Raw genomic sequence first — 54,231 nt, 5'->3', positions numbered from 1 at the left:
CCCTGTGTCGGCCACACCGGGGCTATCATGCCGCAACGCGCGAAGACGGCTGATGTTCTCCATGACCTGCGGAACCATCGCTGTCGCCTGAGCCACTGTTTGCTGGAACTCGTGCGCCTTGATTTGGAAACGGCCACCGAAATAGAAGGCGACGATCGTGCCTGCGAGCCACCAGAGTGGTTCCGGCACCAGTGCCAACCCCTGCATCCGCTCCGCAAACCAGATCGGATCGAACATCGCTGATGCGAACAGCGCGAATGTCGCCACGACCATCAGCGGGCGCGGCAATCGGTTGAGACCATCTATGAAGCGGTCAAAGCACCCCTTGCGCTCAATCTGAAACTCCGTGCCGAATTGCGCCAGCGCGGCCTGAGCATAATCCGATTGCCGCTGTGCGCTGGCCTCCGCGTTCACGCGGAACACCTCGGCCGTCTCGGCCACCACATTCCGACCGCCGCCGAAAAGCCCTGTCAAAATCCGTCCGATCATGCCCATGCCGAAACCCTCCGCTGAAACTCTGAATCGCTCATGTGAAATTGCGCGCTGATGAACTCTTCGGCGCGTCGAATCCAGCCGCCTTTACCGCCAGCGCGGGTACGGGCGTATTTGCGCGAAGCTGCGCGGTGGTCAGCGATCCGGAAATAGTAGTTGCGCCGGGCGATGCCATAAGCGTCGACCAAATGGACACCGGCTTTGGCAAATGCCCGTCTCGCGGCGGCTGCAGTCTGAGGTCCGAGCGCGCCATCGACGGTGACCGGCTCCTGGAATTCACTCAGTAGCCGTTGCAGGATTTTCACCGCATTGCTGCCTGCGTTCACATACATGTCGAAAACCGATGCTTGCAGCGGCTCGGGCAACAGGTTGATGCGCGGTTTCTCAAAATAATGGCGGATGAAAATATCAACGGCTTGGTCGCGTTTCAGCGCCCGCACATCACGTGCATCGACATCTCCATCGCGGTCCAGGTCCAAGCCCAATCGTCGCATGGTGTGAATGGTGACGCCGAAGTTTGTGGCTCCACCCGGATCATCAGGGTCATTCACATAGCCACCTTCGCGCGCAACAATCTCTTCCGCGATTTGTCTGACAGACTTCATCTCGTTTGCTCCGTTTGCTTGAGGAGGAACCTAAGCAATCGGGCGTTCGAGACGCGCCCCGACAGTTGTCGGGATCACTCGTCTTTGGCGCTAAAAGGGGAGTTTGGGTTCACTGTCGTCGCGCAGTGACGCGACAACACGTTCCACAGTTCTCGTGTGCACGTCAACCTCGGCAGCAATCTGGGCATGGCTGAGACCTTGATGCCATAGCGTCTCGATCCGTGCGCGCCGTCCACCAGCACCGCCGATATTGCCACAAGGTACCTTGAGCGTTCCATGCCCGAGCAGCTTGGAGAGTTGCTTGGCAGCCTCGAGGCCTACGATCTGCGACAGTTCAGAACCAGGCTTGGGTGTCTTGGGCACATATACGGCCCGTCCGCCTCTCGCCTCTGCCAAGCGCACAGCAACCTGCTCGCTGATCTCCTCTGCGATCATGGCCAGCACACCCGGCAGATATGGCTTGAAGCTCTTGTTCATTTGCGCCGCCGTTGCCCTCGACGGGTGCGTTTCTTGACGGGTACGCAGGTCGTGACGGCTTTGCCCCGAAGCTTGTAAGTGACGCCATTCACAGTAACGCCGCTCGGATCGGGCAGTTCTTCGATCAACAGCGCGTCAATCTTGCGGCCGATCCGGCGGCGCAGGCGTTCGACATCAACCAGTAGAACGCGCTCGAGATACCGCACCAGGGCGTGATCCGTGATATGCACGACGGGTTTCTTCACCGCTTCAGCTCTACACCTTCACGGGCGCACCAGTCCTTCAGCGCATTGATGATCTGGCTGATTTGGCGATGGTCGCGCAGGGTGTCCACGTCGATCGGTACCGACTTCCATGTCCCCTCAAAGCGCGAGCGGATGAATTTGTTGAGGCCAGCGCGACCGGGTTCGTGCAGGGCACCTGCCTCGCCGAGCTTGCGCCAGAGTACATGCACGAGGCGCAAATCGCCACGGGGCGCGGCCTTGTAATCGCGCCGTTTAACACCCCGTTTAAACCCGCCTTTCCAACCGCGCTCTTTCAGGTGATTGACCACAAGTTGCAGGTCCGCTTCCGACATGTCGCGCATCGATGCCTTACCGCAGGCCGCGATCTGGATATTGTGACGGGCGTCGGCATCAAGGCCGAGATCGCGACATGCGATGTGGATTTGTTGCTGGAGCGAGCGGGAGGTTTTCAATGGATCACACCGCCGCCAGGTCTAGCGGGATTGGCTGGCGCATGCCGGTCTCTGTATCGACCTCGTAGAACCTGATGTAAGTCTTGGAACTGGTCACGCGCACCGCGTCTGAGATCGCATCCATTGCGCGCTTCCATTCGGCATCGTCGATATCCAGGCGGCGCAATCCCAGCACGCGGCCAGTGTCGATGCGGCCTTCCGTGTTGACCTGGAAGGCGTGATTAACCAGCGCACGAATGTTGTCGTTTGCACCCTCCGACCAGCGCTCGACGCAGGTGTCAATCAGCTCCTTAGCGGCTTGCAGCTCCGGTCCGAATGACAGGTTATCGGAGACAGCCACCTGCATCTCGAACTTTCCGTCGAAGCTGCGCAAGGTCATGTTGCCCTTCGCGCCACCTTTGCTCGCACCATATTTCTCGGCGACCAGGGCGCGGAAGGCATCCGCCTCATCCAGTGCAGATCCCTTAAAGGCCGACAGGGAATTACGGAGCGACTGCGCGGACCCGGCAAGACGACGCACCAGCTCGTCCTCGAGCTTGTGTTCCGGTTTCACTTTCGCTTCCGGTACAAGGTTGCCCTGGGCGTCTTGCATGTATCCTTCGGGGATCATGTCCGTTCCTTTCGTGTGGTTCTGAATTCAGGGTATGTGCCCGCGTCGATCCGAGCATCGACAGGCGAGAGGGTGCCGGAAAGGGCGATCACCGCAGCCATCGCGGCGACCTCCTCACACGTCACCAGCGTGGTGCCCCGTTGACCGAGCAGGTCCACCTTGGTGACGCCGCTGGCAGCTAAGCCAAGCATCTCTGCTTCGGTCCAACGCTCAGCCATGAGACACCGCTTTCGAAAGCAGGCTTGCCTCAAGGAGAGACGTAGCAGCTTCGCCAGGGGTCAACTCCTTGGTCTGCTCGTAAAGTGTCAAAAGCTCATGAAGTCGATCAGGCAAGACCACTGAGGAACCGGGGCGCTTGGAAGTCTCGGTCATCGCTGTTTTGAAATACGGGATGACCTCACCCCGCGTGCGCGCTTTACGGATTTCAGAATAGACCTTGTCCTGCGAGCACTTTACCAGCTTGGCGATCTGTGTCGGTGGGATACGCTTCTTGGCAAGTGTCACGATCTTGGAATGCAAATCGCTCATGATTGGCTCTCCCTTGCGTTTCGAGGGCAGTGATTACAGGCACGGAACATGCGGACGCGCAGCATGTTGGCGTTACCGAACTGGCGGGACTTCTTTCGCCAGTCGTGGCATTCATTCGAGGGTATTGATCCGAGCGCCGGGCATTCAATCGTGCCGTTCATGAACACGCCGCGCACGCAGTCTTCGACAGCGGCCAGATCGCCGTTGTATTTGTTCTTCAGCACTTGGTTGACCAATGCGCCCGAGCGGTCGAGACGACCGGCCACCTGACGTTGCGAACTGGCTGAACATTCTTCGGCGAGGCGGATCACCCAATCCGGCGCATCTGCGCCCCAGCTTTGTGTCACGGTTTCCAAGGGCGCGCTCATTGGGCGGCTCCCGGATAATAAGTGACTTCACGGATATTCGGATCGAAGACTTGCTTCACGCGCTGGATTTGGGGAGGCAGCGGCCCGGTGTAACGCACGAACTTATAGGTGGCCTGCCGCTTGCCGGGCACGGCCTTCTGGATAACGCGCAGATACTGAGCCTTCAGCAACATCGAGCAATAACTCTTTGCCGTAGCCTCGGTGACAGACACGGTGTCGGTGGTCGAATGCACCATGATGTCGCGCGGTGTGAACTGCCCGAGCATCCGCATTGACCGCCACATATTCTCCGTACCTTTGCCCTGGGTGACGGGCTGACCGTTAGGCCGAATGCGCGGTGGATGAATTCCTGCATCACGCACCAGGACGTAACGGCCACTGTCTTCGAAGGTGGAATGCTCCTCAACGTAACCGCCTGCCATGAGACGCTTCACGTAGTCCGTGATCGTCTTGTTATGGATGTCGGTGTTCTCGTGGATTTCACGTTTGGTGAAGGTGTTCAGGCGACGGATTTCGGCCCAGACGCCGTCCATGCCCTGCGGCTTTGGTTCTTTGTTCAACTGATCGATAGGTTTACGGGTCATACTGATTTCCCCTCCGCTTCAATGAGGTCGGCGAGATTGCGCAAGAACGCGACGACTTCTGAGCGATCATGCTCATGAGGCTGAAAACACGCGGCGAGGTTCTCAACGCTCTTGGGGTCAGCGCGCTCCGCGAATTCAGCGACTACCCACATCGTATGATCTTCGTCGGCGTAGAGGAGGGCTTCGGCCATCTGTCCACGCAGCACATCAGCATTGAACTGAAAATCGCTCATGCTAGCTCCCTCCGAGGCTTGGGCGCGGCGCAGGCGAAGAACGCCTGATCTCCCCACGTCGAAAGATCCACTCGCTCGACGCCCCGAGTCCGGGCGAACTCGGCAACGCGACCGAGGTTTACACAGACGCGGCGAATAGAATGCTGTGAGGCTTTGAGCAGGTGTTCCTTGAAAGCAGGATCAAGCGCCACATCCGCGCAATACAGGGTCGCCAGATGGTCGAGGTCCGCCATGCACGCGGGCAATGCAGGCACCCAGTCCAGCATGCGGCCATGGATGTTTTCCCAGCGTTGTAGATCCTGCGGCAGGTTCTCTTCGCCGATCAGAATGATCGTGTTACCGCTGCTCTCATAGATGTCCCGCAGGATCCCGATGATGCTGCGCTTGACCAGATACTGCGCGTCATCCACGATCAGCACCTTTTCGGAGAACATCAGCTCCTGGGCGATCTGATCGACCATATCGGCAATCGTCTTGGCTGGCTGAAGGCTCATTTCACCAAGGATCGCTTGGCACAGTTTCCTGCCCGTCCAACTCTCTTTGACCTGAACTTGGAGCGCGTTGAACTTGTTTGCGGCGTAAACCGCAGCCGTGGTCTTGCCGTAGCCCGAATAGCCATAGAAAGTGGCCATGCCAGGCAACCCCAAGGCGCGCTCGTTGACGCGATGGATCAGGGTGACCAGGGCGGTCACATTCCTGAGCGGCGCAACGCTGTTGTAAAGCTGGTTCGTCTCTGACATCTTTCCTCCTGTCTCTGGGCCTTGCCGCCCGTTTCATTGCCGTTCGCGCGGGTTGCAGCCCGCGCGGCGGCTTCACTCAAACCACACGAAGTGATCTCCAACGTCTTGGTGCATGTCGCGATGCGCGAAGTATTCCGGGGATCCTTGGTAGCCCCGCAGCCAGTTGGCCAATCCTGCGCCGATGTCCTTCCCGGCTGATAACTCTCGTTCGAGCGTCACAGCGCGGCGATAGCGATCGATCGGCTCTTCTTCCTTAGCTTTGGCCTTCTTGCGTTCTTGTTCCGCATAGAACTGCTCTTGGAAGGCGATGACTTCGGCCTCCTGCTCTGGCGTCATCTTGTCCTCGTATTCAGGACGCGCCACGCGGGCGGCCACGGGTCGGGCATCACCCTTGGGCATAGCCACGATCTTGTTTTCAGGGACAACCGGATCAGAGGCCGGGATCGCATCAAGCTGCGCTGCGATCTCTTTCTGACTGAGGCGACGCTCGGCCGTCAGCAGTTTGCGATGCGCCCTGCGGAATTGCGCTTTGGCGCGGGCGTTCTCTTTCGCTGCCGTGAGGTCGCGGAAGCCCTTGGCAAGCTGGCATGGAGCAAAGCCCATGAACTCGCCGGTCAATTCGTAGATATAGACGCCCGATTGCAGATCCTCGATGTCGAAGCGGACGATGACGCGTTTGCCCGCATATTCAGACATCCAGTCCGACCAGAAATAGTTACCGAAGGCGTGAATGCGGCCGTGGTTCTTCTGCATGGTCAGCGTCTTCTGACCCATCAGCCAGAGGCGCTTTTGCTCATCGGTGGCACGGCGAATGGCTGAGCGCTCATAGCTCTCGGCAAAGGTTATATCGAAGCTGCGGCCATTCGCGGTTTCCGACATCCGGCCGACACGAGCGTTATGTTCCTTGATGCGCTCATCAACCACCCGAATGAAGTCTTTGATCGGAATGGCGCGGGATTTGTAGTTCTCCGGCTTGGCATCTGGCCGATTGCCGACATAGGCACCGGCAAAGCGGATGTCCTTGGCAATGTCGCTGGCAAAGTCGCGGAAGGTCCGCTCGACCGGCTTGGCCTGACCATGGCCGGGCGTGGCCCAGTGGATTTGAATGCCGAGGAGTGGCAACACGCCCATCGGATCGTCGTCACGCGCCTTGCCGCGATAGCGCGTCTTCACGCCCCCGCTCAGCCATTTGGCGGCGAATTCGCGGCCGTTGTCGAAGGTGCAATGCTCGGGGATACCCCAGTTCTCGACCATTTCTCCGAAGGCTGACATTACTGCAGCCTCGTTGGGCGTATGGTCAATGCGCCAGCTCAGAACCTTACCCGAATAGATGTCCTGGAAGGCAACGATCTGGCAGCGATCAATATAGCCGTCATCCCATTCCGTGAAGACATCGAACTTGTGGCAGTCGGCATTCACATGCTCCATCGCATGCATGTCGAGCTTCGATCTGATCATCGGCGGGAAGCATCGCTCAAGCCCGGCGATGCCTTCGCGTGCGTAGACTTGAACGACCCGGGGCACCTGCTCATTCAGGCGGCGGCGCGCGGTGCGATCGCACAGAACGGTCCAGCCGTTGTTGCGAGCAATCTTCTCGGCATCGCGCCATGCCTGGGCAAAAGTCGGGCCTTCAAGCTGCAGAAACAGACCCTTTAAATGGTCCATAAACTCTGGGCTGCATTGCGCAGACGGCTCTTTGCGCGCACCCGCCTTGTTGCGCGGCGCGAGAAGGTAGAGCCAATCCGCTTCAGGATGCCCCCTAACCAGCTTGAACCAGTTCCAAATCGTGCGATCGCCGATATCATGCATAAGCGCCACTTGGCTCACCGCAAAAAATCGCGTCAGGCCCGAGCGCTCGTGCGTCAGCACCTCACACAACACCTTTTTGCGGAGTTGCGCCTTGGCTTTGACGGCTTCGGGCAGGCTCTCGTAGTAGGCTTGCATATCAGCCAAATCAGGCGCGACATCCTGTCGGGCCTGATCTGGGAGCCTTGTATCGTTCAAGAGCTTGCGACGCGACGCGATCGGAAAGAGCTGCCAGTTGTACTCCCAACCTCCACCCTTGCCTGAACGTTGGCGACACCATTCCGGGTGCTCGCGCCATCCCGATCGCTTTGCAAGCGCGTCGACGTTCTGCCGAGTATTGGGCACGTCTGGTAGCCGGGCATCAGCGATCTCGGTGGCAGTCCACCAAACCTTTTCCGGGCTTAGCGTAGGCAACGTTACAGTCCTCCATCCAGGTCTTTGAGGAGGCTCAGCAACTCGACACTTTGATCGGCGACAAAGCGGCGCTTCATTTTCATGGGCGTGCGTTCCCAAGCAACCGCGAGCTTCTGGAAGGCGACAGCATCAAGATCCTTCGCGTTCGAATTTCCGGGCTGCAGTTTGCCCAGTGCGTCAGCGACCGATTTGACCTCACCGCTCGAGAGGCGACCGACGATGTCCGCGCGAACGATCGGCTCTCCAATTTTTGCAAGCGCCATCAGATCTTTGAGCTTCAAAGGTTCCTTGGCAGCCGCAAGCTCAGCAACCTCACGTGGGCTGAGCGCGTTGCCAATCTGGATGAAGTTGCGGATGTGGCGTGCGCTCAACTCACGCTTTTCAGCTACACTTTCAGCAAAGGAAATTATTTCCGTTGCTGATTTCTGGCGCGCTTTTCCCCCTGCAACACCAGCCTTCGTTTCTGGATACATTCGTTCATAGACGCGCTTGCGCTCAGCAAGGAATACGCTGAGTTCGAGGTTACTCAGATCTGCACCGGAAAGGTTGTCGTCAATCTCCATCAGGCGGGCAAAGTCATCAGTGACATCAGCCCAAACACGCGCCGGAATGGTCTCCCAGCCTAGTCGCCTGGCTGCTTCAAGGCGGTGTCCACCCGCCATCAAAACAAGTGTTTTACCGGAAGCGCGCCGTTTCTTGCGCACATGGATCGCGTCCTTGATCACACCCAACTCTTCGATCGAGGCGATCAGGCTTTGTACGCCCGCGTCCGACACAGGCCGCAGCCGGTTCTCGGCATCTACCTCAATGTCAGAAAGGGGTAGTCGCTGGATCTTGGGTTCAGAGATTTTCGTCACGCTTTAGCATCCTTTTGGGCTTTTCTTGAGCCGGTAGTAAAACAGCCGTTGACCATCCCTGATCGCCTGTCGGCAGGTGATCTCGGCTCCGTTTTCGCGCAGCTCAGCAATGACCGAATTGACTGCGCAAATGTCTGCCGCCCTTGACAACTCGTAGGTTGTGATCTCGCCCCGGGCCTCTTGAAGAACCTTCAAGGCGCGGCGCAGGCGCGGGGAGGTATGCAGGCGGGCGTGATGCATCAGGACAGTGCCCAGCCAAACAGCAGGAGCAGATAGCAGATGCCAAATAGGCTGACGGCCCCGATCAGATCACCAACCCAACTATCATCCAGCCAGCGTACCGCACGTTTGAGTTGGCCCCAGCACCGCGCTACAGGCAAACGCAGGCTGGAGCCGTTCCCGCCTTTGGGTGCGTGACCAACCTTGGGCGGGATCTTTGTGAGTAGCGTTGGGGATTTGGCATCTCCATGATACTTCATCATCCGCGCTCCTTTTCATGAGCAGCACGGCAGAGCATGTGGGCATGCTGGCCAATCCTGTTTGACGCAATTGTCAACGCTGAACCGTTGGCGGGATCGGTGATGCCGTGACAGACCTCAATGGCAAAAGCGACCTTCTCCTCATCGGTCATGCCAAGCGTGGCCTCACGAGCCATTTCGACAAGCTTGACGGGTGTGCCGATCATTCCGCCGCCACCTTTCTTGGGTCGGGTCGCTCAATGCCTGACGGCCATTCAATTTCTTGATCTGGCCAATGATCAGAAAACCACTGAGCGACCTTGTGCGCCGTCTTTAACGTGCATCCAGCGCCGTCTTCCTTGAGACGACGAAAGAACATCCCGTCACCCCGTGCGAGATAAGAAACTCTCCAGTGAGAAATGCCTTTATGCTTCGCGTAAAGATCGCAGAGTTGGATAAGGGTGCGTTGGATATCATTCATCATGCCCGCATAAGACAGAAATATCCTCACACAATCAAGATATAAATCACCTTAGTACGTAAGATATTTTTATCTTGCGAATCGGAGACGTTTTGCAGATCACTTAGAAATGGCGCTTGCTAAACGACACAAAGAGGACGCCAGTGACTGGCTCCGCGCTGTCATTGAAGAGGCGCTCGAATCAAAAGGCGTGTCTGCGCGCCAGGCATCTCTCGATGTGGTTGGGCATGATGGACTAATTAGAGATATTCGCGCAGGTAGGCTTCCGAGCATCGATAAGCTTCAAGCACTATCTGAGTACTTCGGTCTGGAACTCTACATCGGTCCACCGATCTCTCGTGAGGCTATAGAAGACGCCAAAAAAAGAGCCTCAGTTTTTTCGGACGCCGAACGTTTGGCTGCAGCCATCTCGGCTGTTGAAGAGGGCCTGTCGCAAAGCAGGCGAAAGATGAAACCTGCAAAGAAGGCAGAAGTTATTCTCCTTGCATATGAGTTGCTCGGTGATGTTGAAGATGGTGCTGAGGAAAAGATTATTCGTTTAATCAAGGCGGTGTAACTTCAAACTCAGGGCAGCAGCAAATGAAGGATTCCCGCGAAAGGGAGCAAGAACTTCTAAAGAAGATTTCGGAGGCTGTTCGCGATGCCTCGACAGACGAAGAAAGCAAACCTGAATCTGGCAGCAGCTACTTCATAGCTGGGGGCGATATCTTCAATATAACTTACAAATACGACCGTGGTGATGTGCCCCATGAACCCCCAGGAGTGCCTTGGGGTGCTGTGCCAAATCCAGGGGTTCGAAAGCTGGAGGCTCCACTCACAGACGTGCAACGCCACTGCACAAGACGGTGGATTTACGCTAAGTGTGCTAGCTTGGGAAACCAGACGTTATTCGTTGATTACTGTGAGCTGCATTTCGGCACGTCCACACTGTCTCAACTCTCAGATGATGAGCTAGTTGACGTGTTGGAATGGCTAGGTCGCCAGCAAGGTTAAAGTGAAAATCGTGCAAGTTGCCCGAAACTCCTACGCCGATCAAACCCTATCTTTTTCTTTAAAAGATAGGGGTTTGGCCTAACTTGCACGGATGGAAACAAACTTGCACGCCAACGTGCATGTTCGGAAAATCGCCAGAGCCGCAAGCTAGCCGCTCACCGCCTCATGGAACCCTTGTAAATAAGCGTTTAAACTTGGTTTAAGAGGGACGATACAAGGATCGGCACTGAGCGTCACGACAGTCAATCGCCGCGATTTCCGCCTGCACTGCATGACAAGCTTTCACGCTCGTGACACAGGCCGTGCTTGTTAATTTTCCTTTTATTTTCAATGAGTATTCGGGGTTGTCCGGGTTCAGACGGGATAGTTCGGGGTACTGTAATAATCTGTGTCAACTAACAGCGAGTCACTATGGCTTTCGAGGATGTGCGCGTGCTCCCTGCTTTGGTCGAACCTGTGGATCAAGCTGAACGCGTCTCGGGCGGCGTCCGAGTCATCTTTGAAGGCTGACAAGTAAGTCATGCTTGAGCGTTCTTCTCTGCCTCCTTGGTGTTCTGCGGAGGCTGACAAGGTCCGATTGCTCTCGGCTCGAACTGTCATACTCACGCTGTCTTCGCCCTTGTTTTCGGGGTTGAATGCCCCCGTTGCCACCACTAGTAAGGCGCAAATTCTTTGAGGGTGCCACCGCCGGTGCCCATGTCACCTATGTGAGGACCCCTATGAACGTCACCGAGACGCTGAACGACGGACTGAAACGCGCCTATGAGATCACCATCACGGGTGCTGAGCTGGACGCGAAGGTGGATGAAAAACTGGCCGAGGCACAGCCCGAGGTCGAGATGAAGGGCTTCCGCAAAGGCAAAGTGCCGATGCCGCTGCTGAAGAAACAGTTTGGTCAGCGTCTGATGGGCGAGGCGATGCAGGAAACCGTCGATGGCGCTGTGCAGAGCCAGCTTGAGGAAAGCGGCGATCGCCCGGCGATGCAGCCCGAGATCAAGATGGTCAATGAGGACTGGAAAGAGGGCGACGATATCGTCGTTGCGATGTCTTACGAAGCGCTGCCCGAGATTCCGGATGTGGATTACAAGAAGCTGACGCTTGAGCGGCTGGTTGTGGCCCCAGGTGAGGCGGATGTGGAAGAGGCGCTTGGCAAGATTGCCGAGAGCGCACAGAACTTCGCGACCAAGAAGGGCAAGGCTGCCGATGGCGATCAGGTTGTCATCGATTTCCTCGGCAAGGTGGATGGTGAGGCGTTCGATGGCGGCGCGGCCGAAGACTATCCGCTTGTCCTGGGCTCAAACTCCTTCATCCCGGGCTTTGAAGAGCAGTTGATCGGCACCAAAGCCGGTGAAGAGAAAGACGTCGAGGTGTCCTTCCCCGAGGAGTACCAGGCCGAGCATCTGGCGGGCAAAGCCGCCGTGTTTGAATGCAAGATCAAAGAGGTCAAAAAGCCGGTGCCTGCCGAGGTCAATGATGATCTGGCCAAGCAATATGGCGCCGAGGATCTGGCCGCCCTGAAAGGTCAGATCGAAGAGCGGATGAAAGCCGAATACGCGGGCGCGGCCCGGCAAGTGCTGAAACGGCAGCTCTTGGATCAGTTGGATGCGCAGGTTGCGTTTGATCTGCCGCCGTCGCTGGTCGATGCGGAAGCCGGTCAGATCGCGCATCAGCTGTGGCATGAGGAAAACCCTGACGTGCAGGGCCATGACCATGGTGAGATCGAAACCACCGATGAGCATAAGAAACTTGCCGAGCGCCGGGTGCGCTTGGGCCTGCTTCTGGCCGAGCTGGGGCAGAAGAACGATGTGCAGGTGTCCGATTCCGAAATGACCCAAGCGATCATGAATCAGGCGCGGCAATATCCGGGCCAGGAACGGGAGTTCTTTGAGTTCATCCAACAAAACCAGCAAGCGCAGCAACAGCTGCGCGCACCGCTGTTTGAAGACAAGGTTGTCGATTTCGTGTTCGAGATGGCCGATGTCGCAGAGAAAGACGTCTCGAAAGATGACCTGCAAAAGGCCGTCGATGCGTTGGAAGACGAAGCTTAAGCGACGCTCCCGTTCTCAAAATCAATCAAGGCCGCCTGTTTGAGCGGCCTTTTTTGTTGGGGTTTTCATAAATTTAAGACGGGAAAGTTGCAAACGAAATTACTTTTCGACAGGATCATTACCAAAATAATCTGCGAGGGTTCCATGCGTCTGTTCTTGTCTGTTCTGCTTCTTTCTTTTGGTCTCGTCGGTACGGCGATTGCCTGTCCGCAACCGCAACAGGCGGTGCAAAGTTTCAGCTATACCGGTGACTTTCTCTGGCAGCCGCGAACCCACAACGTGACGGCAGGGGGAGATGTCAATCTTGAGCGGTGCCGATTGGCGCCGACGACGATGCGCGGGTTCGTCATTGCCCAACCTGATTTCTCGTTCCAGTTGAATGGCATGTCGGGCTACGATCTGGCGATCGATGTGTCCGAGGCGAATTGCGACACCGTCTTGTTGGTGCGCGATGCCCGCGGCAACTGGATTTTCGATGACGATAGCGGCAGCGGGTTGAATGCGTATATCCGTTTGAGCCGCCCTGGCAACGGGCGCGTCGATGTTTGGGTCGGAACATATGATCGATCCTTGTGCGATGCGCGGCTCCGCGTGGAGACCTGGCGCTAATCCTCGAAAAAACGGATCTCGCCTTAGGTTTTTTCTATGCCTTTGGCGGGAACCTGCCTATCCTCGACGCACGCCCAGTTCGGGCGGTCCGACCTCGTGCCCGGTTTGATGTTTATTGACCTCATTGCATATGGCTGCGGCATGGCGACCGGGCATTTGACCTTCATCCCGATCGGGGGTCTGCGCGCCCTGGGCCGGATGTTTGATGTAGACACGGCAAACGGGAGGGAATTGATATGAGATTATTCCTCGCCAGTATTTTTCTATTTTTTTCGATGGGCGTGGCCGCGATGGCCTGTCCGAATTATCAACTCGCCAGCGGCGCGTTTAGCTACACAGGCGACACGCTTTATACCCCCACCACCTTCGGCGTGCAGGCTGGCGGGTCAAACGCGCTCTCCAATTGCGGTTTGGGCGGTTTGGGCTCCGGGTATTTCCGCTCGGCACCGGATTATTCCTTTGATTTGAGTGGTATGGACCCCTACCGGTTGGTCATTGATGTAGACAGCCAATGCGATGCAGCGCTTTTGGTGAATACCGCCAACGCGCAATGGCTGTTCGATGATGACAGCAACGGAAATCTTGATCCGCGGATCGAACTGACCAATGCGGCGCAGACCAACGGGCGCGTCGATGTTTGGGTCGGTACCTTTGGTGGCGGTTCCTGCAGTGCAACAGTGACTTTGGAGACTTTCTTCAACCAAGCACCAGCCCCGGCCCCGGCACCCACGCCGCTCCCGGCCTCTTGCCCAACTTGGAACTTGCAAGGTGCGCAGGTGACACTGACGGGACAGCAACTCTACACACCGCAGCGCTTTGGCGTTCAGGCTCAAGGTGGCACGGCCGCGTCGTCTTGCGGCGAGTTCCAAGGTGCCGGGTATTTCAGCGCAGCGCCGCAATATTCGTTCTATCTCAGCGGGATGGACCAATACCGGCTTGATCTGGATGTGGTGGCCGATTGTGACACCACGCTTTTGGTCAACACCGCCGATACGGTTTGGCATTTCAACGATGACGGCGCGGGCTATCCGAACCCGAGCCTGAGCTTGACCGGCGGTCAGGCGTTGAATGGCCGGGTCGATGTCTGGGTCGGCAGCTATACCGGCCAAAACTGCAACGCGACGCTGAATATGGAGACCTTCTTTGCCTCGGCGCCCCAGCCCCAACCGCAACCACAGCCCGCCGGCGGCTGCCCGACCTTCAATATGTCGGGGCAGCAACTGACCTTGACCGGTCAGCAGCTTTACAGCCCGCAGGCCTATTCGGTGCAAGCTGGCGGCGGGACCCCGGTGAGCAACTGCAATATCGGGGCAGGCGGATATGCCAATGCGGCGCCGCATTACACCTTCTTCCTGAGCGGGATGGAGGAATATCGCCTGGCCATCGATGTGGACAGCCAATGCGACTCGACGCTGATCGTGAACGCGGCCAACGGCCAGTGGTTCTATGATGATGACAGCAATGGCAATCTGGACCCCCGGATGGACCTGCGGGGTGCGAATTTGCTCAACGGCCGAGTCGATGTTTGGGTCGGAACATTTGGCGGAGGTGCTTGTCCTGCCACGCTAAATATGGAAACTTGGTTTAACTGAACGGGTGTTCCGAACGGCGGTTTTGCTGCGGGGCATGTCCGCGGTAAAGCCGCCCTTTGGGGCGGTGTTTTCACTGAAACCAAGAATGGAAGACTTACATGAAACGCTTAATTGCGGCCGTTTTTGTGCTGTTTGGCCTGGCCGTGCCAGCTTTGGCTTGCCCGACATTTGATACAACCGGGGCAACCTACACCCTGACCGGGGATCAACTCTACAGCCCGCAAAGCTATTCCGTCGTTGCGGGTGGACCGAACCAGCTTCGCAACTGTGGCTTTCAATACTCCGGCAGTGTGATTTCGTCCCCCGATTTCTCGTTCTATCTGAGCGGGATGGACAATTACCGTCTGGAGATCGAAGTGACATCCGCCTGTGACACGGTGCTCTTGGTCAACTCGGCCAACACCACCTGGTTCTTCGACGATGATTCCCGTGGCAATCTTGACCCAGTGATCAACATCCGTGGCGGCGAGCATCTCAATGGCCGGGTCGACGTTTGGGTCGGCACCTATAATGGCGATTATTGCGACGCCACGCTTGAGATGGAAACCTGGAACAACTAATCCAGGCCAACTGCATCTGACAAAACTGGAAAACCCGCCATGATGGCGGGTTTTGCTTTTTCCATGGGCGCACTCTTCTGGGGACAGCGCTTCGTCGGGCACGAAAAAACCGCGCCCATAAAAGGCGCGGTTTTGATTTGTGATGACCCGATGGGGATCAGGCGGTCTCGTCGCCGTCTTCCTCAGTGGCCACGTCTGCCGAGGTCTCGTCGGCACTCTCGGCGGGGGCTTCTTCCAACTCATCGAGCTGTGCAGCGCCGATATCGTCGAAGAGCTCCGCGATCTCGAACTCGGCAGCCGCTTCTTCTTCGGCGGCCAATTCCTGGATCGATTTGCCGGAGGCTTGCAACTCGGCCTCTTCGGTCGAGCGGGCCACGTTCAGAGTGATGTCCACCTCGACCTCAGGGTGTAGGACCACATGAACGGTGTGCAGGCCCAGCTCTTTGATTGGGCGGGCCAGTGCCACCTGTTTACGGTCAATTGTGAAACCATCCGCCGTGGCCGCTTCGGCCGCGTCGCGGGTGGTGACAGAGCCGTAAAGTGCGCCGGCATCAGAGGCCGAGCGGATCACGACAAACTGCTGACCAGCGAGCTTTTCGCCCATCTTGTCGGCTTCGGCCTTGGTTTCCAGGTTCTGCGTCTCAAGCTGAACTTTCTGAGCCTCAAAGGCTTTCAGATTCGCTTCATTGGCGCGAAGAGCCTTTTTCTGCGGCAAGAGGTAGTTGCGCGCATAGCCCTGCTTCACAGAGACCACATCGCCCATCTGACCGAGTTTTGCCACGCGTTCTAGAAGGATAACGTCCATTGGTCAGTCTCCTTATTTCACGGCGTAGGGCAGGAGGGCCAGGAACCGGGCGCGTTTGATGGCCTGGGCCAGTTTGCGCTGGTTTTTGGCACCCACGGCGGTGATCCGCGACGGGACGATCTTGCCACGCTCAGAGATGTAGCGTTGCAGAAGGCGGGTGTCTTTGTAGTCGATCTTCGGCGCGTTATCGCCCTCAAACGGGTCGGATTTGCGACGGCGGAAAAACGGTTTTGCAGCCATTGGTCTAGATCCTTCCCTTAGCGGCGCTCACGGCGGTCGCCGCGTTCGTCACGTTTTTGCATTTGGACCGAGGGCAGTTCGGCATGTTCGTCGACCTTGATGGTCAGAACCCGCATCACGTCATCATGCAGACGCATCAGGCGTTCCATTTCCTGCACGGCGGGGGCCGGTGCGTCGGAACGCATATAGGCATAGTGGCCTTTGCGGTTCTTGTTGATCTTGTAGGCCATGGTTTTGACACCCCAATACTCGTGATCCACGAGGGTGCCGCCATTGTCGGTCAGCACGGTGCCAAAATGTTCGATGAGGCCTTCGGCTTGCGTGTTGGACAAGTCCTGACGCGCAATCATGACATGCTCATAGAGCGGCATGTTATCTCCAGTTCATATCAAAGCGTGTTTCAAAGACCGGGGCGTATCCTCCGCCCCCCGGTCACGAGAGACCACGCCGGTGCAAAGCAACGACGGAGGAAGGGCGTCTTATACAGGCGTTCGGCCATGATGCAAGGGGTTTGGCCGCGTTTTGGGGCATCGTTTCAATGGTGGGTTTTGGGTGCGCCGCTCTTGGTTCTTCGGCGGATTTTTGCCCGTGCGCCCACGCACACAGAGTGTTGAGACAGCTTGAATTGCCATTTCTGTGGAAGACCCGAGTTTTAGACCTACGTGAATTCGATACGCCAGGGAGTCATATAACCATGAAACGCCTTCTTTCCTCAGCTGCGGTTTTGGCCGCGTTGTCTGCAACCCCCGCTTTGGCCGATGCCGAGCTTTACATGCTTGATGCCTCGCACAGCCAGATCGTGTTTAGCTGGAACCATCTCGGTCTTTCGACCACCTATGGCATGTTCTCGGGCTTTGAAGGCGAGATCATGTTTGACGCCGACGCGCCGGAAAACTCGTCCGTCTCGGTCGCGATGCCCACCACCTCGATGTTCACCGGTTGGGAAGCGCGCACCGCGCATATGCTGAGCGATGATTTCTTCGCCGCTGCCGAAGGCGACATGATCAGCTTTGCCTCCACCGGGATCGAGGTGACTGGCGATGATACCGCGCTGATCACCGGCGATCTGACGATTGGCGGCGAGACCGTCGAAGTGGTGCTGGACGCCGTGCTGAACTCCGCCGGGCCAAGCCCTTTGCCGCAGATGAACGGCGCGTTGGTGGCCGGATTTGACGCCACCACAACCCTGAGCCGGACCGAGTTCGGTCTGGGCGCGTTCACACCCTTTGTGGGCGACGAGGTGACGGTTCAGATTTCGATCGAATCGATCCGTGCCGAAGATATGGAAGGTTAAGCGAGGCCGACACTCACGGGCCTTGGGGCCGCCCTTTCGGCAGGGCGGCCCATTTTTTTGTGGACCCGCTCATGGCAAACTGGGCGGAGTGATAGGAGGCGGTGATGGCGGAACGGATCGATTGGGAGGGGATCAAGGCCTTGGCTTTGGGCCTGGACCTGCCGGAGGTTGTGGAGGCGACCAGTTGGGGGGAGCCTTGTCTGAAGGCACATGGCAAGCTTTGGGTCTGGTGGAGTCCGCATGAGGACGTGCCGGTGTTCAAAGTGGATCGGGATATGCGGGACGTGTTGCTTGAAGCCGAGCCCGACCGGTTTTTCACCACCAATCATTACAAAGCGCATGCGTTGATCCTGGTGCGGGTGGATCAGTTTGATCCTGTTTGGGCAGAGGCCAATTTGCGCGCGACTTGGCGGGCAATGGCGCAGAAGCGGTTTCTAAAGGCCTGGGATGCGCAGAACGGCGGCTGAGCCGCGCCGCGTTTGGCGCGGCGGCCTGTTACTCGCTGCTGCGGGTCGCGGTGACTGAGACTGCGACTTCGACTCCAAACCCCACACTGGCTTCGTCCGGGTAGCTCGGCCCCATCCCGAAATCACGGCGGTCGAGAGAGAGGCTGCCGGTCGCGGTGGCCGTGTCGCCCTCTATTAGCAACGTGAAGGGCAGGCGGGCAGGGACCTCTTGGCCCACCAATGTGAGCATGCCATCGACGACATAACCGTCCTCCGCGGCCAGGATCGGGCCCGCGAATTGCGCGGTTGGAAACGCCTCGGCGTTGAAAAACTCCGCCTCAAGCGCTTGTGGGGTGACGCCGCCGAGGCTGAGCGAGGGAATAGCGATGATCACTTCAACCGCGCCATGTACGCCATCGCTGGCTGTTTCGCTAAAGTCGATCTGGGCGGTCCAATCGGCAAATTGGCCGGTGACCGCACTGCCAAGCTGCTGAACTGTGATCTCCAGCGCGCGATCGGTGACCTGCCACTCCGATTGCACCTCGGCCAAGGCGGGGCCAGTGGCCTCATGATCCGATTGCAGGCCGAGCGCTGTGCCACCGGCGAGCGCCAATGCCCAGATGGTCGCGGCCAGGCCGAAGGCGCGGCGCGATTCTGTTGCGGGCGAGTCCGGCAAATCGGCTGGAAGGTCTGGACGGCCCCGCAACATCCGCGCGAGCGTGGCGTCGCGATCCACATAATGGTGTTTTAGAGCGCCCGCGATGTGGAGAAAAATGGCGAGGGCCAAGAGCTTGGTGAAAAGCCAATGCCAGGCGGTAAAGAATTTCGCGACCGACTCGGATTGCGGCACGAAAGGCAAGGTCTGGCCAAAGGGCCACCAGATCGGCGCGAAGCCGGTTGTCGCGGCATGATGGAGCCAACCCGAGAGCGGCACGATCACCAAGCTGACATAGAGCACCCAGTGTGTCGCTTCGGCCAATATTGCTTCAACGCCGTGTCCGGCATTCAGAAGCCTGGGGCGCGGTTGGACGATGGCCCAAAGGATCCGCAAAAGCGCCACGAAGAAGGCTGTCACCCCGATGGTTTTGTGCAAAGAGAAGAGCGTGGCTTTCACGGCCAGTTCTTCCGAGGTGTCATAGGGCAGCCAGTTGGCAATCAGACCAAGTGGCAGGGCCGTCAGTATCAAGAGCGCCGTTAGCCAGTGGAAAAGCTTGGCGACCGAACCGAATTGGCGCTCGGAATTGGTCCAATGCGTCGTCTCTGAGGCCGTCATGGTTGCCGTCCTTTGCCGCCGTCCATAGGCTGAGAGATAGCGGTTAACTGAGACGGTGCAACGCACAGCGGTTGTTCGCAATTGCGAAGCGTGGGCCCATGGGGTAGCCCGTTGAGCCAGATACAAGATATTGAGGAACGTCTGATGACCCGAGCTTTTATCTTCCCCGGACAGGGCGCACAGACCATCGGTATGGGGCGCGATCTGGCCGAAGCTTATCCCGGTGCCAAAGCCGTTTTTGACGAGGTTGATGAGGCCTTGGGCGAAAAGCTGAGTACGCTGATCTGGGAGGGCGAGATCGACGAGTTGACGCTCACCCGGAATGCGCAACCGGCTTTGATGGCAACCTCGATGGCGACAATGGCGGCGTTGAACGCCGAAGGGGTCGAGGTGACAGCGGCGGCTTTTGTCGCTGGGCACTCTTTGGGAGAATACTCGGCGCTCTGCGCGGCAGGATCGCTGAGCTTGGCGGATACCGCGCGGCTTTTGCGGCGGCGCGGCGAGGCGATGCAGGCGGCGGTTCCCGCAGGCGAGGGCGCGATGGCCGCGCTTTTGGGATTGGATTTCGAGGCAGCGACGGCGGTGGCCGCCGATGCGGCCGAAGCGGAGGTGTGCCAAGCCGCAAATGACAATGACCCAAGCCAAGTGGTTGTGTCCGGTCATCGCGCAGCGGTCGAGCGGGCGGTGGAGCTGGCCAAGGCGCGCGGCGCGAAACGGGCGGTGATGTTGCCGGTGAGCGCGCCCTTTCATTGCAGCCTGATGCAACCAGCGGCGGAGGTTATGGCCGAGGCCCTCAGCCAAGTGGAGGTGTCGGACCCGGTCGTGCCGCTTGTGGGCAATGTGGTGGCCCAAGCGGAAAGGGCAAACACGTCAATCCGGGAGAACCTGGTCACGCAGGTGACCGGCTCGGTGCGCTGGCGTGAAAGCGTGCTTTGGATGGCGGCAAACGGGGTGACCGAGACTTGGGAGATCGGCGCGGGCAAAGCGCTGTCGGGGATGGTGCGGCGGATCGATCGCAATATCGCGATCCGGCCCGTCGGCACGCCCGATGACGTGAAAGCCGCCGTGGAGAGCCTCAATGCTTAAACGCGCTCTGATTTGGGGGGGCGCGATCGCTGCGGTGGTTGTGGCAACGGCGGGGTTGATGATTTTCGCAACCGCAGGCGCCACGGTTTTCCGCGTTGAGGGCAACCGGCTCTATATGTCCGGCCCGATGACCGGGGCGAGCCCCGAGCGGTTTGAGATGTTGGTGGAGCAGCATCCGGGTCTGACCACGGTTGTGTTCGGCGATATGGCGGATGTGGCCGATATCACGGCTCTAATCCAGAACGGCTATCGCATTCGCGGCTTGGGCCTGGTGACGGAAGTGACGCCAGGCGCGCGGATCGAGGGGGATGCTGTTTGGCTGATCCTTGGCGGTGTCGAGCGGCAAATTGGCGACCGCGCCGAGATCGTTCTGCGGGATTGGGGCGGTGCCGCGCTGGACAGGGAGGCCGCGGCCCATGAAGAGCGGCGGCGCTATGTGGCCGATATGTTGGGCGACGACGCGTTCTATTGGCGGAGCTTGGACGGGGCCGCGAGCGGTCATGTGATGACAGGCCTTGAGATTGAAGACTTTGGGCTGGCCACGGATGGCTGAGGCCCACGACAGGAGTGAGATATGGCAGATTTGACAGGCAAATGCGCGTTGGTAACGGGTGCCTCGGGCGGGATCGGCGCGGATATCGCGCGGGCGTTGCATGGGGCCGGCGCGACGGTGGGTTTAAGCGGGACGCGGGTCGAGCCGCTAGAGGCGCTTGCGGCAAACCTTGGGGAACGCGCCTATGTGTTGCCCTGCAACCTGAGCGATGCGGAGGCTGTCGAGGCGCTGCCGAAACAAGCCGTCGAGGCGATGGGCTCGGTCGACATTCTGGTCAACAATGCCGGGATCACGCGGGACAATCTGTTCATGCGGATGTCGGATGAAGAATGGGCCTCTGTGCTGGAGGTCAACCTGACTTCGACGATGCGGCTCTGCCGCGGCGTGCTCCGGGGCATGATGAAGGCACGTTGGGGCCGGATCGTGAATATCAGCTCCGTCGTGGGTGCGACTGGCAACCCGGGGCAGGGGAATTACGCTGCGTCGAAGGCGGGCATGATCGGCATGTCGAAATCGCTGGCCTATGAGGTTGCGTCGCGGGGGATCACCGTGAATGCGGTGGCACCCGGTTTCATCGAGACGGCGATGACCGACAAGCTGACCGAGGATCAGAAGGGCAAGATCCTGGCGCAAATCCCGGCGGGCCGGATGGGCGCACCGGGTGAGATCGCCGCCGCGGTGCTTTATCTGGCGAGCCCCGAGGCGGGGTATGTCACCGGAACAACCCTGCATGTGAATGGCGGGATGGCGATGCTCTGATCCTGCATCGCGCCAGCAGCGGTTGAGCTTGCTGCTGGCGCGGTATGGGCATGAAAGCCGCCAGCTGCAGCCGCCATTCTTTCAGATAGCAGAGACAAAACGGCGCTCTCACACTCTCGCAATGCGGTGAAGATGTAAGAGTGCCGAACGCCATCAACCGCGATCAGTCCGCATCGCCAAAGTAAACGAAGCTCATCTTGTTGCCATCAAGATCACGGACATAGGCTCCGTAGAAATCAGGCCCATATTGCGGACGCGGCCCCGGTTCCCCTTCATTGGTGCCACCAGCAGAGAGTGCCGCTGCGTGGGCCGCTTGCACTTCGGCCTCATTCTCGCATCGCAGGCCGACCATATTTCCATTACCTGGCGTTGCCGCTTCCTTGTTAAACGGCGGCGTCACCCAAATCCGCCCGCCGCCCCGTAGACGATAGCAAAAACCATGGGGCATGAATTCCATGGCCACAGTTCCCCCAATGAGGGGCAAGACAGCATCAAAGTAAGCTCTGGCCTTTGCTACATCATTGGACCCGATCATCACATAATTCAGGGACATTTTAAGCCTCATTTAAAATAGAACATATGCGGAACACATGACATCCCATCGTCTAGAGCACAACCCATGATATACCCGGTGTGATCTCGATTTTGCGCCCAAAAATTATGCTTCCCTACGTCTCTTGATGGCATAACCGAACGCGTCAGAGCAGTTTAAAATACGCTGTCTGTAAGGCGGAAGTGAGCGCCCGCGCTCTGCCCAAGGACAGGTGCCGACAGTCATTGGTCGCGCAGCCTAAAGTGAAGTGCTCTCAAGGCGGTTCTGGATATTTGGACCTCGGTACCCCATGTTTGGCATCTGACAGCGGGGCGGGTGCCCGAGGCGGGTCGCGGTATCGCGGAGCGGCTCGGGTTTCTAAAGCGCCGTATTGCAGGGGAAAGAGGTTGATAACCGCCCGAGGAGGGGATTGAAAAACCAAGACCTGCATAGTTGCCTTCGCGTCGGAGTGTGCTATAGGCGGCGCAGATTTGCCGGGGGGCGGGAACGCCTGACGGATGGGGCCGGGAAACCGGGCCAGAAACCGCCAGATGGCGAAACGAAATGCGGCGGGGCATGTGCCTGCCCGTAACGGATGAGGAAAGATTATGAGCGACATCGCAGATCGCGTGAAGAAAATCGTCGTCGAGCACCTGAGTGTGGAAGAGGGTAAAGTGACCGAGAATGCGTCGTTCATCGACGATCTGGGCGCAGATTCGCTCGACACCGTTGAGTTGGTGATGGCGTTTGAAGAAGAGTTCGGTATCGAGATCCCCGATGATGCGGCGGAAACGATCCAGACTTTCGGCGATGCGGTGAAATTCATCAAAGAAGCTCAGTAATCTGTTCCGGCCCTCTGGGGCATAACAGTTTTTGTGAACAGCGCGCCCACCAGGTGCGCTGTTTTCATTTGTGCGGGGTCAGAATTTCGCGGTGTCATCTTAACTGTTGAGAGTATATCTTCGCCGCGCTCGGCAATCGACCCGTGCCCAAAGGCGCGGCGCGCATTCTGTTTCAGAAGCAAGTGTTGCGCACAGCGATTAAGACCGCTTGGAGGGCGTCAGCCGTTGAATAGGATGCCGGACGGTGTTGGAGCGGTCCTTGCCAAGCGTATCGTAGGTATTTGTATTGAAACACTATCTCTGAACCGCAGGAGTGTGGCAGCCGCTGACGCTATGAGCACGGGATGGAGGTGTGGGGCTTTGGTTTGGCGTGTTCTGATCCGTCGCATCTTGCCGGGTTACGGGTCGTCGCGCGCGAGGGATTGCGCCTGGGTCCGCTGACACGGTATCAGGTGGCGGATTGCGCTAAAGAAAGAGGGGCAGATCATGCGTCGAGTGGTTGTCACGGGGCTGGGGCTGGTTACGCCATTGGCATGTGGAGTGGAAGAAAGCTGGTCACGGCTTTTGGATGGGCAGTCGGGCGCGGGTTCGATCACCAAATTCGACACCACCGGATTTGCCACCACCTATGCTTGCGAAGTGCCGCGCGGCGATGGCACGGACGGGACCTTCAACCCTGACGATTGGATGGAGCCAAAAGAGCAGCGCAAGGTCGATGAGTTTATCCTCTACGGCATGGCCGCCGCAGATCAGGCGGTGAAGGATGCCGGTTGGACGCCGGAAAATCGGGAGAGCCTGGAACGCACGGGCGTGATGATTGGCTCTGGCATCGGCGGTTTGAATTCCATCGCCGACACCTCGATCACGTTGAACGAGCGTGGGCCGCGGCGCGTGTCGCCCTTCTTTGTGCCGGGTGCGTTGATCAATCTGGTCTCTGGCCAGGTCAGCATTCGCTATGGCTTCAAAGGGCCGAACCATGCGGTGGTGACGGCTTGTTCCACAGGTGCCCACGCCATCGGCGATGCGGCGCGGCTGATCATGCTGGATGATGCTGATCTGATGATCGCAGGCGGCGCGGAAAGCCCGATTGGGGCGATTGGCGTGGCCGGGTTCAACGCTTGTAAGGCGCTCAGCACCAAGCGCGGCGAGGAGCCGGAGAAGGCCAGCCGCCCTTGGGATGCCGATAGCGACGGGTTTGTGATGGGCGAGGGCGCAGGCGTTGTCGTGCTGGAAGAATATGAGCACGCAGTGGCGCGTGGCGCGACGATTTACGCCGAGATTCTTGGCTATGGCCTGTCGGGCGACGCGCATCACATCACCGCGCCGCCGCCGGATCATGAAGGCGCGGAGCGGGCCATGCGGGCGGCGCTGAAACGCGCCGGACTGGAGCCGTCTGCCGTGGATTACGTGAACGCCCATGGCACCTCGACCATGGCAGACACAATCGAGTTGGGCGCTGTGGAGCGGCTGATGGGGGATCATGCGGGCGATCTGCTGATGTCGTCGACGAAGTCCGCGACGGGGCATTTGCTCGGTGCGGCAGGCGCGATTGAGGCGATTTTCGCGATCTTGGCGCTGCGCGATCAGGTGGCGCCGCCGACGATCAATCTGGACAATCCAGCCGCCGAGACAGCGATCAACCTCTGCGCCAACACCAAGGTGGAAGGCGAGATCAACGTCGTGCAATCTAATTCCTTCGGCTTTGGCGGGACCAATGCCTGCCTGATTATGGGGAAAGTCTGATCACATGTGGAAACACATCGCCGCGAACGGGCTGAGCTTTCTGATTGTGGCGTTTATCGCCTTTGCGGGGGCGATTGGCTGGGGGCAGCGGGAGTTTACGACTGAAGGTCCGCTCGAGCAGGCGATTTTCTTCGAAGTCGAACGCGGCGCGAGTTTGCGGGCCGTTTCGGAGGGATTGGCCGAGGACGGCGCGATTTCAAGCGCGATGATCTTCCGGCTGGGCGCGGATTATACGGGCCAGGCAGGCGAGTTGCGGTTCGGCAATTACGAGATTCCGGCTGGTGCGTCGATGGTCGATATCCTGGAGATTGTGACCTCTGGCGGGGCCTCGACCTTCCGTTACACCGCGACATTCGTGTTGCGCAATCAGGGCACCGGCGAGATCCGGCTGCGCGAGCGGGTGCCGGGGACGGGCGAGATCGTGGAACTCGCAACCTTCGCTTATGAAGAAGAGGTGCCGGAGATCTATCGCGAGCTGACCGGGAGCGATGCGCGGGTGGTCTATCGTGTCTCAGTGCCCGAGGGGCTGACCAGTTGGCAGATTGTCGAGGGGCTGAACCAGGCGGAGTTTTTGAGCGGCGAGGTGCCGGAGCTGCCCGATGAGGGGACGTTGGCGCCGGACACCTATGAGGTGACGCGCGGGGCGGATCGGCAGGAGTTGCTGGATCAGATGGTCGCCACGCAGCAGGAGATTTTGGCTGCGGCCTGGGCTGGGCGGGCGGATGACGTGCCGCTGGACAGCGCGCAGGAGGCGCTGATCCTGGCGTCGATCATTGAGAAAGAGACCTCGGTGCCCGATGAGCGGGGGGCGGTGGCGTCGGTTTTTGAGAATCGTTTGAATCGCGGGATGCGGCTGCAGACCGACCCGACGGTGATTTATGGCGTGACGAATGGGCGGGGTGTCTTGGGCCGCGGCATTCGGCAGAGCGAGCTGCGCGATGATAATCCGTGGAACACCTATGTGATCGATGGGCTGCCCGTGACGCCGATTGCGAACCCGGGGCGGGCGGCGATTGAGGCGGCGGTGAACCCCGATGCGACAGATTACATCTTCTTCGTTGCTGACGGGACCGGTGGGCATGCCTTTGCCGAAACCCTTGATGAGCATAACCGAAATGTCGCGCGCTGGCGCCAGATTGAGGCGGAACGGGACGCGGCGGCGACAGAGTAAGCGTTCTAGGCCGGGCGAGGGGCCAGCCCCTCGCGCTCCCCGGGATATTTGTGAAGCAGAGAAGGCGAGGTTAACAGAGTGTGAGTGCGTACGCACCTCGTTAACCCTTTGGAAATACAAAACTTATTGACTATGCGAGCGGTCTCTGGCATCACTTGTGAGATGCTGGAAGAAGTGGGTAAGCGGCCCGGGAGGTAATCCCCGTGGTCGCTTTTTCGTTTCTGCTCGTGCGGGGTTTCAAGCACGGGGATTTTTAAACATGTCAGCTATTACTCACGAAACACCGGCTTCGGAAACGGAGCGGGAGGCGGCGGCGCGGGCGGAACGGGTCGTGTCGCAGGCGATGAAGGCCTTTGAAGTGACGCTGGAGGCTCTGGAAGCGGCGGTGGATGCGTTGCGGACCGAGGCAGCGACGGGCGAACAGGCGGTCTCGAAAGACCTGAAGGCGATGAATGCCGCCTTCCTGTTCGCTCTTCAAATGGAGGAGAAGGCGCGTGCAGCAGGAGACAAACATGGAGCCGGGTTAGGCACCGGACAGCTCGACCTCGACGCCGCACGAGCCGAGATCGACCTCCGCCTGGCTTGCCTCAGAGCCGCCCGAAGTGGTGGAGGCGTTCCTGGCAGGGCTGAGTGATGAGGCCTTGGCGGCCTTACCCTATATCTTCGATATCTGGGCTTTGCCGCATCAGGTGCCGCCGGAGGGAGATTGGCGGACTTGGGTGATCTTGGGTGGTCGTGGCGCGGGGAAGACCCGCGCCGGGGCCGAATGGGTCAGATCGATGGTTGAAGGTTGAACGCCGGGAGTGCCGGGACGGGCACGCCGCGTGGCCTTGATCGGCGAGACCTATGACCAGGCCTTGGCGGTAATGGTCAAAGGGGAGAGCGGGATATTGGCCTGCTCTCCACCTGATCGCCGCCCGCGATGGGTGTCGGGCGAGCGGATGTTGGTCTGGCCGAACGGGGCGGAGGCGCGGCTTTACTCGGCGCATGACCCGGAAGCGCTGCGCGGGCCGCAATTTGATGCGGCCTGGGTGGATGAAATCGGCTGTGGCGCGGTCGATAAGGGCACCAATCAGCCGAACAAGTTCCTGGATCCGAAGAGTTCGGAAAGCACGTTGCCCCATTTTTCTAACGGGCGGCGCGATGATCTGATCCAGGCGCAATACTTGCGCGCGACTATGGCCTATTGGACCAACCCGGCGAACAACCCGACGTCCGACCAATATGATGGCCCGATGATCGACGTATCCAAGGCGCATGTCTGGGCGTGGGATGCGCGACCCTGGCCGGCATTTCCAAATGATCTGGCCCAGTGGAGCGATGGGGCGAACCATGGGCGCGGGCATTGGATAACCGGACGCTCTGCCGGGCAGCCACTTGCGATGGTGGTGGCCGAGATTTGCGAGAGCAGTGGGGTGACCGACTATGACGTCTCGCGCCTGTTTGGATTTGTGCGGGGTCATGTGTCGTCAGATGTGGAGACGCCCCGGGCGCGGTTGCAGCCCTTGATGCTGGCCTATGGGTTCGGTGCCGTGGAGCGGGATGGGAAATTGGTGTTCCAACACCTTCCGGACCTGCCAGGCGCCGAGATCGCGGAGAGGGATACCGCCGCCGATGAGGATGGCGCGGCGGGCATGCGTTTGACCCGCGCGTCTGAGGCGGAGACGGTTGGTCGGGTGCGGGTTGGGTTTACCGAGGCTGATGGCGCATTTGAATCCCGGGTGGCCGAAGCGATCTTCCCGGATGACGCAGATATCGGCGTGAGCCAGAGCGAGTTGCCATTGGCGTTGACCCAGGCAGAAGCGCGCGGGATTGCGGAGCGGTGGCTGTCGGAGGCTCGGGTTGCGCGCGACACGGTGGCGTTTGATTTGCCGCCGTCGCAGCGCGCGCTGGGCGCTGGCAACATGGTGGCGCTGGAGGATGGATCGACCTGGCGGATCGACCGCGTGGAAGATGTGGGCGCGCGCCGGGTTGAAGCCGTGCGGGTGGAGCCAAGCCTTTCGGAGGCATCGGATGCGACCGATGCGCCGGTGGAACTGCAGGCCTTCGTGCCGCCCTTGCCAGTGCAACCGATGTTTATGGATTTGCCACTTCTGACGGGCGATGAGGTGGCGCATGCCCCGCATCTGGCGGTGGCCGCCCGACCCTGGCCTGGGCAAGTGGCGGTGTATTCGTCAAGCACCAATAGTGGGTACAAGCTCAACCGACTGATCCAAGTTGGATCGGTCATTGGACAGCTGAAGACCCCCCTTCTTGCCGCCAAGCCAGGTCTTTGGGACCGCGCCACGCCAGTGCGGATCACGACTGGATCGAGTGGCGCTCTGTCTTCGACGGATCTTCCGGGCGTTTTGAACGGGGGCAATGTGGCGGCGATTGGTGCTGGAGACAGCGGCCCGTGGGAGATCATCCAGTTTGCCAATGCCGAGATGGCGGCTCCGAACGAATGGGCGCTCTCGATGTTGTTGCGGGGTCAGGCGGGAACCGATGGCGTAATGCCGGATGTTTGGCCAGCGGGCAGCTTCTTTGTCTTGTTGGATGGACGGCCCGAGCAGATCGAATTGCCCAGTTCGGCCCGAGGTTTGGAGCGGTACTACCGTGTTGGCCCGGCGCAGCGGTCGCTGAGCGACGAGAGCTATCAAGAGCGCGTTTTGGCCTTTGATGGGGTCGGGTTGCGGCCCTATGCCCCGGCGCATGTCAGGGCCCGGCGGAGTGGCGCCGACTTAGAGGTCAGTTGGATCAGGCGAACCCGGATTGATGGCGACAGCTGGCAGGGTGCGGAGGTGCCGCTTGGCGAAGATATCGAGGCCTATCTGATCCGCGTCTCGGACGCTGACGGGCTGAAGCGGGAGGTGACGGTGAGCACGCCGAATTGGACCTACAGCACCGCCGAACGCACCAGCGATGGCACGACACCACCCTTTGACATTCAAGTCGCGCAAGTGTCCGGCCGCTTCGGCCCGGGCCCCTTCACAAGGATCATGATAGATGACTAACACACCACAACTGAACTTACCGTTGTTGAGCCCGTCTCAAGCACAAAAACATGTCACCGTGAACGAAGCCTTGAGCCGGTTGGACGGGATGGTGCAACTGCGCTTGATCTCTGTCACGCAGAGCACGCCGCCGGTTCTTGCGGAGGACGGCGATTGTTATGGCGTGCCGATTGGGGCCACCGACGCATGGTCCGGTCAGGTCGGTGAGATCGCAATCTATGTCAACAATGGCTGGGATTTCATCTCACCTCAGCAAGGATTCCGCGCCGTGATTTTGGATCAGGGCGTGTTGGCGATGCATGATGGCGACAGTTGGCGCGACGGCGCGGTGACGCTGACGCAGAATGGCGCTGGGATGGCGTTGCGCTCGGTTGAGATCGATGTGCCGATCATCGCTGGGCCGACCGTCACCACGCCGGTGATTTTTCCAGAACGGTCGATTGTCTTTGGCGTCACGGGGCTTGTCACGCAGGCGCTTGGCGGAGCCACGACCTGGCGCTTGGGCGTCGCATGCGATGCGCAGCGTTATGGTTCGGGCCTTGGCGTGGCGCAGAATTCTTTTGTGTCTGGCCCGTCGACGCCGACGGTCTATTGGACGCCGACCGAGTTGCTGATCAGCGCGGATGGGCCGGATTTCACGGGCGGAACGGTGCGCTTGGCGGCCCATTACGCGATGCTGTCTTTGCCCAATTGGGTTTGATGATGGGGCCCATCACGGTTTCTTTCTTGGGCTTGCCTTCCTATCTGGTATAAAGGATCGGCAGAGCCTTGAAGGAGACCGCCATGGCGGAGCGTCAGTCACATATCGCGGAGATCGACCCAGTCTGGACCCGGATTACTGCCGAGGCGCGTGAAGCCGTGCAGGCGGAGCCGCTCTTGGGCGGGCTGGTGCATGGCACCGTCCTTCATCACGGAACATTGGAGAAAGCGCTGGCCTATCGGGTGGCGCAAAAACTGGCCTCCGGCGATATGTCGGAACAGATCTTGCGCGAGATCGCGGATGAGGCCTTTGCCGCCGATCCAATGCTTGGGGTCGCGGCGCGCGCGGACATCGTTGCGGTTTATGAACGCGACCCGGCGTGCCATCGGTTCTTGCAGCCTTTGCTTTATTTCAAGGGCTTCCAGGCAATCCAAGCCTATCGCATCGGCCATTGGCTATGGCGCGAAGGGCGGAAGGATTTCGCCTATTTCATCCAGATGCGGGTGAGCGAAGCCTTCGGGATCGATATCCACCCGGCGGCGCGGATCGGGCAGGGGATCATGATCGACCACGCCCATTCCATCGTCATCGGTGAGACCGCGGTGGTCGGCGACAATGTCTCGATGCTGCATTCGGTGACGTTGGGCGGGACGGGCAAAGAAGAAGAGGACCGGCATCCGAAGATCGGCGATGGTGTTCTGATCGGGGCGGGCGCGAAAGTGCTGGGCAACATCCATGTGGGCAATTGCTCTCGCGTCGCGGCGGGATCGGTCGTGTTGGAAGATGTTCCCGCCTGCAAAACGGTTGCTGGCGTGCCCGCGAAAATCGTCGGCGAGGCCGGGTGTGATCAGCCGTCAATGTCGATGGATCACTTGCTGCCATGTGGCGGACCATCGGATTAAAGGCGCCGCATAATATATTGATGATAAAAGAAAAGAGGCACTAGATAAGTGCCGCTTTTTGTGTTTAGCCAGCCGCGCGGGCCTGCCGTTTGCGCTCATGGGGGTCGAGGAAACGTTTGCGAAGGCGGATCGCGTTGGGCGTGACTTCGACCAACTCGTCATCGTCGATATAGGCGATGGCTTGTTCCAGCGACATGGTGACCGGCGTGGTCAGGCGCACGGCCTCATCCGACCCTGAGGCGCGCACATTGGTCAGTTTCTTGCCTTTGAGCGGGTTCACTTCCAGATCATTGTCGCGGGAATGCTCGCCGATGATCATACCGGTGTAGATCGCCTCCTGCGCGCCGATGAACATTTTGCCGCGCTCTTCGAGGTTCCAAAGCGCGTAGGCGACGCTCACCCCGTTTTCCATAGAAATCAGAACCCCCGCGCGCCGACCCGGAATTGGGCCTTTATACGGCTCCCAGGCGTGGAACACGCGGTTGAGCACCCCCGTGCCGCGCGTATCGGTCAGGAACTCGCCGTGATAGCCGATCAGGCCGCGCGAAGGGACCTGCGCCACGATGCGGGTCTTGCCAGCGCCGGCCGGTTTCATCTCGGAAAGCTCGCCCTTGCGCGGGCCGGTGAGCTTCTCGATCACCGCGCCGGTATATTCGTCATCCACATCGATGGTGACTTCTTCGACCGGCTCCACACGCTGACCATCCTCTTCGCGGAACAGCACCTGCGGGCGGGAGATTGAGAGCTCGAACCCCTCGCGGCGCATGTTTTCGATCAACACGCCCATCTGCAATTCGCCCCGGCCTGCCACTTCGAAAGCCTCGCCGCCCGGCGTGTCGGTGATACGGATCGCGACATTGGATTCCGCCTCTTTCATCAGGCGCTCGCGGATGACGCGGGATTGGACCTTTTTGCCGTCCTTACCTGCCAGCGGGCTGTCATTGATGCCGAAGGTGACGGTGATCGTGGGCGGATCGATGGGTTGCGCAGGGATCGCGTCAGTGACGGAGAGGTCGCAGATCGTGTCGGCCACCGTGGCTTTCGACATGCCCGCAAGGCTGACGATATCGCCCGCTTCGGCCAGGTCGATCGGCTGCTGCGCCAGGCCGCGGAAGGCGAGAATCTTGGTGACGCGGAACTGCTCGACCTTCTCGCCATCGCGGCTGAGCGCTTTGACGGTTTCGCCGGTCTTCAACGTGCCGCTTTCAACGCGACCGGTGAGGATACGCCCGATGAACGGGTCGGAGCCGAGCGTGGTGGCCAGCATCCGGAAGGGTTCTTCGGCCTGATCGACCTGTTTCGGCGCGGGGACATGATCCACCACCAGATCGAAGAGCGCGGAGAGGTCCTTGCGCGGGCCTTCCAGGCTGTCATCGGCCCAACCGGACCGGCCCGAGGCGTAGAGATGCGGGAAATCGAGTTGGTCGTCATCGGCGCCAAGATTGGCGAAGAGGTCGAAACACTCGTCCAGCGCCCGGTCCGGTTCGGCATCGGGTTTGTCGACCTTGTTCAAGACCACGATCGGGCGGAGGCCAAGCGCCAGCGCCTTGGAGGTCACGAATTTCGTCTGCGGCATCGGACCCTCTGCCGCATCGACGAGCAGCACAACCCCATCCACCATTGAGAGAATGCGTTCCACCTCGCCGCCGAAATCGGCGTGACCGGGCGTGTCGACGATATTGATCCGGGTGCCATTCCATTCGACCGAGGTCGCCTTGGCCAGGATCGTGATCCCGCGTTCGCGTTCCAGGTCGTTGCTATCCATCGCGCGTTCGGCCACGGCTTGGTTGTCGCGGAACGCGCCGGATTGTTTGAGCAGCTCGTCGACAAGCGTTGTTTTGCCATGATCGACATGCGCGATGATCGCGATATTGCGGAGGTCCATGAGAGGCGGCCTTGGGTCAAAGAAGGAGTTGAGAGGGGCGTTACAATGACGCGGGCGCAAAGGCTAGCGGAAAACGCGCCCCGCCGGTTTCATCAAGGAAACCGTGTGAATTTCGTAAGAATATCGGGTTTTCGCGTCAGTCTTTCCGGCGAAGACGGATCACCACGTCGACTTTAGCGATCTCATGGCCTTCCGGCGGCGCGGGGAGCGAGGTGATTTTCAACTCAGCCGCGGGCGCATCCGTCAGCTTCGCCTCATCTTCCCAATAGAAATGCGGGTGGTCATCCATCCGCGTGTCGAAATAGGATCGCGAGCCATCAACGGTTACTTCTTGCATCAGCCCTGCGTCGCAGAAGGCCTTCAGCGTGTTATAGACCGTCGCAAGGGAGACTTTGTCGCCGGTGCCAAGCACCGCTGCGTGCAATCCTTCAGCCGTCACATGGCGATCTTGACCGTCGCCAACCAAGAGCGTCGCCAAAGACAGGCGCTGGCGCGTCGGCCGCAAATCGGCCTGTGCAAGCCATTTTGTGCCGCGTTCAAGGGCTTCTGGTGTCATCAGCGGGGGCTTTCCTTGCGTTTCCACCCTTATATAGAGTGCTTGGGGCCCATTTTTCAAACGGATTCGCGCGATTGCTTCGCAACTGCGGCATCTCGAGCCACCCTTGCCAGCTTTGCACCCTGAATGATAGGGACGTGGGCGTAAACGCATCTGAGAATGCTAGATATAGGGGTGGGCAGGGACATATGGCAGATTATCCAACGAGCTTCGACAAAGAAGGGCTGCTGAAATGCGCGCGCGGTGAGCTGTTTGGCCCCGGAAATGCGCAACTGCCAGAGCCGCCGATGCTGATGATGGATCGGATCACCGATATCTCGGGCGATGGCGGGGAACACGGCAAAGGCCATGTGGTCGCTGAGTTCGATATCACGCCGGATCTGTGGTTTTTCGAGTGCCATTTCCCGGGAAATCCAATCATGCCGGGCTGTCTCGGGCTTGATGGGCTCTGGCAGCTCACCGGCTTCAACCTGGGCTGGCGCGGCTGGCAGGGGCGCGGCTATGCGCTTGGGGTTGGCGAAGTTCGGCTGACCGGGATGGTGCGACCCGACCGAAAGATGCTGACCTATTATGTTGATTTCACCAAAGCGATCCAAACGCGCCGGTTGACCATGGGTGTGGCCGATGGCCGGGTCGAAGCCGATGGCGAAGTGATTTATCAGGTCAAAGACATGCGAGTCGCGTTGTCGGAAAGCTGAGATTTGCCAAGGAGGGTGCCGGGATGCGCCGAGTGGTTGTTACAGGGTTGGGCATTGTCTCACCCATTGGGAACTCCGCCGCTGAGGTCACTGCGGCCCTGAAGGCGGGTACGTCGGGGATCGAAGGGGTCCCTGACATGATCGAACATGGCTTCCGCAGCCAGATCGCCGGGACGGTGAAGATCGACCCGTCGGAACATATCGACAAGCGCACATTGCGGTTTATGGGGCCTGGGGCGGCTTATGCCTATATTGCGATGCAACAGGCGATCGCAGATGCCGGGCTCGACGAGGGCGAGGTCAGCAATCAGCGTTCGGGGTTGATTGCGGGCTCTGGCGGGCCATCGACGAGCGCGATGTTCGCCGCACATCAGAGCGTGCTGAAGACCGGCGCCACCAAGCGGATCGGGCCCTTTGCGGTGCCGAAATGCATGTCGTCGACGATCTCTGCCAATCTTTCGACGGCCTTCAAGATTAAGGGCATCAACTATTCGATAACCTCTGCCTGTTCTACCTCTTTGCATTGTATTGGGGTGGCGGCTGAACAGATTATGATGGGAAAGCAGGACGTTATGTTCGCGGGGGGTGCCGAGGAGCTGGATTGGACGCTCTCCTGCCTGTTCGACGCGATGGGCGCGATGTCTTCGAAATATAACGATACGCCCACCCGCGCGAGCCGGGCTTTCGATGCTGATCGCGACGGATTCGTCATTGGCGGCGGCGGCGCGATCTTGGTGCTGGAAGAGCTGGACCGCGCCGTGGCGCGCGGCGCAAAAATCTATGCTGAGGTCACCGGGTTCGCCGCGACATCGGACGGTCATGACATGGTGGCCCCCTCCGGCGAGGGGGGCGAACGGGCCATGCGATTGGCGCTCGACACGCTGCCCGAAGATCGCAAGGTCAGCTATATCAACGCGCATGGCACCTCGACCCCGGTCGGCGATGTGGGCGAGGTCGAAGCCGTGCGCCGGGTCTTCGGAGAGGGCGCGACGCCGCCGGTGTCCTCCACCAAATCCATGACCGGTCATGCTCAAGGCGCGGCCGGCGCATTGGAGGCCAGTTTCTGCCTTTTGATGTTGGAGAGCGATTTCATTGCCCCCTCGATCAACGTAGAGACGCTCGACCCAGGTCTTGCGCCGGAAGAGATCGCCACGGAGATGGTCGAAAATGCGGGGCTCGACACGGTGATGACCAACTCGTTTGGGTTTGGCGGCACCAACGGCTCAATGTTGCTGTCGAAATATAGCGGATAATAAAAAATGGCAGATTTGATGAGAGGCAAACGCGGGCTGGTCATGGGTGTGGCCAATGATCGCTCGATTGCATGGGGTATTGCCAAAGCGCTGCATGCCGAAGGGGCGGATCTGGCGTTTTCCTATCAGGGCGAGGCTTTTGGCAAGCGGGTGGAACCGCTGGCCGCGTCGCTCGGCTCGGACATTCTGATTGATGTGGATGTGACGGATGATGCGTCGCTTGATGCCTGTTTCGGGCGTTTGAAAGACGAATGGGGGCAGATTGACTTCGTCATCCATGCCATTGCGTTTTCAGATAAAACCGAACTCACTGGTAGGTTCATCAACACCACGCGGGAGAATTTCAAAACCTCGCTGACGATCTCCTGCTATTCGCTGATCGACATTGCCAAGCGCGCCTCTGAAATGATGCCCGAGGGGGGCACGATCCTGACCTTGACTTATCAGGGCTCAAACCGCGTCACGCCGTTTTACAATGTGATGGGTGTGGCCAAAGCCGCGCTGGAATCAGCCGTGCGATATCTGGCGAATGATCTTGGGCCAGATGGCATTCGGGTGAATGCGATTAGCCCGGGGCCGATGAAAACGCTTGCGGGGGCGGCCATTGGTGGCGCCCGAAAAACCTTCAAGGCCACCGAGGCCAACGCGCCCCTGCGCGCCAATGCGACCCTTGAGGCGATCGGCGGGACCGCTGTTTATCTAATCTCGGATTACGGCGCCTGCACCACAGGCGAGATCATCACAGTCGATGGTGGCTATCACGTGCTCGGCATGATGCAGCCGGAGAACCTTTGATCTTTTCCGACGAATGCAGGCGAGAAAAACGTGCCTTCTGACGCGGATTTTTCTCAGCAAAGCAAGCCTGTTTTGCTGACCCGTAAGCCTTTTGCGTGCGCTGAACCCGGCAAAGTCTCATCTTGCGAATTGTCGGATGGCACCGGCTGTGTCACCATGCGCCCGACGAAACGGGGAGGGCGCGTGAATGCCGATTTCTACCTGCGTTTTCGATGCTTATGGTACTTTGTTTGATGTGAACGCTGCGGCGCGTAACTTGGCGGAAGAAGACGGGCTCGAAGGGTTTGCTGCAGTTTGGCAGCAAGTGTCGAGCCACTGGCGAAACAAACAACTGCAATATTCGTGGATTCGGGCGATCACCCGCGATCATGTGGATTTTTGGCAGGTCACCCAAGACGCGCTCGATTGGGCGCTGGATGTGACGGATCAGGCCAACCCCGCGCTGCGTGATCGGCTTTTGGGGCTGTATTGGACCCTTCCAGCCTATCCCGAAGTGCCGGAAATGCTGGCGACTCTAAAGGCCGGCGGGTTGCAGACCGCGATTCTGTCGAATGGCTCGCCCCGAATGCTTGAGGGCGCGGTGGACAGCGCCGGGATCGGCCCCGTGCTTGATGAGGTGTTGAGCGTCGAAGATGAAGGGATCTTCAAACCCGACGCGCGGGTCTACGGATTGGTTGGGCGCCATTTCGACGTGCCGAAAAACGAGGTGCTGTTTGTGTCCTCCAACGGATGGGATGCGGCCTCGGCGGCGTCCTATGGGTTCCAGGTTCTTTGGGTGAACCGGGCGGGCGAGCCGATGGATCGATTGCCAGGCCAGCCGGGTCAAGTGGCCGAAGACCTCACCAGCGTGCCCGAGATGGCGGGATTGGCACGCGGATGATCAGCTATGCGCCGTCGTCTGATGGGTTAAACCTAGCCTATGACGATCAAGGTCAGGGCGTGCCACTTCTGTGCCTGCCGGGGCTGACCCGGAATATGGAAGATTTTGAACCTGTTCTGGATCGTTTTTCAGATCGCGCGCGGATCATTCGGATGGATTCCCGGGGGCGGGGCGCATCCGATTACGCGCCCGATCCGATGAGCTATTCAGTGCCGCAGGAGGCGCAGGATGTGCTGGCGCTTCTCGACCACCTGGGGTTGGAGAAGGTCGCGATCCTCGGCACTTCGCGCGGCGGTTTGGTGGCGATGATGCTGGCGGCGACGGCGAAAGCGCGGTTGCTGGGCGCGGTGCTGAATGATGTGGGGCCGGTGATCGATCCGAGCGGGTTGGACCAGATCATGACCTATATCGGTCGCCCGCCCGCCTATCGCAGTTTGGAGGAGGCCGCCGCCGCGCTGCCCGCCGCCTATGCGCCGGATTTTCAGAATGTGCCGGACGCGACATGGGCCGATTTCGCGCGGCGCCTGTGGCGGGGGGAGGATGGACGGCTGCATCTGCGCTATGATGCGCGGCTGCGCGAGGCTGTGGCCCCGGCCTTCGACACAAGCCAGCCCGCGCCGGACCTTTGGCCGCTTTTCGATGCGCTTGAGGGGGTGCCGCTCGGATTGATCCGCGGGGCAAACTCCAACCTGCTGTCGGTGGAAACGGCGGGTGAGATGCGCCGCCGCCGCCCCGATATGCTCTATGCCGAAATCCCGGATCGCGGCCATGTGCCGTTTTTGGATGAGCCGAGATGTATCACCCTTCTCTCGGAGTTTTTGGATGGTCTTTCATGAGTGATATCAAGATGATCGAGGCGGCAGCTCAACGTGCTCGCGGCCATGTCAGACGCACGCCACTGCTGTCTTCGCCGTTCCTTGATGAGATCGCCGGGCGGCGGGTGTTTGTCAAAGCGGAATGCTTACAACACACCGGCAGCTTCAAGTTTCGCGGTGCGTGGTCGGCGCTGTCGGGGATGACGCCGGAGGCCCGCGCGGCAGGCGTTTTGGCATTTTCCTCTGGCAACCACGCGCAGGGTGTGGCGCTCGCGGCGCAGCTGCACGGGGTGCCTGCGACGATCATCATGCCGGAAGACGCGCCAGCGCTGAAGATCGCCAATACCCGCGCGCTTGGTGCTGAGGTTGTGCTTTATGATCGCGCAGGTCGTGAGAAACGCGAGGAGATTGGCGCCCGCCTTCAGGCCGAGCGTGGGCTGACCCTGATCCGGCCCTATGATGAGCCTTTGGTGATTGCCGGGCAGGGCACCTGCGGGTTGGAGATCGCGGCGCAAGCGGCGGAACTGGGTGTGACCCAGGCCGAGGTTCTCACCTGTTGCGGCGGCGGCGGCCTGACCGCGGGCATTTCCCTCGCGCTTGAAGCGCATGCGCCCGAGATGCGGGTCCGGCCGGCGGAGCCGGAAGGGTTTGACGACACCGCGCGGTCTTTGGCCTCGGGCGGGATCGAGACGAATAACGGCCCCGAAGCGGGTCTATGCGACGCGATCCTGACACCCTCGCCGGGGCAGATCACCTTTCCGATCATGGCGGCGCGTTGCGGCCCCGGATTGGTGGTCAGCGATGATGAAGTGCGTGCGGCGATGCGCGAGGCCGCGACCCGCTTGAAGCTGGTCGTGGAACCGGGCGGGGCGGTGGCCCTGGCGGCGGCGCTCTATCACGGGGAGGCGCTAGACGGCGATACGGTGATCGCCACGGCGTCCGGTGGCAATGTGGATGCTAGCCTTTATGCCGAGGTTTTGGCCGCGGCTTGAGCAGTGACCGCTAGGGCGAAGGCCCGGGCGATCTCGGGGGCCTGTCCGAGAGAGGCGGTTGCCGCGCGCGTATCGATCTCCGGGAAGGCTTTTGTAAAGAGGGCAGGCAAGGGTGTGTCTTTCACTTGAGCTTCGGCGCATAAATCTTTGATTTTGCGCTGCGCATCGGGCCTCGGCATTTCTGCCGCCAAGGCAAAATTCAATGCTTCGGCGTGGATCAAGCCTAGCCGCCCCTCCATGTTCGCCGCCATTCGGTCCGGGTTCGGCACCATCGTTTCGGCGAGATCAGCGGCGAGATGCACGGCTTTGGCCGCGCCCATGACCATCGCGGGCAGGCTCAACCATTCGGTGAACCAAGCCGCGCCGTCCCGTTGATGGGGATGCAGCACCGCGCCTTGCATCGCGCCATTTAGTGCGGCGGTGTGATGGGCCAGGGCGACGAGCACAGACGGGCCAACCGGGTTCTGTTTCTGTGGCATGGTCGAAGAGGCACCAGCCGCGCCCAGATCGATCTCGGCGATCTCGGTCTGGGTCAGGCGCAGCAGATCCTCGCCGAGCTTGCCACAAGAACCCGTCACCAGCGTCAGCCAGCTCGCTAGGTCCGCGATCTGGTCTCGCTTGCTGTGCCAGGGGGCGGGGCCCGTTTGCAGCCCAAGCGCGTCGGCCAGAGCGCGGGTCAGTTCGGGCAGATCAGGCCCAAGCGCCGCGCCGGTCCCTGCCGCGCCGGAGAGGGAGACGGTCAGGAGGCGCGGGCGCAAGCCCTCCAACCGGTCCAAATGGGTCAAAAAGGGCTGTCCCCAATTGGCCGTAACAGCGCCGAAACTGGTCGGCGTGGCATGTTGGCCGTAGGTGCGGCCCGCCATTGGGGTTTCGGCATGCACTTCAGAATATCCCGCCAAAACATTGCAAAGCTTAGATATTCCTGTCTCGATCCGCAGAAGGGCCTGACGCAGCCGAAGGATCAGCGCCGTATCGATGATATCCTGAGAGGTGGCGCCCCAATGGACGTAATGCGCCGCCTCCGGGTCGCCAATCTCGGCGCGGAACGCCGTCACCAGCGCCGGCACGGAGACACCGTTCTCACCCGTGGCTTGTGCCAACGCGCCGGGGTCGATCTGCGCCTCCAGCGCCGCGCGGTGAATTGCGTTGCCCGCCTCTGCCGGGATGATCCCGAGCCCACCTTGAGCTTTCGCCAGCGCCCCTTCGACCAAGAGTATCGCCCTGATCTCGGCGCTATCGGTGAACAGTTTCGCGGTGTCACGGTCGCAGAAGAGATCGCGATAGAGCGCGCTGTCGAAGGGGGAGATGCTCATGCCGCGCCCTCAAGATGGCCGATCTCGCGGAGGAACTCGATCAGGAGAGCGGCATAGGCCTCGGGCTTCTCGACGCAGGGCAAATGGCCGGTGCCTCGGATCAATTCAAACCGTGCGCCGGGGATCAGTTCTGCCATTTCGCGGATCAGATCGGGCGGCGTGGAGCCATCGTGATCCCCTGCAATCGCCAAGGCGGGCAACCGCAGCGCCGCGGTGGTTGTGTAGAAATCCGTGCCCGCAATTGCGGCGGAGCAACCCGCATACCCATGGGCGGGCGTGGTTTCGACCATCCGTTTCCAGGGCAGCATCGCGGTGCTTTCGCGGAAGGGTTTGGCGAACCAGCGCTCCATGATCGCGTCTGACATCGCGGTCAGCCCTTCGGTTTCGACCATGGCGATCCGGTCCTGCCAGATCTCCCGGGTGCCTATCTTGGGCGCGGTGTTGGACAGGACCACGGCGCGGATCTGGTCCAGCCGTTTAGCCGCGAGACCCTGGGCGATCATTCCCCCGATCGAGAGCCCGACAAAGACGCAATCGCGGACGTCCAGCGCATCAAGCAACTGCTCCGCATCGCGGACAAGTGTGCCCATCGTATAGGGCGCGGGCCGGCAGGCGGAGAGGCCATGGCCGCGTTTGTCATAGCGGATGACCCGCAGGTTTTGCGGCAGGCGGGCGACCACATCATCCCAGAGGCGGAAATCCGTCCCAAGCGAGTTGGCGAAGACCACAGGGCGGCCCTTCGGGTCGCCGTCTTCGCGGTAATGCAGATGGATATCGCCCAGTTGAATGCAGTTCATCACGCCCTCCGTTCCCGTCTTTCTCCGACAGTTCCTGCAAAGCTGCAAGCGCCGCAAATGAGCCAGTCATGCCGCGATTGGACTTGCAGCAGCGGCAAAGCCTTCGCAGTCTGGCCGGAAACCATGGAGAGACAGTCTTGACCAAAATCAAAGCGGCAATCTGCCATGCCTTTGGCGAACCACTGAAAATCGAAGAGGTATCCTTGCGTGCGCCGGAGGCCGGAGAGGTCGAGGTGACGCTGGAGGCGGTGGCGATTTGCCATTCCGACATCTCCTATATCGACGGTGGCTGGGGCGGGGTGTTGCCCGCTGTCTATGGCCATGAGGCGGCCGGAATTGTGACAGGGATCGGCCCTGGGGTGAGCGGCTTGGAGGAGGGTGCACGGGTGATCGTGACGCTGATCCGGTCTTGCGGCGCTTGTGTCGATTGCGCCAGCGGCGACGCGGTGTTTTGCAGCAGCGCCGAGCCGATCCCGCCGACCCTGACGGCGGCGGACGGCACGGTGTTGCAGAAGGGTCTGAAATGCGCCGCCTTTGCTGAGAAGGTGGTGGTGGATCAAAGCCAAATCGCGCCGGTGGGAGATTTGGCGCCCGAGGCAGCCTGCCTCTTGGCCTGCGGTGTGCCGACAGGCGTGGGCGCGGCGGTGAACACGGCGGGCATTCGGCCCGGGGACAATGTGGTGGTGATCGGCGCGGGCGGCGTGGGCCTGAACGCGATCCAGGGAGCCTATATCGCCGGTGCCGCGAAGATCATCGCGATGGATTTGGAGCCGTCGAAGCTGGAAGATGCGAAGACCTTCGGCGCGACCGATGGCGTTTTGGCCAGCGAGCCAAAGCCGTGGAAGGCGATCCGCGCGCTGACCGGCGGGCGCGGCGCGGATCACGTGCTGGTCTCGGTTGGCGCGATCCCGGCTTATGATGTGGCGCTGAGGCTGCTGGCGCCGAAGGGCACGGTATATGCGGTGGGCATGCCGCATTCGGGCGACACCTCGACCTATGAGCCGGTGATCATTGCCGCCACGGGGCAGGGGATGCGCGGCTCATTGATGGGCGAAGTGGTGCTGAAGCGCGACATCCCCTGGATGGTGGAGCTTTATGGCCAGGGACGGTTGAAGCTTGATGAGTTGGTGACCGGGCGCTGGTCTCTGGAGCAGATCAACGAGGCGATTGTCGATACCAAAGCGGGCAAGGCGCGCCGCAATGTGATCATGTTCTAATCGGTCCCGAGCCCGTTATCCCATCCGAAATAGACCCCTTGGATCTCCGCCCCACCCATCGCGCGATAGAGGCCCAAGGCGGGGGCATTGTCCGCTTCGGTGCCGAGCCAGATGCCTTGGCAGCCCCGCGCCCGGGCGATTTCGAACAGCCGCTCAGTTGCGGCTTTGGCAATGCCTTGGCGCAGATGGCTGTCTCGCGTGCCAACCTCATTAACGAACATCGCGGGCGCTTTGTCGGGGTGGAGCAAGACGGTGCCGCTCGCCATGCCGACCACCAGATCGCCGTCGAAGGCGAGCACAAGCTCATGCAACGGGCTGGCCAGAAACGCCGCCGCTTGCTCGGCATCAATCGGGTTGTCGAACAATCCGTCGGGCACAGCGAGAAGCGCGGCCAGGTCGTCTGGACCCATTCTGCGAAACGTGATCTGATTTTCCATGATGGCCTCAAGCGAAGGATGCACCGATGAAACTTGCCGATCTTGAGGTCTTTGTCACGGCCCCGCCGCCGCCAGGTTGGGGCGGGCGCTATTGGGTGATCGTTCGCGTGACGACGGCCTGCGGCATCACCGGGTTGGGCGAGGTCTATGCCGCTGGCGTTGGGCCGGAGGCGATGCGAGTGGTGATCGCGGATGTGTTTGGCCGACATATGGCGGGCGAGAGCCCCGAGGATATCGAAAAGATGTTCCGCCGCGCCTATTCCAGCGGGTTCACGCAGCGCCCCGATCCAATGGTGATCGGCGCGTTTTCGGGGCTTGAGATGGCCTGTTGGGACATCCTGGGCAAGGCGCGGGAGCGGCCGGTTTGGGCGCTTCTGGGTGGCAAGATGAATGACCGGCTCCGCGCCTATTCCTATCTCTACCCGATGGCGCATCAGGATGCGGAGGCATTCTGGACGCGCCCCGATCTGGCGGCGGAGGCGGCAGACGCTTTGGCAGATCAGGGGTGGACGGCGGTGAAGTTTGACCCCGCCGGGCCTTACACGATGCGGGGCGGGCATATGCCCGCGCGCCTCGATATCGCGCAATCGGTGGCCCATTGCGCGCAGATCCGCGAGGCGGTCGGGGATCGGGCCGATTTGCTCTTTGGCACCCATGGCCAGTTTTCGACTGCCGGTGCGATCCGCTTGGCGAAGGCCATCGAGCCCTATGACCCGCTTTGGTATGAGGAACCCGTGCCGCCCGACAATGCCGCCGCGATGGCCGAAGTGGCGCGCGCCACATCGATTCCGGTCGCAACCGGCGAGCGGCTCTGTACCAAGGCCGAGTTCGCTCTGGTTCTGCGCCAAGGGGCGGCGCGGATTTTGCAACCGGCGCTTGGCCGGGCGGGCGGTCTCTGGGAAGTGAAGAAGATCGCCGCGATGGCCGAAGTCTATAACGCGCAGATGGCACCGCATCTTTATGCCGGGCCGGTTGAGTGGGCCGCGAATGTGCATTTCGGCGTGAGTTGCCCGAACCTTCTAATGGTGGAGGCGATCGAGACGCCATTCCATGAGGCGCTCGTGTCGGGGCGGCCCCAAGTCGAAAACGGCTTTGTCGAGGCGCCCACCGCGCCGGGCTTGGGGATCGAACTCAATGACGATGTGGCCACCGCCAATCCTTATACCGGCGACCGGCTGCATCTGGAAATGCGCGATGCGCCCTGCGACTGGCAAAACGGCAATAGCTTCGCCGGCGGCGCCGCGGACTGAGCCGTGCCCAAGGTGGTGACCTGAGATCCCGGTCATATGGCCGGGATCTGATTTTGAACCCAGACCGCCCCTCCAGACACTCACGAGACATCGGGGCATCTGGAGGGTTTCGCCATGATCATCACAGGCACGGACGGGTTGGACTGGCTCTATGGCACAGACAGTGCCGATTGGATTTACGGCTATGACAGCGCCGATGTGATCTATGGCCGCAAAGGCAGCGATTACATCTTTGGCGGCAACGGCAATGATTGGATGAATGGCGGGCGCGGCCATGACACGATCCGCGGTGGTCGCGGTGACGACCAAGCTTTTGGCGGGCGTGGGCATGACGTGCTTTATGGCGATGAGGGCAATGACACTCTCGACGGGGGCGATGGCCGAGATGAGCTGCATGGCGGGTCGGGCAATGATTGGATGTTTGGCGGTGCGGATGCGGATATTCTCGTTGGCGGCGATGGTGGTGACATCCTCAACGGCGGCGCGGGCGCGGATTTTCTGAACGGCGGCCATGGCGTCGATATCGCGGCCTATGCCGGATCGGGCGTGGGCGTCCATGTCTCGTTGTTGACCGGAACCGCCCAATATGGCGACGCGGCGGGCGATACGCTGATCAGTATCGAGGGGCTGACGGGGTCTGCCCATGCCGATGTCTTGATTGGCGATCACTCCGCCAATTGGCTGTCGGGCGGAGCGGGCAACGATGCTTTGTCAGGCAATGGCGGGGCTGATGTGATCGGCGGCGGGGCCGGAGATGACATTATGCTGGGTGGTGCTGGTAATGATCGGGTGTTCACAGGGTTGGGTTTTGACATTGCCGATGGCGGCATTGGGGACCGCGATACCCTCGATTTCAGCGAAAACAGCGCCCATGGTTGGACCATCGATATGCTGACCGGACGGGCGGAGCAGGTGGTGTCATCCAAGGGGCAGACCGTCACGCTCAACGCAACGGATTTTTCCGGTTTCGAGGTCATCGTCGGGTCAGGGGCCGATGATGTGATCCTCGGCGACAAACACAGCAACAGCCTCTATGGCGGTGCGGGCGATGACGCTTTGGTCGGCGCTGCAGGCAACGACTATCTCTATAGCGGCGCGGGCAGCTATGACCGGCTCTTTGGCAATACGGGCGATGATGGGCTGGTTGCGGATGCTGAGGCTGCGTTTGTCGAGATGACCGGCGGGAGCGGAGCCGATGTGTTCTTGTTTGCCTTCGACCCCGTGCTGTCCACCGGGCTGCGTGGCGAGATCACCGATTACGACCGCACCGAAGGTGATCGGATCGCCTTCTCCGCTGCTTTTGCCGATGATCTGATCTTCATCGGAGAGGCGGCGTTTAGCGGCGACGGCCAAATGGCTTTCCGGGTGCAGTCGATCCTCGGTGGGATGGCGACGCAGGTGCAGGTGGATTCCGATGGCGATGGTGCAACGGATTGGTTTTTCAACGTCCTGCAGGATGACGGTTTAGGTCTCCTGGGCGCGAGTGATTTCTATTTCGACTAGGCCGGATCAGCGCGCCTGTTCGTGTTCATAGCGGCGGCGGGCGATCTCCTCGTTGCGATCAGCTTTCTGCTGATTGCTGAGGTCTTCCTCGACATAATCCATATGCGCGGTGATCGCGTCGCGGGCGGCTTCGGGGTCCCGGGCCTGGATCGCGTCATTGATCGCGCGGTGCTGGTCCAGAAGCGCATCGCGGGTGGTGCGTTGCTTGAACATCACCTGACGGTTGTAAAACACGCCTTCGCGCAAGAGATCGAACATCGACCGCATCATATGCAGCATAATCACGTTATGGCTGGCTTCGATGATTGCGAGGTGAAACTCCGCATCCAGCTCGGCTTCATCTGAGGGGTTCCGCTTTGAATGCGCCGCCTCCATCTTGTGGTAGATCGTATCGATCACCTTCAGATCGGTATCCGAGCCATGGATCGCAGCACGGGACGCGGCCAGACCCTCCAGATCACGCCGAAACGAGACATAGTCGAACACCGCCTCGTCATGTGCTGAAAACAGCCGGATCAGGGCGTCGGAAAAGGCGCTGCCCAGAACATTTGCGACATATATCCCGGCACCGGCGCGGGTGGCCAAGAGACCCCGGTTCTGCAACTCCGCAACCGCCTCGCGGAGCGACGGGCGCGAGACGCCGAGCCGTTCGCTGAGTTCACGTTCCGAGGGCAGGCGTTCGCCCGGGCGCAGAATTCCGCGTAAAATCAGTTGCTCAATCTGGCGCACAACCGAATGCGATAGCTTCTCCGCTTCGATCCGCTGAAATGGCATCTTTGGGGTTCCTCCCTCCCAATTGGTCAAAACATATGACCGGACAGGGCGGATTGTCCAGGGAAGAGATCGCAACCGCATGCGCGTGCGCCCGCCTGAGCCTTGGCCCCCGCAGGGGCCAAGGTGAGGTCAAAACAATGCGCCGGAGGCGCTCATTTGGATAACAAGCCGGACCGATCAGCGGGTCGGGCGAATAACGATCTCGACCCGGCGATTCAGCTGACGACCCTCAGGCGTGAGGTTGCTTGCAACCGGCTCATTCTCGCCACGGCCGTAGCTGCGGATGCGGCCTGGATTGACGCCCTCTTCCAAAATCACCCCGGCCACGGCGCTGGCCCGGCGGGCCGACAGATCTTGGTTATAAGAGGCCGATCCGGTGTTGTCGGTATGGCCGATCACGTCCACCGTGCTGTTGGGATATTGCTGCAAGTTGCGGGCCAAGGCGCGGATATCCTGTTGCAGCCCGGCACGGATCGCGGCGCTGTCTACGGCGAACAAAATCCCTTCGGGCATCGTCACAATCAGCTCTTCGCCGGTATTGTTGATCAGGATCTGATCATTGGCCATTGATGAGCGCAGGTCGCGGGCCTGCCGATCCAAGATCTGCCCGATTGTGCCGCCAGCCAAGGCGCCGGCTGCCGCGCCGATCAATGCGCCGCGCCCCCGATCATCGTCATCCACTGCGGCGCCAAGCACGGCCCCGCCAAGCGCCCCGGCGATCAGGCCGGTCTGTGTGCGTTCTCCCATGGGTTCGCCTTGCGGCACGCAAGCGGCCAGGCCCAATGTGGCGGTCATGGTTACGGCGATGCCGGTTTTACGGAGTGTCATGCTGCTGCCCTTATCTTCCAAAAATACAACGGCCCGGTTGTGCCCGAACCTTCTGATTTTGTCTTATAGCAGGGCTTTGATAGTCAATAACATCCGCGATTTTCGCGGGCGGAAACCCGCCGGTTTCGTGCAGCGCGAGATCAAGCGCTTTCCCGCGCATCCGCCTCCGCGCTTTCCCAGGCCAGCATCGCTCGTTTCACTGGCAGACCCCAGTGATAGCCCGCCAAAGCGCCGGATTTTCGCAGCGCCCGGTGGCACGGGATCAGCCAACTGACCGGGTTTCTGCCAACCGCCGTGCCCACGGCCCGCACCGCTTTCGGGTTGCCGATGGCCTGCGCGATCTCGGAATAAGTGGTGACCTGGCCCGATGGGATCGCAAGCAGCGCCTCCCAAACCTTGATCTGAAACGGGGCGCCGATCAGATGTAACCGCGCCTCGCCGGTTTGGCCGAACGCCGCAGCCACCCAATCGGCCAGCGCTGCGGGATCTTCCAGATAAATGGCTTTGGGCCAGCGCGCACGCATATCGGCAAATGTTGCCTCGCGCCCGGTTTCCGAGGCAAACGCCATGCCGCAAAGCCCACGCTCGGTGCCCATGGCAAGCGCTTCTCCAAACGGGCTGTCGAACCAGCCATAGCGGATCGTCAGACCCGCGCCACCGCGTGCATAGTCGCCCGGGCTCATCGCTTCCCACCGGAGGAACAGATCGTGCAATCGCCCACCACCTGAGAGGCCCGTCTCGGCCACCGTATCGAGCACGGTGAACCGCTCCGCCAAAAGGCGTTTGGCGTGATCCAGCGTTAGATATTGCTGATACCGTTTAGGCGACACGCCAACCCACCGGGAAAACACCCGCTGGAGATGCGCGGGGCTCATTTGCAGCGCTGTGGCCAGCTCTTCCAGCGATGGCCCGGGGGGCGGAGCGGCATCGATGATGTCGATTGCGCGGCGCACCACATTGAAATGATACGCGGTATCGGCGGTTTCTCGGGTGATCTCGGTCATATGGGTCATCTTACGCTCCATCTTTGATCCAAAGATAGGGGCAGGGGCCCGGCTTTCGCGACCCGGTTCTTGCGTGAAAGCCAGCGCCTGCCAGCCGGCTTTGGTCTTCTTCTGCACGTGATGCAGCGCGCCGGGATCGCGCCATCCGGTCTCCGCTGTTATTCAGGGCTTGCCCCGCAAGAGCCGCCGCGCCATACGGTGGCCCAACATGGCCAAACAGCTCGATTATCATACGCTGCATGAGATTTTTACCCGGTTTCAGGCCTCCGAGGCCGAGCCGAAGGGCGAGTTGCATCATGTGAATGCCTATACGCTGGTTGTGGCCGTCGCGCTGAGCGCGCAGGCGACTGATGCGGGCGTGAACAAGGCCACTGCGGCGCTGTTCGAGATTGCCGACACGCCGCAGAAAATGCTCGACCTGGGTGAAGAGGCGCTGATCGGGCATATCAAGACCATCGGGCTTTATCGCAACAAGGCCAAGAACGTCATCAAGCTGAGCCGGATCTTGGTCGAGGAGTATGGCGGCGAGGTGCCATCGAGCCGCGCCGCGCTGCAATCGCTGCCCGGTGTCGGGCGCAAGACGGCCAATGTGGTTTTGAACATGTGGTGGGGACATCCCTCGCAAGCGGTCGACACCCATATCTTCCGCCTCGGCAACCGCTCCGGCATCGCGCCGGGGAAAGATGTCGATGCGGTCGAACGCGCCATCGAAGATCATATTCCGGTGGAATTCCAACACCACGCCCATCATTGGATGATCCTGCATGGGCGCTATATCTGCGTCGCGCGTAAACCCAAATGCGGCGCGTGTATCATTCGCGATCTCTGCCAATTCGAGGACAAAACAGAATGACCAAGACCTATGATGTCGTCGGTATCGGCAACGCGGTTGTCGACGTGATCTCTCATGGCGATGACAGCTTTCTCGACAATATGGGGATCACCAAAGGCATCATGCAGCTGATCGAGCGCGAGCGGGCCGAGGTGCTCTATGCCGCGATGTCCGACCGGGTGCAGACGCCGGGTGGCTCGGTGGCCAACACCTTGGCCGGGCTGGGCACCCTGGGGCTGAGCACCGCCTTTGTGGGCCGGGTGAAAGATGACGCCTTGGGCAAGTTCTATGCCGAGCGGATGGTGGTCGAAGGGACCGATTTCCCGAACCCGCCGGTGGATGGCGAGCATTTGCCGACCTCACGCTCAATGATTTTTGTTTCCCCCGATGGGGAGAGGTCGATGAACACCTATCTGGGCGTGTCCTCGGAGCTTTCTGAAGAAGATGTAGACCCAAGCGTCATGGGGGCCGCGCGGCTTTTGTTTCTAGAGGGGTATCTCTTCGACAAGGACAAAGGCAAATCCGCCTTCCTCGCCGCTGCGGCAGCGTGCCGGGCCGCGGGCGGGCAGGCGGGCATCACGCTTTCCGATCCGTTCTGCGTCGACCGGCACCGGGACAGTTTCCGGCAACTCATCGAAGACGAAATGGATTTCGTGATCGGCAATGAGGCCGAATGGCTCTCGCTCTATGAAACCCACGATCTTGATGTGGCGCTGCGCGAGGCGGCGATGGTCTGCCCGACGCTCGTCTGCACCCGTTCTGGCGACCCGGTGATCTTGCGCCGGAACGACGAACAGGTCGAAGTGCCGGTTGAGAAGATCACCCCCGTCGATGCCACCGGGGCCGGGGATCAATTCGCGGCGGGCTTCCTCTATGGTCTGGCGACGGGCCAGGAGCTGGAACTGGCGGGCCGGATGGGGGTTGCGGCGGCCGCCGAGGTGATCCGTCATATCGGCCCACGCCCGCAACGCCCGCTGAAAACGCTCTTTGCTGAACAAGGGTTGATCTGACGGCCAAATCGACCGCCGCGGGTTGACTGACGCGGCGAGATACTTAGCTCTCTTATTGGCAGGCCCGGATGTCCGTTCCGGTTTGGCCACCGACGCAACACCGCCGGAGGCATGCAACGGATGACCGACGCAATCAGCAGCTACATCTTCTATGAAATCGCCGCGCTTTTGGTGCTGGCCGCCTCGGTTGGCTTCATCGGGCTGATGCTGCGCCAGCCTCTGATCGTGAGCTTCATCGCGGTCGGTATTCTGGCCGGACCGTCAGTGCTCGATATCGCGCGTTCGGATATTCAGATCGACCTTCTGGCCGAGTTGGGCATCGCGGTTTTGCTGTTCCTGGTCGGGTTGAAGCTCGACCTGAACATGATCCGAACGCTTGGCCCTGTGGCGCTGTTGACCGGCCTGGGGCAGGTGGCGTTTACCACGGTTTTCGGCTTTCTGATCGGTCTGGCGCTTGGGTTTGGCTGGCTGATCAGTCTTTATATCGCGATCGCACTGACCTTCTCCTCGACGATTATCATCGTGAAACTCCTGACCGATAAGCGGGAGCTTGGCTCGCTTCATGGTCGGATCGCGCTTGGCTTCTTGATCGTGCAAGATTTGGTCGTCGTGATGGCGATGATCATCCTGTCCGCCGTGGGGGTTGGGGCCGGGCAGGACGGGGCTTGGACCGAGGTCTTGGCGGTCTTCGGCTATGGCGCGCTGATGCTGGTCGCGGTGGGGCTGTTCATCCGCTATCTGGCGGACCCGTTGGTCGAGCGCCTGTCACGCTCGCCTGAGCTGCTGGTCTCCTTTGCGATTGGCTGGGCGGCGTTGCTGGCCGCACTTGGCCATTACCTGGGCTTCGGCAAGGAACTCGGCGGGCTCCTGGCGGGTGTCTCGCTCGCCTCCACCCCGTTTCGGGAGGCGATTGCGGCGCGACTGGCCAGCTTGCGGGACTTCCTGCTGCTGTTCTTCTTCATCGCGCTTGGTGCCTCGCTAGACCTCTCCGTGCTGGGGGCAAGCGTCTTTGCCGCGCTGATCTTCTCGGCCTTCGTCTTGATCGGCAACCCGTTGATCGTGTTGGCGATTATGGGGGCGATGGGCTATCGCAAGCGCACCGGGTTTCTCGCCGGCCTGACCGTGGCACAGATATCGGAGTTTTCGCTGATCTTCATGGCGATGGGGCTGTCCATCGGCCATGTGACTGAGGAGGCGCTTGGTTTGGTGACATTGGTGGGACTGATCACCATCGCCGCCTCGACCTATATGATCACCTATTCGCACCAGCTTTATGATCGGGTCGAGCCGCTCTTGGGGATGTTTGAACGCAAAAACGCCGGTCGGCTTGAGGATGACGGCGCGGCCCCGGCGCAGGCTCATGACGTGATCGTCTTCGGTCTTGGGCGTTATGGCATGGCAATCTCGCAGGAGTTGAGCACCCAAGGCTGGCGGGTCTTGGGCGTGGATTTCAATCCGGTCGCGGTTCGCTATGCGCGGTCGCAGGGTATGGATGTGATGTATGGCGACGCGACGGACCCGGAATTTCTGGCGCATCTGCCGTTGACTGATGTGGCCTGGGCGGTCTCTGCGGTGCCGGAACATGACACCGGGATCACCCATGACGATCCGCGGCGCGCCCTGGTTCTGGCGCTGCGCGAGCTCGGCTTTGGCGGGCGCGTGGCCGTGGCGGTTCATAGCACCGAAATGGGCAATGAAATGCGGCAGGCTGGGGCCGATCTGGTGCTGCACCCGTTCCGCGACGCGGCCGCGCAAGCGGCGCGCTTGGTTCTGGAAGGCGGCGGGGCCTCCGCCGCCTTGGCGCCCGCCGACCCGGAGGGGCAACGAGAGCTGGTCTCCTAGCCGAACTTGCCCTCGATGAACGACCGCGCTTCGGCGGTTTCGGCGCCGGTGAACATCTTTTCATTGGGCCCGATTTCAACCAGTCGGCCCAGGTGGAAATACGCGACCCGGTCGGCCACGCGGCGGGCCTGCATCATCGAATGGGTGATGATGACGATGGATTTGCTCTGCTTCAACTCCATCACCAGTTCTTCGACTTTCGCCGTGGCAATCGGGTCGATGGAGCCGGTCGGTTCATCCATCAACAGCACATCAGGCTGCGTTGAAAGCGCCCGGGCGATGCAGAGCCGCTGCTGCTGCCCTCCGGACAGATCGGTGCCGGCTTTCCGATGCAGATCATCTTTCACCTCATCCCAGAGATGCGCCCGTTTCAGGCAGGTCTCTACATGCGCCTCCAACTCCGCCCGGTTGCGCATCAGCCCGTGCAGCCGCGCGCCATAAGCGACATTGTTGAAGATCGAGGAGGGGAAGGGGTTCGGCTTCTGCGCCACCCAGCCAAAACGGCGGCGCAGCAGGGGCGGATCGACCTCGGGGGCGTAGATATCGTCCCCTTCGAGGGTCAATGATCCCTCGACCCGCACGCCGCGGGTGTCGTCATGCATCCGGTTCAGGCATTTCAGCGCGGTGGATTTGCCGCAGCCAGATGGGCCGATAAAGGCCAGGGCTTCGGTCTCGTAGAGGTCGAAATTCACATCGGTCAGGGCCTGTTTTTCCTCATACCAGAGGTTCAGATCCCGTATCTCCATGAAGGGCGGCGCGTTGCGGCCCGCTGGATGGCTCACGGTCGTGGGGGCGTCGGTTATGTCAAACATCTTGGCGCTCCTGAGGTTAAATCCTAACCCCGAGCCTGCTCGAAACACGTAACGTCTGATTTGATCTGGATCGAACCAGCGAAAACTTCACAAAACCTTCATAAAGCGCTCGCGGCTAGAGCCTCGGTAACAGCGTCCAGAGCCGGACCGTCTGGCCCAACCTGGGTTCTTCGCAGACCAGCTGCGCCAAGGCCGGATCGCCGGGTGCGTGAAAGAGCGTGGTGAACCGCCCCGGTATGCAATCGCGGCGGATGTCAAAGAGGCCCGGGCCATAGGGATCGGGTCCGATGCCGCCGCCGACGCGGTGGAGTGGCAAGGCATCGCGACCTGCTTGCAGCGTCTCGGTGACCCGGCGCGTGAGCTCGTCGAGGGACAGGGCGTAGATGCGTTCTTCCCCCGAGCCCCATGCGGTGACCCGGAAACCGGTGGCATCCAGAGCGATATCGGCCGTCTCCCAGAAATCTGGCACATGCACCGGCCAGGCACCGAAATCGGCGAACACATCATAGGGGTTGGCGGGCGCGGCAAGCGGCAGCGTCTCTACCCGAGGGGCTCCATCGGGCCCGTAATCAATCACCCGGGAGACGCCGTGAAACGTCTGATCATCGCTGCTGGAGAGACTGCGCGCAATCAGCAGGGTGTCGGTCTGCTGAACGAGATGCAGGCCGTGATTGTCGATGATCCGGCGGAGCAGAAACAGCGTGTCCGCATTTCGTGCGAACAGCTGATCCTCGACATGGATCACCTGCGGCGGTGTGGCGAAAACTGGTGTCGCCAGCAGCGCCGCGATGAGCGCCGCACCTATCCTAGTCGCCCAGTTTCGCATGGACCTCGTCCAGATCGATCTCACCAATCGGCATTTTGTTCGACGGGTCTTCGAAATCGTATTTGAAGAGCTGGAAATCGCGTTTGTAGATTTCATAGACCAGATGCATCGACAAATCGTCGAAATACTCTTCGACCGGATGCGCCCGCTTGGGCCCGTGGCCTTCGCTCTCGTTGAACCGGGGGACGCCGTCGAGCTTCACCTCATGGGCCATCGGGATCGCGTCGATCACCGTCTGCATGCCGTCATTGAAGGCCTCGGTCCAGAAGATATGGTCATAGCGCCCGCCATTGACGATGAAGGTCGAGACATGGCCGGACATGGCCGACCAATGAATGTCCGGGTCCATCGGGCGGCGCCAGCGGATCGTGTCGCGCGCGAAGAGCAAGAAGCGGCGGAAGCTTTTGATCTGGTCGAACTCCTGCTTCCCGTCGTCGCCGCCCACTTCAATCCCGTATTTCTGGATCAGAAGCGGCACCATATTGCCGCGATAGCGTTTGCCGTTGCGCTGGATGCCGCAGATTTTGTCGAAGAAGCTGGATAGGATGCGCGTGTAAGGGTTGCGGACGCAGGTGAAGGCGTAGGATTTGTGGCCCTTCACATTCGCTTCGATCTTCGGCTGGCTGTCCTCCAGGGCCCATTTATGCAGCCCGTCCTTGGCGTCATGGATGTCGCCGTCGAAGAACTTGCCCTGGTCGGAGTAATACATGATCTGACCGATGGTCGAGCAGGCGCATTTGGGCACCACGCGGTAGACCACGCTCTCGCTTTCGGTCATCCATGTTCCCGGAAAACCCATGTTTTCGCACCTCCTACGCTACGTCGCACGCCTTATACCGCGCGGATTGATCCCGAAAAAGCAAAGAACTAGGGTTACTTCAACCGCTATTAGGCATTAGTGGCACAACGATACCGAAAGATTGAGGCCTCTGTTTCGAAAATGGCAAAAATCGCCTTCATCCTTTTGTGTCACAAGGATGCGCCCGCCATCATCCAACAGGCGGAGCGTCTGACGGCGACGGGCGATTATGTGTCGATCCATTTCGATGCGCGGGCCAAGCCCGCCGATTATGCGGCGATCACATCGGCGCTTGCCGACAATCCGGGTGTGGTCTTCGCCCGCAAGCGGATCAAATGCGGGTGGGGTGAGTGGTCATTGGTGCAGGCCAGCCTCTATGCCCTTGAGGCGGCTGAGGCTGCCTTCCCGAAAGCGACGCATTTCTACATGCTGTCGGGCGATTGTATGTCCGTGAAATCAGCGGCTTACGCCAAGAAATTCCTGGACAGTGCAGATAAGGACTATATCGAGAGCTTCGATTTCTTCACCTCGGATTGGATCAAGACCGGATTCAAACGGGAACGTTTGGTGTATCGCCATCTGGTCAATGAGCGGAAGCATAAATGGCTGTTTTATGCGCTGT

At 60.2% G+C, this 54,231-nt stretch carries 62 protein-coding genes and 1 pseudogene (2 of these 63 running past the window's edge); 31 read left to right on the top strand and 32 right to left on the bottom strand.

The window, feature by feature from the left end; all coding sequences use genetic code 11:
• The 16 genes from GTF44_RS11825 to GTF44_RS11750 form a co-directional block, all read right to left on the bottom strand.
• Positions 1-495: the 5' portion of a holin family protein gene (locus GTF44_RS11825; RefSeq protein WP_171558907.1), read on the bottom strand. It extends 81 nt beyond the left edge of the window; 495 of the gene's 576 nt are visible here — the first part of the coding sequence; its start codon is at positions 493-495; its stop codon lies beyond the left edge, outside the window.
• Entirely contained in the window at positions 486-1,097 is a 612-nt protein-coding gene (locus tag GTF44_RS11820) for a holin-associated N-acetylmuramidase (RefSeq protein WP_171558910.1), read from the bottom strand. The genes GTF44_RS11825 and GTF44_RS11820 overlap by 10 nt, the downstream gene beginning before the upstream one ends.
• A gap of 90 nt (positions 1,098-1,187) precedes the next feature.
• Positions 1,188-1,574, bottom strand: coding sequence for a helix-turn-helix domain-containing protein (locus GTF44_RS11815; RefSeq protein WP_171558913.1), 387 nt, complete (start codon positions 1,572-1,574; stop codon positions 1,188-1,190).
• Entirely contained in the window at positions 1,571-1,819 is a 249-nt protein-coding gene (locus tag GTF44_RS11810; RefSeq protein WP_171558915.1) for a hypothetical protein, read from the bottom strand. The genes GTF44_RS11815 and GTF44_RS11810 overlap by 4 nt, the downstream gene beginning before the upstream one ends.
• Positions 1,816-2,271: a regulatory protein GemA gene (locus GTF44_RS11805; protein WP_171558918.1), complete on the bottom strand. Its 456-nt coding sequence runs from the start codon at positions 2,269-2,271 to the stop codon at positions 1,816-1,818. The genes GTF44_RS11810 and GTF44_RS11805 overlap by 4 nt, the downstream gene beginning before the upstream one ends.
• A gap of 4 nt (positions 2,272-2,275) precedes the next feature.
• Complete coding sequence (locus tag GTF44_RS11800) at positions 2,276-2,881, bottom strand: DUF3164 family protein (protein WP_171558921.1); 606 nt, start codon at positions 2,879-2,881, stop codon at positions 2,276-2,278.
• Positions 2,878-3,099 carry a hypothetical protein gene (locus tag GTF44_RS11795; RefSeq protein ID WP_171558669.1) on the bottom strand — a complete coding sequence of 74 codons (222 nt, stop codon included), beginning with the start codon at positions 3,097-3,099 and terminating at the stop codon, positions 2,878-2,880. The genes GTF44_RS11800 and GTF44_RS11795 overlap by 4 nt, the downstream gene beginning before the upstream one ends.
• Positions 3,092-3,409 carry a hypothetical protein gene (locus GTF44_RS11790; RefSeq protein ID WP_171558924.1) on the bottom strand — a complete coding sequence of 106 codons (318 nt, stop codon included), beginning with the start codon at positions 3,407-3,409 and terminating at the stop codon, positions 3,092-3,094. The genes GTF44_RS11795 and GTF44_RS11790 overlap by 8 nt, the downstream gene beginning before the upstream one ends.
• On the bottom strand, positions 3,406-3,777 hold the full coding sequence (locus GTF44_RS11785) for a hypothetical protein (protein WP_171558926.1): 372 nt from the start codon (positions 3,775-3,777) through the stop codon (positions 3,406-3,408). Before GTF44_RS11785 ends, GTF44_RS11790 begins: the two co-directional genes overlap by 4 nt.
• On the bottom strand, positions 3,774-4,361 hold the full coding sequence (locus GTF44_RS11780; protein WP_171558929.1) for a hypothetical protein: 588 nt from the start codon (positions 4,359-4,361) through the stop codon (positions 3,774-3,776). Before GTF44_RS11780 ends, GTF44_RS11785 begins: the two co-directional genes overlap by 4 nt.
• A complete protein-coding gene (locus GTF44_RS11775; protein ID WP_171558932.1) occupies positions 4,358-4,594 on the bottom strand; it encodes a hypothetical protein in 237 nt (78 codons plus the stop codon). The genes GTF44_RS11780 and GTF44_RS11775 overlap by 4 nt, the downstream gene beginning before the upstream one ends.
• On the bottom strand, positions 4,591-5,334 hold the full coding sequence (locus GTF44_RS11770; RefSeq protein WP_171558933.1) for an AAA family ATPase: 744 nt from the start codon (positions 5,332-5,334) through the stop codon (positions 4,591-4,593). Before GTF44_RS11770 ends, GTF44_RS11775 begins: the two co-directional genes overlap by 4 nt.
• Before the next feature lie 72 nt (positions 5,335-5,406).
• Positions 5,407-7,554, bottom strand: coding sequence for a transposase domain-containing protein (locus GTF44_RS11765; protein WP_171563843.1), 2,148 nt, complete (start codon positions 7,552-7,554; stop codon positions 5,407-5,409).
• A gap of 2 nt (positions 7,555-7,556) precedes the next feature.
• Positions 7,557-8,411: a ParB/RepB/Spo0J family partition protein gene (locus GTF44_RS11760; protein ID WP_367383369.1), complete on the bottom strand. Its 855-nt coding sequence runs from the start codon at positions 8,409-8,411 to the stop codon at positions 7,557-7,559.
• A gap of 3 nt (positions 8,412-8,414) precedes the next feature.
• Positions 8,415-8,651: a helix-turn-helix domain-containing protein gene (locus GTF44_RS11755; RefSeq protein ID WP_171558939.1), complete on the bottom strand. Its 237-nt coding sequence runs from the start codon at positions 8,649-8,651 to the stop codon at positions 8,415-8,417.
• 238 nt (positions 8,652-8,889) lie between these two features.
• Entirely contained in the window at positions 8,890-9,096 is a 207-nt protein-coding gene (locus GTF44_RS11750; RefSeq protein ID WP_171558941.1) for a hypothetical protein, read from the bottom strand.
• A gap of 363 nt (positions 9,097-9,459) precedes the next feature.
• Between GTF44_RS11750 and GTF44_RS11745 the strand changes: the two genes are divergently transcribed.
• The 5 genes from GTF44_RS11745 to GTF44_RS11720 all read left to right on the top strand — a co-directional run bounded on the left by GTF44_RS11745 (position 9,460) and on the right by GTF44_RS11720 (position 15,152).
• Positions 9,460-9,906 carry a hypothetical protein gene (locus tag GTF44_RS11745; protein WP_171558945.1) on the top strand — a complete coding sequence of 149 codons (447 nt, stop codon included), beginning with the start codon at positions 9,460-9,462 and terminating at the stop codon, positions 9,904-9,906.
• Between the two features lie 1,156 nt (positions 9,907-11,062).
• Positions 11,063-12,391 (top strand): trigger factor, encoded by a 1,329-nt coding sequence (tig, locus tag GTF44_RS11740; RefSeq protein ID WP_171558948.1) that lies wholly within the window; start codon positions 11,063-11,065, stop codon positions 12,389-12,391.
• Between the two features lie 144 nt (positions 12,392-12,535).
• Positions 12,536-13,000: a hypothetical protein gene (locus GTF44_RS11735; RefSeq protein WP_171558951.1), complete on the top strand. Its 465-nt coding sequence runs from the start codon at positions 12,536-12,538 to the stop codon at positions 12,998-13,000.
• A 236-nt stretch (positions 13,001-13,236) separates the two neighbouring features.
• Positions 13,237-14,592: a hypothetical protein gene (locus tag GTF44_RS21965; protein ID WP_216364962.1), complete on the top strand. Its 1,356-nt coding sequence runs from the start codon at positions 13,237-13,239 to the stop codon at positions 14,590-14,592.
• A 98-nt stretch (positions 14,593-14,690) separates the two neighbouring features.
• Positions 14,691-15,152, top strand: coding sequence for a hypothetical protein (locus GTF44_RS11720; protein ID WP_145208130.1), 462 nt, complete (start codon positions 14,691-14,693; stop codon positions 15,150-15,152).
• A 157-nt stretch (positions 15,153-15,309) separates the two neighbouring features.
• On the opposite strand, the gene rplI is transcribed toward GTF44_RS11720, so the two are convergent.
• Genes rplI through rpsF form a run of 3 tightly spaced genes read right to left on the bottom strand, consistent with a single transcriptional unit; the run spans position 15,310 to position 16,568 of the window.
• On the bottom strand, positions 15,310-15,957 hold the full coding sequence (gene rplI / locus GTF44_RS11715; RefSeq protein ID WP_171558953.1) for a 50S ribosomal protein L9: 648 nt from the start codon (positions 15,955-15,957) through the stop codon (positions 15,310-15,312).
• Between the two features lie 12 nt (positions 15,958-15,969).
• Positions 15,970-16,197 (bottom strand): 30S ribosomal protein S18, encoded by a 228-nt coding sequence (gene rpsR, locus GTF44_RS11710; protein ID WP_135372649.1) that lies wholly within the window; start codon positions 16,195-16,197, stop codon positions 15,970-15,972.
• Positions 16,198-16,214: 17 nt separating this feature from the next.
• Positions 16,215-16,568, bottom strand: a complete 354-nt coding sequence (gene rpsF, locus GTF44_RS11705) for a 30S ribosomal protein S6 (protein WP_145208134.1) — start codon at positions 16,566-16,568, stop codon at positions 16,215-16,217.
• Positions 16,569-16,891: 323 nt separating this feature from the next.
• Between rpsF and GTF44_RS11700 the strand changes: the two genes are divergently transcribed.
• Positions 16,892-17,491: a YceI family protein gene (locus GTF44_RS11700; RefSeq protein ID WP_171558956.1), complete on the top strand. Its 600-nt coding sequence runs from the start codon at positions 16,892-16,894 to the stop codon at positions 17,489-17,491.
• A gap of 104 nt (positions 17,492-17,595) precedes the next feature.
• Positions 17,596-17,958, top strand: a complete 363-nt coding sequence (locus tag GTF44_RS11695; protein ID WP_171558959.1) for an MmcQ/YjbR family DNA-binding protein — start codon at positions 17,596-17,598, stop codon at positions 17,956-17,958.
• 28 nt (positions 17,959-17,986) lie between these two features.
• Here the strand turns inward: GTF44_RS11695 and GTF44_RS11690 are convergent, their stop codons facing one another.
• Complete coding sequence (locus GTF44_RS11690) at positions 17,987-19,210, bottom strand: cytochrome b/b6 domain-containing protein (protein ID WP_171558961.1); 1,224 nt, start codon at positions 19,208-19,210, stop codon at positions 17,987-17,989.
• A gap of 144 nt (positions 19,211-19,354) precedes the next feature.
• Between GTF44_RS11690 and fabD the strand changes: the two genes are divergently transcribed.
• The 3 genes from fabD to fabG are packed head-to-tail and all read left to right on the top strand — an operon-like array spanning position 19,355 to position 21,608.
• Positions 19,355-20,296: an ACP S-malonyltransferase gene (gene fabD / locus GTF44_RS11685; RefSeq protein ID WP_171558964.1), complete on the top strand. Its 942-nt coding sequence runs from the start codon at positions 19,355-19,357 to the stop codon at positions 20,294-20,296.
• Complete coding sequence (locus GTF44_RS11680; RefSeq protein WP_171558967.1) at positions 20,289-20,849, top strand: hypothetical protein; 561 nt, start codon at positions 20,289-20,291, stop codon at positions 20,847-20,849. The genes fabD and GTF44_RS11680 overlap by 8 nt, the downstream gene beginning before the upstream one ends.
• Before the next feature lie 21 nt (positions 20,850-20,870).
• Positions 20,871-21,608, top strand: coding sequence for a 3-oxoacyl-[acyl-carrier-protein] reductase (fabG, locus tag GTF44_RS11675; protein ID WP_171558970.1), 738 nt, complete (start codon positions 20,871-20,873; stop codon positions 21,606-21,608).
• A 163-nt stretch (positions 21,609-21,771) separates the two neighbouring features.
• On the opposite strand, the gene GTF44_RS11670 is transcribed toward fabG, so the two are convergent.
• Positions 21,772-22,161, bottom strand: coding sequence for a VOC family protein (locus GTF44_RS11670; RefSeq protein ID WP_145208146.1), 390 nt, complete (start codon positions 22,159-22,161; stop codon positions 21,772-21,774).
• Positions 22,162-22,748: 587 nt separating this feature from the next.
• On the opposite strand from GTF44_RS11670, the gene GTF44_RS11665 reads away from it, so the two are divergent.
• The 8 genes and pseudogenes from GTF44_RS11665 to cysE all read left to right on the top strand — a co-directional run bounded on the left by GTF44_RS11665 (position 22,749) and on the right by cysE (position 30,491).
• A complete protein-coding gene (locus tag GTF44_RS11665; RefSeq protein ID WP_171558972.1) occupies positions 22,749-22,982 on the top strand; it encodes an acyl carrier protein in 234 nt (77 codons plus the stop codon).
• A gap of 486 nt (positions 22,983-23,468) precedes the next feature.
• Positions 23,469-24,725: a beta-ketoacyl-ACP synthase II gene (gene fabF, locus GTF44_RS11660; RefSeq protein WP_171558975.1), complete on the top strand. Its 1,257-nt coding sequence runs from the start codon at positions 23,469-23,471 to the stop codon at positions 24,723-24,725.
• A 4-nt stretch (positions 24,726-24,729) separates the two neighbouring features.
• A complete protein-coding gene (gene mltG / locus GTF44_RS11655; RefSeq protein WP_171558978.1) occupies positions 24,730-25,896 on the top strand; it encodes an endolytic transglycosylase MltG in 1,167 nt (388 codons plus the stop codon).
• Between the two features lie 259 nt (positions 25,897-26,155).
• Positions 26,156-26,530 carry a hypothetical protein gene (locus tag GTF44_RS11650; RefSeq protein ID WP_171558671.1) on the top strand — a complete coding sequence of 125 codons (375 nt, stop codon included), beginning with the start codon at positions 26,156-26,158 and terminating at the stop codon, positions 26,528-26,530.
• Positions 26,499-27,182, top strand: a pseudogene (locus GTF44_RS22420) (glycoside hydrolase TIM-barrel-like domain-containing protein); the annotation flags it as partial. The gene GTF44_RS11650 and the pseudogene GTF44_RS22420, both read left to right, overlap by 32 nt.
• A 96-nt stretch (positions 27,183-27,278) precedes the next feature.
• On the top strand, positions 27,279-28,889 hold the full coding sequence (locus GTF44_RS11645) for a phage tail protein (protein WP_301270762.1): 1,611 nt from the start codon (positions 27,279-27,281) through the stop codon (positions 28,887-28,889).
• Positions 28,882-29,589, top strand: coding sequence for a DUF2793 domain-containing protein (locus GTF44_RS11640; protein WP_171558981.1), 708 nt, complete (start codon positions 28,882-28,884; stop codon positions 29,587-29,589). Before GTF44_RS11645 ends, GTF44_RS11640 begins: the two co-directional genes overlap by 8 nt.
• 83 nt (positions 29,590-29,672) lie before the next feature.
• Positions 29,673-30,491 carry a serine O-acetyltransferase gene (gene cysE, locus GTF44_RS11635; protein WP_145208158.1) on the top strand — a complete coding sequence of 273 codons (819 nt, stop codon included), beginning with the start codon at positions 29,673-29,675 and terminating at the stop codon, positions 30,489-30,491.
• 64 nt (positions 30,492-30,555) lie between these two features.
• On the opposite strand, the gene typA is transcribed toward cysE, so the two are convergent.
• Positions 30,556-32,376: a translational GTPase TypA gene (typA, locus tag GTF44_RS11630; RefSeq protein ID WP_171558984.1), complete on the bottom strand. Its 1,821-nt coding sequence runs from the start codon at positions 32,374-32,376 to the stop codon at positions 30,556-30,558.
• A gap of 136 nt (positions 32,377-32,512) precedes the next feature.
• Positions 32,513-32,932 carry an iron response transcriptional regulator IrrA gene (gene irrA / locus GTF44_RS11625; RefSeq protein ID WP_145208162.1) on the bottom strand — a complete coding sequence of 140 codons (420 nt, stop codon included), beginning with the start codon at positions 32,930-32,932 and terminating at the stop codon, positions 32,513-32,515.
• A gap of 188 nt (positions 32,933-33,120) precedes the next feature.
• On the opposite strand from irrA, the gene fabA reads away from it, so the two are divergent.
• The 6 genes from fabA to GTF44_RS11595 all read left to right on the top strand — a co-directional run bounded on the left by fabA (position 33,121) and on the right by GTF44_RS11595 (position 38,365).
• Complete coding sequence (gene fabA, locus GTF44_RS11620) at positions 33,121-33,630, top strand: bifunctional 3-hydroxydecanoyl-ACP dehydratase/trans-2-decenoyl-ACP isomerase (RefSeq protein ID WP_145208164.1); 510 nt, start codon at positions 33,121-33,123, stop codon at positions 33,628-33,630.
• 23 nt (positions 33,631-33,653) lie between these two features.
• The gene (locus tag GTF44_RS11615) at positions 33,654-34,883 is read left to right on the top strand and encodes a beta-ketoacyl-ACP synthase II (RefSeq protein ID WP_171558987.1); all 1,230 of its coding nucleotides are present in this window, start codon (positions 33,654-33,656) and stop codon (positions 34,881-34,883) included.
• Between the two features lie 6 nt (positions 34,884-34,889).
• On the top strand, positions 34,890-35,678 hold the full coding sequence (locus GTF44_RS11610) for an enoyl-ACP reductase (protein WP_171558990.1): 789 nt from the start codon (positions 34,890-34,892) through the stop codon (positions 35,676-35,678).
• Positions 35,679-35,865: 187 nt separating this feature from the next.
• A complete protein-coding gene (locus GTF44_RS11605; protein ID WP_171558992.1) occupies positions 35,866-36,558 on the top strand; it encodes a haloacid dehalogenase type II in 693 nt (230 codons plus the stop codon).
• Positions 36,555-37,394, top strand: a complete 840-nt coding sequence (locus GTF44_RS11600) for an alpha/beta fold hydrolase (protein WP_171558995.1) — start codon at positions 36,555-36,557, stop codon at positions 37,392-37,394. The genes GTF44_RS11605 and GTF44_RS11600 overlap by 4 nt, the downstream gene beginning before the upstream one ends.
• On the top strand, positions 37,391-38,365 hold the full coding sequence (locus tag GTF44_RS11595) for a threonine/serine dehydratase (RefSeq protein WP_171558998.1): 975 nt from the start codon (positions 37,391-37,393) through the stop codon (positions 38,363-38,365). The genes GTF44_RS11600 and GTF44_RS11595 overlap by 4 nt, the downstream gene beginning before the upstream one ends.
• Here the strand turns inward: GTF44_RS11595 and GTF44_RS11590 are convergent.
• Entirely contained in the window at positions 38,338-39,678 is a 1,341-nt protein-coding gene (locus GTF44_RS11590) for an adenylosuccinate lyase family protein (RefSeq protein WP_171559001.1), read from the bottom strand. The two genes, GTF44_RS11595 and GTF44_RS11590, sit on opposite strands and share 28 nt — an antisense overlap.
• On the bottom strand, positions 39,675-40,475 hold the full coding sequence (gene pcaD, locus GTF44_RS11585) for a 3-oxoadipate enol-lactonase (RefSeq protein ID WP_171559004.1): 801 nt from the start codon (positions 40,473-40,475) through the stop codon (positions 39,675-39,677). Before pcaD ends, GTF44_RS11590 begins: the two co-directional genes overlap by 4 nt.
• A 137-nt stretch (positions 40,476-40,612) precedes the next feature.
• On the opposite strand from pcaD, the gene GTF44_RS11580 reads away from it, so the two are divergent.
• Positions 40,613-41,692 carry a zinc-binding dehydrogenase gene (locus GTF44_RS11580; RefSeq protein WP_171559849.1) on the top strand — a complete coding sequence of 360 codons (1,080 nt, stop codon included), beginning with the start codon at positions 40,613-40,615 and terminating at the stop codon, positions 41,690-41,692.
• On the opposite strand, the gene GTF44_RS11575 is transcribed toward GTF44_RS11580, so the two are convergent.
• On the bottom strand, positions 41,689-42,129 hold the full coding sequence (locus GTF44_RS11575; protein WP_171559006.1) for a GNAT family N-acetyltransferase: 441 nt from the start codon (positions 42,127-42,129) through the stop codon (positions 41,689-41,691). The genes GTF44_RS11580 and GTF44_RS11575 overlap by 4 nt on opposite strands.
• 26 nt (positions 42,130-42,155) lie before the next feature.
• Here GTF44_RS11575 and GTF44_RS11570 point away from each other — a divergent pair, with 26 nt between their 5' ends.
• Positions 42,156-43,379 (top strand): mandelate racemase/muconate lactonizing enzyme family protein, encoded by a 1,224-nt coding sequence (locus GTF44_RS11570; protein ID WP_171559009.1) that lies wholly within the window; start codon positions 42,156-42,158, stop codon positions 43,377-43,379.
• Positions 43,380-43,493: 114 nt separating this feature from the next.
• Positions 43,494-44,882, top strand: a complete 1,389-nt coding sequence (locus GTF44_RS11565; RefSeq protein WP_171559012.1) for a calcium-binding protein — start codon at positions 43,494-43,496, stop codon at positions 44,880-44,882.
• A gap of 6 nt (positions 44,883-44,888) precedes the next feature.
• Here the strand turns inward: GTF44_RS11565 and GTF44_RS11560 are convergent, their stop codons facing one another.
• The 3 genes from GTF44_RS11560 to GTF44_RS11550 all read right to left on the bottom strand — a co-directional run bounded on the left by GTF44_RS11560 (position 44,889) and on the right by GTF44_RS11550 (position 47,497).
• On the bottom strand, positions 44,889-45,656 hold the full coding sequence (locus GTF44_RS11560) for a FadR/GntR family transcriptional regulator (protein WP_171559014.1): 768 nt from the start codon (positions 45,654-45,656) through the stop codon (positions 44,889-44,891).
• 177 nt (positions 45,657-45,833) lie between these two features.
• Complete coding sequence (locus GTF44_RS11555) at positions 45,834-46,484, bottom strand: OmpA family protein (protein ID WP_171559017.1); 651 nt, start codon at positions 46,482-46,484, stop codon at positions 45,834-45,836.
• Between the two features lie 140 nt (positions 46,485-46,624).
• Positions 46,625-47,497 (bottom strand): bifunctional helix-turn-helix domain-containing protein/methylated-DNA--[protein]-cysteine S-methyltransferase, encoded by an 873-nt coding sequence (locus GTF44_RS11550; protein WP_171559020.1) that lies wholly within the window; start codon positions 47,495-47,497, stop codon positions 46,625-46,627.
• Positions 47,498-47,696: 199 nt separating this feature from the next.
• On the opposite strand from GTF44_RS11550, the gene nth reads away from it, so the two are divergent.
• The 3 genes from nth to GTF44_RS11535 all read left to right on the top strand — a co-directional run bounded on the left by nth (position 47,697) and on the right by GTF44_RS11535 (position 51,172).
• The gene (gene nth / locus GTF44_RS11545; RefSeq protein ID WP_145208191.1) at positions 47,697-48,341 is read left to right on the top strand and encodes an endonuclease III; all 645 of its coding nucleotides are present in this window, start codon (positions 47,697-47,699) and stop codon (positions 48,339-48,341) included.
• Positions 48,338-49,330: an adenosine kinase gene (locus GTF44_RS11540; protein ID WP_145208193.1), complete on the top strand. Its 993-nt coding sequence runs from the start codon at positions 48,338-48,340 to the stop codon at positions 49,328-49,330. Before nth ends, GTF44_RS11540 begins: the two co-directional genes overlap by 4 nt.
• Before the next feature lie 120 nt (positions 49,331-49,450).
• Positions 49,451-51,172 carry a cation:proton antiporter gene (locus tag GTF44_RS11535; protein ID WP_171559022.1) on the top strand — a complete coding sequence of 574 codons (1,722 nt, stop codon included), beginning with the start codon at positions 49,451-49,453 and terminating at the stop codon, positions 51,170-51,172.
• Here the strand turns inward: GTF44_RS11535 and GTF44_RS11530 are convergent.
• The 3 genes from GTF44_RS11530 to GTF44_RS11520 all read right to left on the bottom strand — a co-directional run bounded on the left by GTF44_RS11530 (position 51,169) and on the right by GTF44_RS11520 (position 53,609).
• Complete coding sequence (locus GTF44_RS11530) at positions 51,169-51,918, bottom strand: phosphate ABC transporter ATP-binding protein (protein ID WP_216364988.1); 750 nt, start codon at positions 51,916-51,918, stop codon at positions 51,169-51,171. The genes GTF44_RS11535 and GTF44_RS11530 overlap by 4 nt on opposite strands.
• A 181-nt stretch (positions 51,919-52,099) precedes the next feature.
• The gene (locus GTF44_RS11525; RefSeq protein WP_171559028.1) at positions 52,100-52,810 is read right to left on the bottom strand and encodes a hypothetical protein; all 711 of its coding nucleotides are present in this window, start codon (positions 52,808-52,810) and stop codon (positions 52,100-52,102) included.
• A complete protein-coding gene (locus GTF44_RS11520; protein WP_171559030.1) occupies positions 52,791-53,609 on the bottom strand; it encodes a sulfotransferase family protein in 819 nt (272 codons plus the stop codon). Before GTF44_RS11520 ends, GTF44_RS11525 begins: the two co-directional genes overlap by 20 nt.
• 141 nt (positions 53,610-53,750) lie before the next feature.
• Between GTF44_RS11520 and GTF44_RS11515 the strand changes: the two genes are divergently transcribed.
• Positions 53,751-54,231: the beginning of a DUF5928 domain-containing protein gene (locus tag GTF44_RS11515; protein WP_171559033.1), read on the top strand. It continues 1,097 nt past the right edge of the window; only the first 481 of its 1,578 coding nucleotides appear in the window; its start codon is at positions 53,751-53,753; the stop codon falls past the right edge of the window.

Origin of the sequence: Roseobacter sp. HKCCD6576-2 (assembly GCF_013179285.1) — a bacterium.
In the GTDB taxonomy this organism is placed as follows: Bacteria; Pseudomonadota; Alphaproteobacteria; order Rhodobacterales; family Rhodobacteraceae; genus Rhodophyticola; species Rhodophyticola oceani.
Note: the sequence above shows the minus strand (reverse complement) of the source record. Positions and strands in the feature narration are given on the sequence as shown.

Coding starts and splice junctions, on each gene's coding strand:
- mltG (WP_171558978.1), top strand. CDS start 24,730: ATGTGGAAACACATCGCCGCGAACGGGCTGAGCTTTCTGATTGTGGCG.
- irrA (WP_145208162.1), bottom strand. CDS start 32,932: ATGACACCAGAAGCCCTTGAACGCGGCACAAAATGGCTTGCACAGGCC.
- GTF44_RS11680 (WP_171558967.1), top strand. CDS start 20,289: ATGCTTAAACGCGCTCTGATTTGGGGGGGCGCGATCGCTGCGGTGGTT.
- GTF44_RS11645 (WP_301270762.1), top strand. CDS start 27,279: ATGGTGGTGGCCGAGATTTGCGAGAGCAGTGGGGTGACCGACTATGAC.
- GTF44_RS11520 (WP_171559030.1), bottom strand. CDS start 53,609: ATGGGTTTTCCGGGAACATGGATGACCGAAAGCGAGAGCGTGGTCTAC.
- GTF44_RS11815 (WP_171558913.1), bottom strand. CDS start 1,574: ATGAACAAGAGCTTCAAGCCATATCTGCCGGGTGTGCTGGCCATGATC.
- tig (WP_171558948.1), top strand. CDS start 11,063: ATGAACGTCACCGAGACGCTGAACGACGGACTGAAACGCGCCTATGAG.
- GTF44_RS11720 (WP_145208130.1), top strand. CDS start 14,691: ATGAAACGCTTAATTGCGGCCGTTTTTGTGCTGTTTGGCCTGGCCGTG.
- GTF44_RS11750 (WP_171558941.1), bottom strand. CDS start 9,096: ATGATCGGCACACCCGTCAAGCTTGTCGAAATGGCTCGTGAGGCCACG.
- nth (WP_145208191.1), top strand. CDS start 47,697: ATGGCCAAACAGCTCGATTATCATACGCTGCATGAGATTTTTACCCGG.
- GTF44_RS11610 (WP_171558990.1), top strand. CDS start 34,890: ATGGCAGATTTGATGAGAGGCAAACGCGGGCTGGTCATGGGTGTGGCC.
- GTF44_RS11570 (WP_171559009.1), top strand. CDS start 42,156: ATGAAACTTGCCGATCTTGAGGTCTTTGTCACGGCCCCGCCGCCGCCA.
- GTF44_RS11745 (WP_171558945.1), top strand. CDS start 9,460: ATGGCGCTTGCTAAACGACACAAAGAGGACGCCAGTGACTGGCTCCGC.
- GTF44_RS11800 (WP_171558921.1), bottom strand. CDS start 2,881: ATGATCCCCGAAGGATACATGCAAGACGCCCAGGGCAACCTTGTACCG.
- GTF44_RS11550 (WP_171559020.1), bottom strand. CDS start 47,497: ATGACCCATATGACCGAGATCACCCGAGAAACCGCCGATACCGCGTAT.
- GTF44_RS11695 (WP_171558959.1), top strand. CDS start 17,596: ATGGCGGAACGGATCGATTGGGAGGGGATCAAGGCCTTGGCTTTGGGC.
- GTF44_RS11775 (WP_171558932.1), bottom strand. CDS start 4,594: ATGAGCGATTTTCAGTTCAATGCTGATGTGCTGCGTGGACAGATGGCC.
- GTF44_RS11525 (WP_171559028.1), bottom strand. CDS start 52,810: ATGCGAAACTGGGCGACTAGGATAGGTGCGGCGCTCATCGCGGCGCTG.
- cysE (WP_145208158.1), top strand. CDS start 29,673: ATGGCGGAGCGTCAGTCACATATCGCGGAGATCGACCCAGTCTGGACC.
- GTF44_RS11785 (WP_171558926.1), bottom strand. CDS start 3,777: ATGAGCGCGCCCTTGGAAACCGTGACACAAAGCTGGGGCGCAGATGCG.
- GTF44_RS11790 (WP_171558924.1), bottom strand. CDS start 3,409: ATGAGCGATTTGCATTCCAAGATCGTGACACTTGCCAAGAAGCGTATC.
- GTF44_RS11530 (WP_216364988.1), bottom strand. CDS start 51,918: ATGGAGATACGGGATCTGAACCTCTGGTATGAGGAAAAACAGGCCCTG.
- rpsR (WP_135372649.1), bottom strand. CDS start 16,197: ATGGCTGCAAAACCGTTTTTCCGCCGTCGCAAATCCGACCCGTTTGAG.
- GTF44_RS11770 (WP_171558933.1), bottom strand. CDS start 5,334: ATGTCAGAGACGAACCAGCTTTACAACAGCGTTGCGCCGCTCAGGAAT.
- GTF44_RS11700 (WP_171558956.1), top strand. CDS start 16,892: ATGAAACGCCTTCTTTCCTCAGCTGCGGTTTTGGCCGCGTTGTCTGCA.
- rpsF (WP_145208134.1), bottom strand. CDS start 16,568: ATGCCGCTCTATGAGCATGTCATGATTGCGCGTCAGGACTTGTCCAAC.
- GTF44_RS11600 (WP_171558995.1), top strand. CDS start 36,555: ATGATCAGCTATGCGCCGTCGTCTGATGGGTTAAACCTAGCCTATGAC.
- GTF44_RS11735 (WP_171558951.1), top strand. CDS start 12,536: ATGCGTCTGTTCTTGTCTGTTCTGCTTCTTTCTTTTGGTCTCGTCGGT.
- GTF44_RS11615 (WP_171558987.1), top strand. CDS start 33,654: ATGCGCCGAGTGGTTGTTACAGGGTTGGGCATTGTCTCACCCATTGGG.
- GTF44_RS11590 (WP_171559001.1), bottom strand. CDS start 39,678: ATGAGCATCTCCCCCTTCGACAGCGCGCTCTATCGCGATCTCTTCTGC.
- GTF44_RS11795 (WP_171558669.1), bottom strand. CDS start 3,099: ATGGCTGAGCGTTGGACCGAAGCAGAGATGCTTGGCTTAGCTGCCAGC.
- rplI (WP_171558953.1), bottom strand. CDS start 15,957: ATGGACGTTATCCTTCTAGAACGCGTGGCAAAACTCGGTCAGATGGGC.
- fabD (WP_171558964.1), top strand. CDS start 19,355: ATGACCCGAGCTTTTATCTTCCCCGGACAGGGCGCACAGACCATCGGT.
- GTF44_RS11565 (WP_171559012.1), top strand. CDS start 43,494: ATGATCATCACAGGCACGGACGGGTTGGACTGGCTCTATGGCACAGAC.
- GTF44_RS11595 (WP_171558998.1), top strand. CDS start 37,391: ATGAGTGATATCAAGATGATCGAGGCGGCAGCTCAACGTGCTCGCGGC.
- fabG (WP_171558970.1), top strand. CDS start 20,871: ATGGCAGATTTGACAGGCAAATGCGCGTTGGTAACGGGTGCCTCGGGC.
- GTF44_RS11820 (WP_171558910.1), bottom strand. CDS start 1,097: ATGAAGTCTGTCAGACAAATCGCGGAAGAGATTGTTGCGCGCGAAGGT.
- GTF44_RS11650 (WP_171558671.1), top strand. CDS start 26,156: ATGTCAGCTATTACTCACGAAACACCGGCTTCGGAAACGGAGCGGGAG.
- GTF44_RS11665 (WP_171558972.1), top strand. CDS start 22,749: ATGAGCGACATCGCAGATCGCGTGAAGAAAATCGTCGTCGAGCACCTG.
- GTF44_RS11755 (WP_171558939.1), bottom strand. CDS start 8,651: ATGCATCACGCCCGCCTGCATACCTCCCCGCGCCTGCGCCGCGCCTTG.
- GTF44_RS11640 (WP_171558981.1), top strand. CDS start 28,882: ATGACTAACACACCACAACTGAACTTACCGTTGTTGAGCCCGTCTCAA.
- GTF44_RS11560 (WP_171559014.1), bottom strand. CDS start 45,656: ATGCCATTTCAGCGGATCGAAGCGGAGAAGCTATCGCATTCGGTTGTG.
- pcaD (WP_171559004.1), bottom strand. CDS start 40,475: ATGAACTGCATTCAACTGGGCGATATCCATCTGCATTACCGCGAAGAC.
- GTF44_RS21965 (WP_216364962.1), top strand. CDS start 13,237: ATGAGATTATTCCTCGCCAGTATTTTTCTATTTTTTTCGATGGGCGTG.
- GTF44_RS11605 (WP_171558992.1), top strand. CDS start 35,866: ATGCCGATTTCTACCTGCGTTTTCGATGCTTATGGTACTTTGTTTGAT.
- GTF44_RS11780 (WP_171558929.1), bottom strand. CDS start 4,361: ATGACCCGTAAACCTATCGATCAGTTGAACAAAGAACCAAAGCCGCAG.
- fabA (WP_145208164.1), top strand. CDS start 33,121: ATGGCAGATTATCCAACGAGCTTCGACAAAGAAGGGCTGCTGAAATGC.
- typA (WP_171558984.1), bottom strand. CDS start 32,376: ATGGACCTCCGCAATATCGCGATCATCGCGCATGTCGATCATGGCAAA.
- GTF44_RS11555 (WP_171559017.1), bottom strand. CDS start 46,484: ATGACACTCCGTAAAACCGGCATCGCCGTAACCATGACCGCCACATTG.
- fabF (WP_171558975.1), top strand. CDS start 23,469: ATGCGTCGAGTGGTTGTCACGGGGCTGGGGCTGGTTACGCCATTGGCA.
- GTF44_RS11540 (WP_145208193.1), top strand. CDS start 48,338: ATGACCAAGACCTATGATGTCGTCGGTATCGGCAACGCGGTTGTCGAC.
- GTF44_RS11535 (WP_171559022.1), top strand. CDS start 49,451: ATGACCGACGCAATCAGCAGCTACATCTTCTATGAAATCGCCGCGCTT.
- GTF44_RS11690 (WP_171558961.1), bottom strand. CDS start 19,210: ATGACGGCCTCAGAGACGACGCATTGGACCAATTCCGAGCGCCAATTC.
- GTF44_RS11670 (WP_145208146.1), bottom strand. CDS start 22,161: ATGTCCCTGAATTATGTGATGATCGGGTCCAATGATGTAGCAAAGGCC.
- GTF44_RS11575 (WP_171559006.1), bottom strand. CDS start 42,129: ATGGAAAATCAGATCACGTTTCGCAGAATGGGTCCAGACGACCTGGCC.